This is a genomic window from Rhizobacter sp. P5_A1, from assembly GCF_056400745.1.
The window spans coordinates 226,748-282,037 of sequence record NZ_JBFUKR010000005.1 but is presented as its reverse complement, the minus strand read 5'-3'; the positions used below and the strand labels follow the sequence as shown (position 1 = coordinate 282,037).

At 68.4% G+C, this 55,290-nt stretch carries 52 protein-coding genes, 1 tRNA gene and 1 pseudogene (1 of these 54 running past the window's edge); 36 read left to right on the top strand and 18 right to left on the bottom strand.

Going from position 1 to position 55,290, the window contains the following annotated elements; genetic code table 11:
- Window positions 1-381, bottom strand: partial view of an EamA family transporter gene (locus AC1DTW_RS07925; protein ID WP_477980479.1) — the 5' portion only. The gene continues 633 nt to the left of window position 1, outside the view; the window shows 381 of its 1,014 coding nt (coding positions 1-381); it begins with the start codon at window positions 379-381; its stop codon lies beyond the left edge, outside the window.
- A gap of 87 nt (window positions 382-468) precedes the next feature.
- On the opposite strand from AC1DTW_RS07925, the gene AC1DTW_RS07920 reads away from it, so the two are divergent.
- Entirely contained in the window at window positions 469-966 is a 498-nt protein-coding gene (locus AC1DTW_RS07920) for an Lrp/AsnC family transcriptional regulator (RefSeq protein ID WP_477980478.1), read from the top strand.
- A 109-nt stretch (window positions 967-1,075) separates the two neighbouring features.
- Window positions 1,076-1,570 carry a ribonuclease E activity regulator RraA gene (rraA, locus tag AC1DTW_RS07915; RefSeq protein ID WP_477980477.1) on the top strand — a complete coding sequence of 165 codons (495 nt, stop codon included), beginning with the start codon at window positions 1,076-1,078 and terminating at the stop codon, window positions 1,568-1,570.
- A 13-nt stretch (window positions 1,571-1,583) separates the two neighbouring features.
- Here rraA and AC1DTW_RS07910 read toward each other — a convergent pair whose 3' ends face one another.
- From AC1DTW_RS07910 to mfd, 3 genes are read right to left on the bottom strand one after another with little or no spacing between them, the layout of a single operon-like run.
- On the bottom strand, window positions 1,584-3,356 hold the full coding sequence (locus tag AC1DTW_RS07910) for an adenylate/guanylate cyclase domain-containing protein (RefSeq protein WP_477980476.1): 1,773 nt from the start codon (window positions 3,354-3,356) through the stop codon (window positions 1,584-1,586).
- A 48-nt stretch (window positions 3,357-3,404) separates the two neighbouring features.
- Window positions 3,405-4,115 carry a phosphoserine phosphatase SerB gene (gene serB / locus AC1DTW_RS07905; protein WP_477980475.1) on the bottom strand — a complete coding sequence of 237 codons (711 nt, stop codon included), beginning with the start codon at window positions 4,113-4,115 and terminating at the stop codon, window positions 3,405-3,407.
- A 6-nt stretch (window positions 4,116-4,121) separates the two neighbouring features.
- Entirely contained in the window at window positions 4,122-7,592 is a 3,471-nt protein-coding gene (gene mfd / locus AC1DTW_RS07900; protein ID WP_477980474.1) for a transcription-repair coupling factor, read from the bottom strand.
- 96 nt (window positions 7,593-7,688) lie between these two features.
- Between mfd and ispD the strand changes: the two genes are divergently transcribed.
- Both ispD and ispF read left to right on the top strand, forming a co-directional pair.
- Complete coding sequence (gene ispD / locus AC1DTW_RS07895; protein ID WP_477980473.1) at window positions 7,689-8,399, top strand: 2-C-methyl-D-erythritol 4-phosphate cytidylyltransferase; 711 nt, start codon at window positions 7,689-7,691, stop codon at window positions 8,397-8,399.
- Window positions 8,396-8,899 carry a 2-C-methyl-D-erythritol 2,4-cyclodiphosphate synthase gene (gene ispF / locus AC1DTW_RS07890; RefSeq protein WP_477980472.1) on the top strand — a complete coding sequence of 168 codons (504 nt, stop codon included), beginning with the start codon at window positions 8,396-8,398 and terminating at the stop codon, window positions 8,897-8,899. The genes ispD and ispF overlap by 4 nt, the downstream gene beginning before the upstream one ends.
- A gap of 19 nt (window positions 8,900-8,918) precedes the next feature.
- Here ispF and AC1DTW_RS07885 read toward each other — a convergent pair whose 3' ends face one another.
- Complete coding sequence (locus tag AC1DTW_RS07885) at window positions 8,919-10,244, bottom strand: ATP-binding protein (RefSeq protein ID WP_477980471.1); 1,326 nt, start codon at window positions 10,242-10,244, stop codon at window positions 8,919-8,921.
- A 63-nt stretch (window positions 10,245-10,307) separates the two neighbouring features.
- Window positions 10,308-11,042 (bottom strand): osmolarity response regulator transcription factor OmpR, encoded by a 735-nt coding sequence (gene ompR, locus AC1DTW_RS07880; RefSeq protein ID WP_477980470.1) that lies wholly within the window; start codon window positions 11,040-11,042, stop codon window positions 10,308-10,310.
- A gap of 203 nt (window positions 11,043-11,245) precedes the next feature.
- Here ompR and AC1DTW_RS07875 point away from each other — a divergent pair, with 203 nt between their 5' ends.
- The 5 genes from AC1DTW_RS07875 to AC1DTW_RS07855 all read left to right on the top strand — a co-directional run bounded on the left by AC1DTW_RS07875 (window position 11,246) and on the right by AC1DTW_RS07855 (window position 15,646).
- Window positions 11,246-11,968, top strand: coding sequence for an SIMPL domain-containing protein (locus AC1DTW_RS07875; protein WP_477980469.1), 723 nt, complete (start codon window positions 11,246-11,248; stop codon window positions 11,966-11,968).
- 77 nt (window positions 11,969-12,045) lie between these two features.
- The gene (locus AC1DTW_RS07870; protein WP_477980468.1) at window positions 12,046-12,924 is read left to right on the top strand and encodes an alpha/beta fold hydrolase; all 879 of its coding nucleotides are present in this window, start codon (window positions 12,046-12,048) and stop codon (window positions 12,922-12,924) included.
- Window positions 12,921-15,149 carry a RelA/SpoT family protein gene (locus AC1DTW_RS07865; protein WP_477980467.1) on the top strand — a complete coding sequence of 743 codons (2,229 nt, stop codon included), beginning with the start codon at window positions 12,921-12,923 and terminating at the stop codon, window positions 15,147-15,149. The genes AC1DTW_RS07870 and AC1DTW_RS07865 overlap by 4 nt, the downstream gene beginning before the upstream one ends.
- A gap of 22 nt (window positions 15,150-15,171) precedes the next feature.
- Window positions 15,172-15,246 (top strand) — tRNA-Val (locus AC1DTW_RS07860).
- A 100-nt stretch (window positions 15,247-15,346) separates the two neighbouring features.
- Window positions 15,347-15,646, top strand: a complete 300-nt coding sequence (locus AC1DTW_RS07855) for a hypothetical protein (protein WP_477980466.1) — start codon at window positions 15,347-15,349, stop codon at window positions 15,644-15,646.
- A 74-nt stretch (window positions 15,647-15,720) separates the two neighbouring features.
- On the opposite strand, the gene AC1DTW_RS07850 is transcribed toward AC1DTW_RS07855, so the two are convergent.
- Window positions 15,721-15,996, bottom strand: a complete 276-nt coding sequence (locus AC1DTW_RS07850; RefSeq protein WP_477980465.1) for a hypothetical protein — start codon at window positions 15,994-15,996, stop codon at window positions 15,721-15,723.
- A gap of 440 nt (window positions 15,997-16,436) precedes the next feature.
- Between AC1DTW_RS07850 and ku the strand changes: the two genes are divergently transcribed.
- The 10 genes and pseudogenes from ku to AC1DTW_RS07800 all read left to right on the top strand — a co-directional run bounded on the left by ku (window position 16,437) and on the right by AC1DTW_RS07800 (window position 24,860).
- On the top strand, window positions 16,437-17,312 hold the full coding sequence (gene ku / locus AC1DTW_RS07845) for a non-homologous end joining protein Ku (RefSeq protein ID WP_477980464.1): 876 nt from the start codon (window positions 16,437-16,439) through the stop codon (window positions 17,310-17,312).
- Between the two features lie 15 nt (window positions 17,313-17,327).
- Window positions 17,328-18,854, top strand: a complete 1,527-nt coding sequence (gene ligD / locus AC1DTW_RS07840; RefSeq protein WP_477980463.1) for a non-homologous end-joining DNA ligase — start codon at window positions 17,328-17,330, stop codon at window positions 18,852-18,854.
- Window positions 18,851-19,033, top strand: coding sequence for a hypothetical protein (locus AC1DTW_RS07835; protein ID WP_477980462.1), 183 nt, complete (start codon window positions 18,851-18,853; stop codon window positions 19,031-19,033). Before ligD ends, AC1DTW_RS07835 begins: the two co-directional genes overlap by 4 nt.
- A pseudogene (locus AC1DTW_RS07830) lies at window positions 19,030-19,751 on the top strand (DNA topoisomerase IB). The gene AC1DTW_RS07835 and the pseudogene AC1DTW_RS07830 overlap by 4 nt, the downstream one beginning before the upstream one ends.
- A gap of 122 nt (window positions 19,752-19,873) precedes the next feature.
- Window positions 19,874-20,677: an enoyl-CoA hydratase-related protein gene (locus AC1DTW_RS07825; protein ID WP_477980461.1), complete on the top strand. Its 804-nt coding sequence runs from the start codon at window positions 19,874-19,876 to the stop codon at window positions 20,675-20,677.
- Window positions 20,678-20,686: 9 nt separating this feature from the next.
- Complete coding sequence (locus tag AC1DTW_RS07820) at window positions 20,687-21,340, top strand: TetR/AcrR family transcriptional regulator (RefSeq protein ID WP_477980460.1); 654 nt, start codon at window positions 20,687-20,689, stop codon at window positions 21,338-21,340.
- A complete protein-coding gene (locus tag AC1DTW_RS07815; RefSeq protein WP_477980459.1) occupies window positions 21,337-22,485 on the top strand; it encodes an ABC transporter substrate-binding protein in 1,149 nt (382 codons plus the stop codon). The genes AC1DTW_RS07820 and AC1DTW_RS07815 overlap by 4 nt, the downstream gene beginning before the upstream one ends.
- 110 nt (window positions 22,486-22,595) lie before the next feature.
- Complete coding sequence (gene phaR / locus AC1DTW_RS07810; RefSeq protein ID WP_477980458.1) at window positions 22,596-23,207, top strand: polyhydroxyalkanoate synthesis repressor PhaR; 612 nt, start codon at window positions 22,596-22,598, stop codon at window positions 23,205-23,207.
- A 69-nt stretch (window positions 23,208-23,276) separates the two neighbouring features.
- Window positions 23,277-24,317, top strand: a complete 1,041-nt coding sequence (locus AC1DTW_RS07805) for a M35 family metalloendopeptidase (protein WP_477980457.1) — start codon at window positions 23,277-23,279, stop codon at window positions 24,315-24,317.
- Window positions 24,318-24,860 (top strand): hypothetical protein, encoded by a 543-nt coding sequence (locus AC1DTW_RS07800; protein WP_477980456.1) that lies wholly within the window; start codon window positions 24,318-24,320, stop codon window positions 24,858-24,860.
- 441 nt (window positions 24,861-25,301) lie between these two features.
- On the opposite strand, the gene AC1DTW_RS07795 is transcribed toward AC1DTW_RS07800, so the two are convergent.
- From AC1DTW_RS07795 to AC1DTW_RS07760, 8 genes are all read right to left on the bottom strand, one after another.
- On the bottom strand, window positions 25,302-26,237 hold the full coding sequence (locus AC1DTW_RS07795; protein ID WP_477980455.1) for a sugar kinase: 936 nt from the start codon (window positions 26,235-26,237) through the stop codon (window positions 25,302-25,304).
- Window positions 26,234-27,751, bottom strand: coding sequence for a mannitol dehydrogenase family protein (locus AC1DTW_RS07790; protein WP_477980454.1), 1,518 nt, complete (start codon window positions 27,749-27,751; stop codon window positions 26,234-26,236). The genes AC1DTW_RS07795 and AC1DTW_RS07790 overlap by 4 nt, the downstream gene beginning before the upstream one ends.
- Entirely contained in the window at window positions 27,751-28,962 is a 1,212-nt protein-coding gene (gene manD / locus AC1DTW_RS07785; protein WP_477980453.1) for a D-mannonate dehydratase ManD, read from the bottom strand. The genes AC1DTW_RS07790 and manD overlap by 1 nt, the downstream gene beginning before the upstream one ends.
- A 49-nt stretch (window positions 28,963-29,011) precedes the next feature.
- Window positions 29,012-29,794 carry an amino acid ABC transporter ATP-binding protein gene (locus AC1DTW_RS07780; RefSeq protein WP_477980452.1) on the bottom strand — a complete coding sequence of 261 codons (783 nt, stop codon included), beginning with the start codon at window positions 29,792-29,794 and terminating at the stop codon, window positions 29,012-29,014.
- Window positions 29,791-30,450 (bottom strand): amino acid ABC transporter permease, encoded by a 660-nt coding sequence (locus AC1DTW_RS07775; RefSeq protein WP_477980451.1) that lies wholly within the window; start codon window positions 30,448-30,450, stop codon window positions 29,791-29,793. The genes AC1DTW_RS07780 and AC1DTW_RS07775 overlap by 4 nt, the downstream gene beginning before the upstream one ends.
- Window positions 30,447-31,112, bottom strand: coding sequence for an amino acid ABC transporter permease (locus AC1DTW_RS07770; RefSeq protein ID WP_477980450.1), 666 nt, complete (start codon window positions 31,110-31,112; stop codon window positions 30,447-30,449). Before AC1DTW_RS07770 ends, AC1DTW_RS07775 begins: the two co-directional genes overlap by 4 nt.
- Before the next feature lie 16 nt (window positions 31,113-31,128).
- The gene (locus AC1DTW_RS07765; protein WP_477980508.1) at window positions 31,129-31,980 is read right to left on the bottom strand and encodes a substrate-binding periplasmic protein; all 852 of its coding nucleotides are present in this window, start codon (window positions 31,978-31,980) and stop codon (window positions 31,129-31,131) included.
- 89 nt (window positions 31,981-32,069) lie between these two features.
- The gene (locus AC1DTW_RS07760; protein WP_477980449.1) at window positions 32,070-32,810 is read right to left on the bottom strand and encodes a FadR/GntR family transcriptional regulator; all 741 of its coding nucleotides are present in this window, start codon (window positions 32,808-32,810) and stop codon (window positions 32,070-32,072) included.
- Between the two features lie 360 nt (window positions 32,811-33,170).
- On the opposite strand from AC1DTW_RS07760, the gene AC1DTW_RS07755 reads away from it, so the two are divergent.
- The 4 genes from AC1DTW_RS07755 to AC1DTW_RS07740 all read left to right on the top strand — a co-directional run bounded on the left by AC1DTW_RS07755 (window position 33,171) and on the right by AC1DTW_RS07740 (window position 38,055).
- Window positions 33,171-33,908, top strand: a complete 738-nt coding sequence (locus AC1DTW_RS07755) for a tannase/feruloyl esterase family alpha/beta hydrolase (protein ID WP_477980448.1) — start codon at window positions 33,171-33,173, stop codon at window positions 33,906-33,908.
- Window positions 33,909-33,982: 74 nt separating this feature from the next.
- The gene (gene rimO / locus AC1DTW_RS07750) at window positions 33,983-35,371 is read left to right on the top strand and encodes a 30S ribosomal protein S12 methylthiotransferase RimO (RefSeq protein WP_477980447.1); all 1,389 of its coding nucleotides are present in this window, start codon (window positions 33,983-33,985) and stop codon (window positions 35,369-35,371) included.
- Between the two features lie 42 nt (window positions 35,372-35,413).
- Window positions 35,414-36,796 (top strand): FAD-containing oxidoreductase, encoded by a 1,383-nt coding sequence (locus AC1DTW_RS07745; RefSeq protein WP_477980446.1) that lies wholly within the window; start codon window positions 35,414-35,416, stop codon window positions 36,794-36,796.
- Window positions 36,797-36,840: 44 nt separating this feature from the next.
- The gene (locus tag AC1DTW_RS07740; protein WP_477980445.1) at window positions 36,841-38,055 is read left to right on the top strand and encodes a PLP-dependent transferase; all 1,215 of its coding nucleotides are present in this window, start codon (window positions 36,841-36,843) and stop codon (window positions 38,053-38,055) included.
- A gap of 18 nt (window positions 38,056-38,073) precedes the next feature.
- On the opposite strand, the gene AC1DTW_RS07735 is transcribed toward AC1DTW_RS07740, so the two are convergent.
- Together AC1DTW_RS07735 and smpB are read right to left on the bottom strand one after the other, a co-directional pair.
- Window positions 38,074-39,510, bottom strand: a complete 1,437-nt coding sequence (locus AC1DTW_RS07735; protein ID WP_477980444.1) for a cytochrome P450 — start codon at window positions 39,508-39,510, stop codon at window positions 38,074-38,076.
- Window positions 39,511-39,527: 17 nt separating this feature from the next.
- Window positions 39,528-39,992 carry an SsrA-binding protein SmpB gene (smpB, locus tag AC1DTW_RS07730; protein WP_477980443.1) on the bottom strand — a complete coding sequence of 155 codons (465 nt, stop codon included), beginning with the start codon at window positions 39,990-39,992 and terminating at the stop codon, window positions 39,528-39,530.
- Between the two features lie 46 nt (window positions 39,993-40,038).
- Between smpB and AC1DTW_RS07725 the strand changes: the two genes are divergently transcribed.
- Window positions 40,039-40,494: a type II toxin-antitoxin system RatA family toxin gene (locus AC1DTW_RS07725; RefSeq protein WP_477980442.1), complete on the top strand. Its 456-nt coding sequence runs from the start codon at window positions 40,039-40,041 to the stop codon at window positions 40,492-40,494.
- Window positions 40,481-40,801 carry an RnfH family protein gene (locus AC1DTW_RS07720; RefSeq protein ID WP_477980441.1) on the top strand — a complete coding sequence of 107 codons (321 nt, stop codon included), beginning with the start codon at window positions 40,481-40,483 and terminating at the stop codon, window positions 40,799-40,801. Before AC1DTW_RS07725 ends, AC1DTW_RS07720 begins: the two co-directional genes overlap by 14 nt.
- An 18-nt stretch (window positions 40,802-40,819) precedes the next feature.
- Here the strand turns inward: AC1DTW_RS07720 and AC1DTW_RS07715 are convergent, their stop codons facing one another.
- Window positions 40,820-41,326, bottom strand: a complete 507-nt coding sequence (locus AC1DTW_RS07715; RefSeq protein ID WP_477980440.1) for a DUF4124 domain-containing protein — start codon at window positions 41,324-41,326, stop codon at window positions 40,820-40,822.
- Between the two features lie 133 nt (window positions 41,327-41,459).
- Between AC1DTW_RS07715 and guaB the strand changes: the two genes are divergently transcribed.
- From guaB to AC1DTW_RS07660, 11 genes are all read left to right on the top strand, one after another.
- Window positions 41,460-42,926, top strand: coding sequence for an IMP dehydrogenase (gene guaB, locus AC1DTW_RS07710; RefSeq protein WP_477980439.1), 1,467 nt, complete (start codon window positions 41,460-41,462; stop codon window positions 42,924-42,926).
- Window positions 42,927-42,933: 7 nt separating this feature from the next.
- Window positions 42,934-44,235 (top strand): MFS transporter, encoded by a 1,302-nt coding sequence (locus AC1DTW_RS07705; protein ID WP_477980438.1) that lies wholly within the window; start codon window positions 42,934-42,936, stop codon window positions 44,233-44,235.
- Window positions 44,236-44,255: 20 nt separating this feature from the next.
- The gene (gene guaA / locus AC1DTW_RS07700; protein ID WP_477980437.1) at window positions 44,256-45,866 is read left to right on the top strand and encodes a glutamine-hydrolyzing GMP synthase; all 1,611 of its coding nucleotides are present in this window, start codon (window positions 44,256-44,258) and stop codon (window positions 45,864-45,866) included.
- A 48-nt stretch (window positions 45,867-45,914) separates the two neighbouring features.
- Window positions 45,915-46,478, top strand: a complete 564-nt coding sequence (locus AC1DTW_RS07695) for a 2'-5' RNA ligase family protein (RefSeq protein ID WP_477980436.1) — start codon at window positions 45,915-45,917, stop codon at window positions 46,476-46,478.
- A 55-nt stretch (window positions 46,479-46,533) separates the two neighbouring features.
- Entirely contained in the window at window positions 46,534-46,860 is a 327-nt protein-coding gene (locus tag AC1DTW_RS07690; RefSeq protein WP_477980435.1) for a hypothetical protein, read from the top strand.
- A gap of 4 nt (window positions 46,861-46,864) precedes the next feature.
- Window positions 46,865-47,440, top strand: coding sequence for a tRNA adenosine(34) deaminase TadA (gene tadA, locus AC1DTW_RS07685; RefSeq protein WP_477980434.1), 576 nt, complete (start codon window positions 46,865-46,867; stop codon window positions 47,438-47,440).
- Window positions 47,441-47,447: 7 nt separating this feature from the next.
- Window positions 47,448-48,416: an LD-carboxypeptidase gene (locus AC1DTW_RS07680; RefSeq protein WP_477980433.1), complete on the top strand. Its 969-nt coding sequence runs from the start codon at window positions 47,448-47,450 to the stop codon at window positions 48,414-48,416.
- Window positions 48,417-48,555: 139 nt separating this feature from the next.
- Complete coding sequence (locus AC1DTW_RS07675) at window positions 48,556-50,814, top strand: ABC transporter substrate-binding protein (protein WP_477980507.1); 2,259 nt, start codon at window positions 48,556-48,558, stop codon at window positions 50,812-50,814.
- A gap of 3 nt (window positions 50,815-50,817) precedes the next feature.
- Window positions 50,818-51,801, top strand: coding sequence for an ABC transporter permease (locus AC1DTW_RS07670; protein ID WP_477980432.1), 984 nt, complete (start codon window positions 50,818-50,820; stop codon window positions 51,799-51,801).
- An 11-nt stretch (window positions 51,802-51,812) separates the two neighbouring features.
- Window positions 51,813-53,255: an ABC transporter permease gene (locus AC1DTW_RS07665; protein WP_477980431.1), complete on the top strand. Its 1,443-nt coding sequence runs from the start codon at window positions 51,813-51,815 to the stop codon at window positions 53,253-53,255.
- A gap of 10 nt (window positions 53,256-53,265) precedes the next feature.
- Entirely contained in the window at window positions 53,266-55,149 is a 1,884-nt protein-coding gene (locus AC1DTW_RS07660; RefSeq protein ID WP_477980430.1) for an ABC transporter ATP-binding protein, read from the top strand.
- The last annotated feature ends 141 nt before the right edge of the window (window positions 55,150-55,290 follow it).

Here is a 55,290-nt window from a genome sequence, read left to right as displayed (position 1 = left end):
GAACAGGTTCAGCGCGGCGATCAGCAACGGCACCACCGCGATGAACGCGACGACCAGCCCCGAGCCGACCGAGACCTCGGCGAACGCCGTGCCGCCCATGCCGCCGCCGAGCATCAGCGTGCCGATCACCAGCGCGTTGCGCCACTGCCGGCGGCCCGGCCAGGCCGCGCCGCGCCAGCGCATCCAGCCCATCAGCAGGGCGCCGGCAAACAGGAAGCGCGTGCCCATCTGGAAGAACGGCGGAAAGCTCGGCAACGCGAGCTTGATCGCGAGGTAGGTCGAGCCCCAGATCAGCCAGGTGGCGGCGAGGCACAGCAGCAGCAGGGGCGGCAGGCCGATGCGCGCGGCGGCGCGCGGCGCGGTGGAGACGAGCGTGTTCATGGGCGCCATCGTATGAAGGCGTGCATGCTTCATCCATGGGCGATTCGAGCTTTCCAGCGCACAATGCCGTCGATTCGAAGGAGATTCATGGTCACGACCTTGAACATCGATCTGGACACCTACGACACGCGCATCCTCGCGGAGCTGCAGGCCGATGCGCGGCTGACGATGGCCGAGCTCGGCCGTCGCGTGCACCTGAGCCAGCCGGCGGTGACCGAGCGCGTGCGCAAGCTCGAGGCCGCCGGCGTGATCAGCGGCTACCGCGCGACCGTGAACCTCGCGAAGCTCGGCTACGGCATCCGCGCGATCATCCGCATCGGCCGTGCCGAGTACCCGCGCATCGTGAAGCTGGTGCAGAACACGCCGGAATGCATCAATGCCTACAACGTGACCGGCGAGGACAGCTGGGTGCTCGAGATCGCGGTGATCGACGTGAGCCACCTCGATGCGGTCGTCACGAAGTTCTGCCTGCTGGCCGAGACGGCCACCTCGATCATCCTGAATCCAGCGCGCGAGCACCAGGCGATGCTGCCGCCGCTGGCGGCCGACGTGAAACCCCCCATCAAGAAGGTGACCAACGCATGAATACTGCTGCATTGATCTTGAATCGGCGGGCCGCCGCGCCGGGCCGCCCCAAGCAAGGCCCGACCCTCTCGGAGGGTCGCACGCCGTATGCGGCGTGCGGGGTGTCGTCATGAAGGACCTGGTCACCGGCGACCTGTGCGACGCGAACAAGAGCAATCGCGACGCGAGCTTCCGCGTGCTGCCGCCGCTGTTTCGAGACTACGGCAAGCGCGTGTGCTTCGCCGGTGTCGTCAGCACCGTGCAATGCTTCGAGGACAACTCGTTCGTGAAGGCCGCGCTCGAGGAGCCGGGCCAGGGCCGCGTGCTCGTCGTCGATGGCGGCGGCTCGCTGCGCCGTGCACTGGTCGGCGGCAACATCGCGTCCGCCGCGGCGAGGAACGGCTGGGCCGGCGTCGTCATCGACGGCTGCGTGCGCGACAGCGCCGAGCTCGCGCAATGCGATCTCGGGATCCGCGCGCTCGCGCTGATCCCGATGCCGACCGAGCGCCGCAACCAGGGGCAGCGCGACATCGCCGTCCACCTGCGCGGCGTGTGGGTGCTGCCGGGCGAATGGCTGGTCGCCGACGAGGACGGCATCGTCGTGATGCCTTCGCCGGCGCCCTGAAACGCGCCTTGGATCAAGGCTCGAAGCCGGCCGCGAGCAGGCTCTCGCGGTGGTGGGTGAAATCGCTCGCGTTGCGGTAGTGCAGGCTCGGCGCGAGATCGACATCGACGCGCAACGACGGCCGCTGCTTCAGGGCCTCGACACGGTGCAGCTGCGCCTCGGACGGCGCGCCGGTGCGCACCAGGCAGGCGGCCAGGAACGCGTGCTGGACCGCGTTTGGCGCCGCGATGCGGCGCATCGCGGCGACCGCGTCGGCGTAGCGCAGCGCGACGAAATGCGCTCGGGCCAGGTGGCTCCAGAAGCGATCCGGGTGGAACGGGTTCAGCCGCATCGCCTTCAGGATCCACTCGATGCCCTCGTCGGGCTGGCCGAGCCAGGTCAGGATCTCGCCCTGCTGCACGACGATCAGGTCGTCGTTCGGATTCAGGCCGAGCGCGCGCTGCTGGTGGTAGACGGCCTTGTCGAGGTCGTCGCGGATCACCCACGCGGCCGCGAGGATGCGGTGCACGTCGCTGTCGTTGTCGTCGAGCGCGAGCGCGATCTCGAGCTCGCGGACGATCTCGTCCTGCGCCGCCTGCGCGTCGGCGCACCAGCCGTAGGTCCAGGCCTGGCCGAGGATGCAGCCGCGCCAGGCGTGCGCATGCGCGTACTTCGGGTCCAGCTCGATCGCACGCGTCACGAGGTGCAGCGCCTCCGTGTTGTCGGTCTGGATCGAGCGGTGGTGCAGCACCTTGCTCGCGACCAGGCATTCGTACGCCGCCATGCTGTCGGTCGGCTTGCGCGCGGCGCGATCGCGCGTCGCCGCCTCGACCCGCCCGGGCAGCACCGCGACGATCGCGCGCGTCATCTCGTCCTGGATCGCGAAGATGTCTTCGAGCTGCCGGTCGTAGCGCTCGGCCCAGACATGCCGGTCGGCCTCGGCGTCGATCAGCTGCACCGTGATGCGCAACCGATCCCCGGCGCGGCGCACGCTGCCTTCGAGCACGTACTGCACGCCGAGCTCGCGTGCGACCTGCTTCACGTCGACGGCCTTGCCCTTGTACTTGAACGAGGTGTTGCGCGAGATCACGAACAGCTCGCGGAAGCGCGAGAGCTCGGTCAGGATGTCTTCGGTCAGGCCGTCGACGAAGAACTCCTGGTCGGCGACGCCGCTCATGTTGATCAGCGGCAGCACGATGATGGACGGGCCGGTCGACGGGCCCGGCACGACCACCTTGTGCGTCTCGCCCGGCTGGCCGGCCGAAGCGGGCAACGCCGGCGGGCCCGACACGACGCGGTACACGCGCACCGGCGCGGCGATGTTGTGCAGCTCGCGCGCGCCCATGTCTTCGAACCGGTGCTCCAGCCTGCCGCGGACCTCGTCGTGCACCTTGCCCGAGACGCAGATGCCGCCGGGCTCGGCCAGCGCCTCGATGCGCGCGGCGACGTTGACGCCATCGCCGTAGAGGGAGCCTTCTTCGACGATCACGTCGCCGAGGTTCACGCCGATCCGGAACGCCATGCGGCGGTGCTCCGGCAGGTCGGCGTTGCACCGGGCGAGCTGCACCTGCATCGCGCAGGCGGCTTCGACCGCGTCGACCGCGCTGCCGAACTCGGCAAGGATGTTGTCGCCGGGCGCGTCGACGATGCGGCCGTGGTGCGTGGCGATCAGCTCGCCGACGAGCTTGCGGCAGATGGTCAGCGAGCGCACCGTCGCGAGCTCGTCGTCGCCCATCAGGCGGCTGTAGCCTGCGGCGTCGGCGCTCAGAATCGCGGCCAGCCTGCGCTGCACAATGCGTCTCCCCATCGGTGACGCTTCGATTCTAGGCAAATCGCCGGGCGATATCGACTGGGATCAGCCCTCGAACACCTCGAGCGCGCGGTTCATGCCGCCGGTGGTGATCGACAGCATCGCCTGCTCGAGCACCGCTGGCTTCGGGTGGTAGGCGATGCTCAGGCCGACCGCGCCCATCATCGGCAGGTCGTTTGCGCCGTCGCCGACCGCGATCGCCTGCGCCGGCGCGATGCCCATCAGCTCGCAGACCTCGAGCACGACGCGCTTCTTCTCGGCACCGTCGACGATGTCGCCCCAGGGCCGGTCGACGAGCTGGCCGGTGAGCGCGCCGGCTTCGATCTCGAGCACGTTGGCGCGCGCGAAGTCCAGGCCGAGCCGGGCGCGCACGCGTTCGCTGAAGAACGTGAAGCCGCCCGACACCAGCAGCGTCTTCAGGCCGGCCGCGCGGCAGCTCTGCACGAAGCGCTCGACGCCGGGGTTCAGCCGCAGGTGCTGCGCATACACCTGGTACAGCGCCGCCTCGGGCACGCCGCGCAGCAGCGCCAGGCGCCGGCGCAGGCTTTCCTTGTAATCGCTGATCTCGCCGCGCATCGCGGCCTCGGTGATCGCCGCGACCTCGGCCTTGCGGCCCGCGGCGGCGGCGATCTCGTCGACGCACTCGATGTTGATCAGCGTCGAGTCCATGTCGAACGCGATCAGCTTGTAGTCGGCGAGCCTCAGCGGCGGCGTGAAGCCGCGGATGAACAGGCCGGGAGCGAATTCGTGGGGCATGGTGGTTCAGGCGGCCTGGGCGAGCTTGGGCGCGCCGAGCGCCCGCAGCACGTCGCGGATCAGCTGCGCACGGGCCTTCGGCTCGGGCGTGTCGCGCTCGATGCGCAGCTTGTCGTTGCCGGCGAGCTTGATGTGGCGGTTCTTCTGCACCAGCTCGATGATGCGCAGCGCATCGACCGGCGGGTTCGGGCGGAAGCTGATCACCATCAGCTTCGGCGCCGCGTCGATCTTGGTCACGCCGAAGGGTTTCGCGAGCACGCGCAGGCGGTGCACGTCGAAGAGGGTCTGGCCTTGCGCGGGCAGCTTGCCGAAGCGATCGGTGACCTCCTCGAGCATCGCGTCGATCTGCGCCGCGGTGTTCGCCGACGCGAGCCGCTTGTACAGCGACAGCCGCGTGTGCACGTCGCCGCAGTAGGCGTCGGGCAGCAGCGCCGGTGCGTGCAGGTTGATCTCGGTCGTCGCCGACAGCGGGCCCAGCAGGTCGGGCTCGACGCCGGCCTTGAGCGAGCGCACCGCCTCGGCGAGCATCTCGTTGTAGAGCTGGAAGCCGACCTCCATCATGTTGCCGCTCTGGTTCTCGCCGAGCACCTCGCCGGCGCCGCGGATCTCCAGGTCGTGCATCGCGAGGTAGAAGCCCGAGCCGAGCTCCTCCATACTCTGGATCGCCTCGAGCCGCATCGCCGCGGCCTTCGTCAGCGCTTCGACATCGGGCACCATCAGGTAGGCATAAGCCTGGTGGTGCGAGCGGCCGACGCGGCCGCGCAGCTGGTGCAGCTGCGCGAGGCCGAACTTGTCGGCGCGGGTCATCAGGATCGTGTTCGCGCTCGGCACGTCGATGCCGGTCTCGATGATCGTCGAGCACAGCAGCAGGTTGTGGCGCTGCGCGACGAAATCGCGCATCACGCGCTCGAGCTCGCGCTCGGGCATCTGGCCGTGCGCGATCGCGATGCGCGCCTCGGGCAGCAGCTCGGCGAGCTTGTCGTGGCGCGCCTGGATCGTCTCGACCTCGTTGTGCAGGAAGTAGACCTGGCCGCCGCGCTTCAGCTCGCGCAAGACCGCCTCGCGGATCGTGCCGCTGCTCTCGGTGCGCACGAAGGTCTTGATCGCGAGGCGCCGCTGCGGTGCGGTCGCGATCACGCTGAGATCGCGCAGGCCTTCGAGCGCCATGCCCAAGGTGCGCGGGATCGGCGTCGCGGTCAGCGTCAGCACGTCGACCTCGGCGCGCATCGCCTTGATCGCTTCCTTGTGGCGCACGCCGAAGCGGTGCTCCTCGTCGATCACGAGCAGCCCGAGGCGCTTGAACTTGACCTTTTCGCCGATCAGCGCGTGGGTGCCGACCACGATGTCGACGGTGCCGTCGGCGAGGCCGTCGAGCGTCGCCTTGACCTCCTTGGTCGAGCGAAAGCGCGAGATCTCGGCGACCTTGACCGGCCACTTGCCGAAGCGATCCGCAATGTTCTGGTAGTGCTGTTCGGCCAGCAAGGTCGTCGGCGCCAGGATCGCCACCTGCTTGCCGCCGGTGACCGCGATGAACGCGGCGCGCAGCGCGACCTCGGTCTTGCCGAAGCCGACATCGCCGCAGACGAGGCGGTCCATCGGCTGCGGCGAGACCATGTCCTGGATCACCGCGTGGATCGCGGCCTGCTGGTCCGGGGTCTCCTCGAAGCCGAAGCTGGCCGCGAAGGCCTCGTAGTCGTGCGGTGTGAAGCGGAACGCGAAACCCTCGCGCGCGGCGCGGCGCGCGTACAGGTTCAGCAGCTCGGCAGCGGTGTCGCGGACCTGCTCGGCGGCCTTGCGCTTGGCCTTGTCCCACTGGCCCGAGCCGAGCCGGTGCAGCGGCGCCTCGTCGGCGGCAACACCGGTGTAGCGCGCGATCAGGTGCAGCTGTGCGACCGGAACATAGAGCGTGGCGTTGTCGGCGTACTCGAGGTGCAGGAACTCGCTCGGGCCACCGTCCTGCCCTGCGGCGAGGTCGATGCTCTTCAGGCCGACGTAGCGCCCGATGCCGTGGTTCGCATGCACGACGGGATCGCCGACCTTCAGCTCCGACAGATCCTTGATCAGCGCGTTGACATCGCTGACCTGCTCCTGCTTGCGGCGCCGCCGCGCGGTCGGCGAGGTCGCGAACAGCTCGGTCTCGCTGACGAACTGGATCGTGACGCCGTCCTCCGGTTCGAACCAGAAGAAGCCCTGCGCAAGGGGCGCGACCGCGATCGCGAAGTGCGCCGCGCCGGCCTGGAACTCGGCCAGTGTCGCAACGCTCGGCGGCTCGATCTGGCTGTCGCGCAGCAGCTCGAGCAGGCTCTCGCGCCGGCCTTCGGTCTCGGCCACGATCAGCACGCGGTACTGCGTCGTGCCGACCTGCGTCTTCAGGCGCTGCAGCGGCTCGGGCGCGCCGCGCTCGACGCTCAAGTCGGGCAGCGCGCGCGCCCAGGAGACCTCGTCATTGCCGCGCAGCGCGAGCTGTGCGTACCGGTTGCATTGCGCGAAGAAATCCTCCGGCTTCAGGAACAGCGTCTCCGGCGCCAGGATCGGCCGCTCGCGATCGGCCTGCAGGAAGCGGTGGCGTTCGCGCGTGTCGGTCCAGAAGCGCTTCAGCGCCTCGTCGATCTCGCCGTGCAGGACCAGCGCCGCGCCGTCCTGGCCGAGCGCGCCGAGGTAGTCGAAGATCGTCGCGGTCGCATCGAAGAACAGCGGCAGGTAGTACTCGATGCCGCCGCTCGCGAGACCGGTGCCGATGTCCTTGTACAGGCGCACCTTGGTCGGATCGCCTTCCATCTTCTCGCGCCAGCGGGCGCGGAACGCGGCGCGCGCGTCTTCGTCCATCGGGAACTCGCGCCCGGGCAGCAGCCGCACCTCGGGCACCGGATACAGGCTGCGCTGCGTGTCGGGATCGAAGGTGCGGATCGAGTCGACCTCGTCGCCGAACAGGTCGACGCGGTAGGGTACCGGCGAGCCCATCGGGAACAGATCGATCAGCCCGCCACGCACCGCATACTCGCCGGGCGAGACGACCTGGCTGACGTGCGTGTAGCCGGCAAGTGTCAGCTGCGCCTTCAGCGCCGCCTCGTTGAGCCGTTCCTTCTGCTTGAAGTGGAAGGTGTAGCGCGCCATGAAGCTCGGCGGGGCGAGCCGCACCAGCGCGGTCGAGGCCGGCATCAGCACGACATCGACTTCGCCCTGCTGGATGCGCCAGAGCGTCGCGAGGCGCTCGGAGATCAGGTCCTGGTGCGGCGAGAAGGTGTCGTAGGGCAGCGTCTCCCAGTCGGGGAACACCGCGACGCGCAGCCCCGGCGCGAAGAAGGGCAGCTCGACCTCGAGGCGCTGGGTGTCGGCGGGCTCGGCGGTGATGATCGCGGTGAGCTTGTTCTGCGCCGCCTGTTCCTGCGCGAAACGCGCGATCAGGAGCGCATCGGCCGAACCGGGCGGCCGGGGCAGCGTGAAGCGTTTTCCAGAGGCGATCGCGGGGAGTTGCATGAAACCTTGGCGCACAAAAAGCAATACGCCCCGGCGAGGCCAGACGTGGCGCTGCGCGGGGCGAAAGACTGGCCGGATTATAGAATTCGCGCCTCGATGACGCTTGCCGCCACCCCCGAAGCACCGCCCCGCCTGTACGCACTCGTTCCCTGCGCCGGCGTCGGCGAGCGTGCGGGAGCGTCGGGGCCGAAGCAGTACGCGCTGCTCGGCGAGCGCAGCCTGGTCGGGCACACGGTCGCCGCGTTGGGGCAGGTCGCGCGGATCGATTCGGTGCTGGTCGTGCTGAGCGCGGGCGACGCGGAAGGTCCGGCGCAGCTGGCCGGCAGCGGCGCGACGCTCGCGCACTGCGGCGGCGCGACGCGCGCCGAGACCGTCCTCAACGGGCTCGCCGCGCTGCAGGCGGGCGGCGCACGGGCGCACGACTGGGTGCTCGTGCACGACGCGGCGCGCTGCCTGGTCCGCCCCGAATGGGTCGACACGTTGATCGACGCCTGCCTCGACGACCCGGTCGGTGGCCTGCTCGCGCTGCCGGTCGCCGACACGCTGAAGGCGGAGCGCGACGGCCGCGTCGAGGCCACGATTGATCGCCGCGCGAAGTGGCAGGCGCAGACGCCGCAGATGTTCCGCATCGGCATGCTGCGTGACGCGCTCGCGCGCGCCGGGGCCGGCGCCACCGACGAAGCGAGCGCGATCGAAGCGCTCGGCCACGCGCCCAAGCTGGTGCCCGGCTCGCTCGAAAATTTCAAGATCACGTGGCCGGCCGATTTCGACCTGGCCGATCGACTCCTCAGGACGCGTAAGCCATGAATTCACCGCGCATCAAGCCGCCGCTGTGGCGCATCGGCGAGGGCTGGGACACGCACGCGCTGGTGGCCGGGCGCAAGCTCGTGCTCGGCGGCGTCGAGATGGCGCACACGCACGGGCTGATGGGCCACTCGGACGCCGACGCGCTGTGCCACGCCATCACCGACGCCCTCTTCGGCGCGGCGGCGCTCGGCGACATCGGCCATCACTTTCCCGACACCGACACGCAGTACCGAGGCGCCGACTCGCTGGCGCTGCTGGCCGAGGCGGCGCGCCGCGTGCGCGCGGCCGGCTGGCTGGTCGGCAATGTCGACAGCACGATCATCGCGCAGGCACCGAAGATGGCGCCGCACATCCTCGCGATGCGCCAGCGCATCGCGCAGGCGATCGACGTCTCCGTCGATCAGATCAGCGTGAAGGCAAAGACGGCCGAGAACATGGGGCCGGTCGGGCTCGGCCAGGCGATCGAGGCACGCGCGGTGTGCCTGGTGTGGCGCGGCTGAGCACGGTCCGCGCCGGCGCTCAAGGCGCCTTCTTGAGCCGGATGTGCGCCATCAGGCCGCCATCGGGCGCGTTGACCAGCTCGAAGGTGCCGCCCATGCGTTGCACGGCCTTGTCGACGATCGCCAGGCCCAGGCCCGCGCCGGTCGCGGCGGTGCGCGCGGCATCGCCGCGGAAGAACGGCGTCGTCAGCTGCGCGAGCTTCTTCGGGTCGGCGCCCTGGCCGAAATCGCGCACGGTCAGGATCACCCAGGGGCCGGTGCGGGCGTAGCTGACGATGACGCGCGCGATGCCGGTATCGGTCGAGCGGCCATAGCGGCGCGCGTTCTCGAACAGGTTCTGCAGCACGCGGCCGAGTTCGACATCGTCGGCCATCACCTTGGTGTCGATCGCGACGCGCGAGGTGATGCGGATCTGGCTGGTGTCGCGGAACGCCGCCATCTCGCGGTCGACGACGCCGCTCAGGTGCACCGGCATCATCCGGCTCTCGCCGGGGCGCGCGTAGTCCATGAACTTGTCGATGATCGCGTCGAGCTGGTCGATGTCCAGCGCCATGTTGTGCTTGGCCTCTTCGTCCTGCACGCTCATCTCGGCCTCGAGGCGCAGCCGGGCCAACGGGGTGCGCAGGTCGTGCGAGATGCCGGCGAGCATCACCGCGCGGTCCTGCTCGACCTTCGCGAGCTCGCGCGCCATCCGGTTGAAGCCCATGTTGACCTGGCGGATCTCGCTCGTCAGCGTGTTCTCGTCGAGGCGCGAATCGAATTCGCCCTCGCGGATGCGGCTCGCGGCGAACGAGAGCTCCTTCAGCGGCTGGTTGATCAGCCGCGCGATCGCCGCCGAGCCGAGCACGGTCGCGAGCAGCGCCATGCTGACCCACAGCACCAGCGTGTTCCACAGGATCGGGGTCGGGTGGGTCGGGTCGACCTGCAGCCAGAACGGGTCCTTCTCGATCGAGAAGCCGACCCACAGACCCGGCGCGCCGTTCACCGAGCTGGCGACCAATGTGTCGGGGCCGAGCACGCCGCGCAGCTGCGCGCCGATCGCGCGCGAGACACGATCGGCCTCGTAAGGCTCCCACTTGTCGGCCGGCTCGCGCGGGGCGAGCTTCAGCGACTCCTGGTTCGAGATGCCCTTGATCAGCGCGACGCGGTTGATGCCGTCGCTCGACAGCAGCGCGGCACGCGCCAGCTTCACCAGGCTCGCGATCTGCTGCGCCTGCTGTGTCGCGCGCGGCTCGAACTCGAGCGCACGAAAGGTCTGCGTCCATGCGAACACGCCGCTGATGAGCAGCAACGCGATCAGGAAGAAGGTGCGCCAGAACAGGCTGAGGGCGACTCGTTTGGGCATCGGACGGGCAGGCTACCAGACAGACGAAAGAACGGCTCCCGGAGGAGCCGCTGTGACATCTCGTCAATTCGTACCGTCTGGCACGAACACGTAGCCGACGCCCCAGACCGTCTGGATGTAGCGCGGTTGTGCCGGATCGGGCTCGATCATCTTGCGCAGGCGCGAGATCTGTACGTCCAGGCTGCGGTCGAAGGGCTCGAACTCGCGGCCGCGCGCGAGCTGCGCCAGCTTGTCGCGCGACAGCGGCTGGCGCGGGTGCCGCACCAGCGCCTTCAGCATCGAGAACTCGCCGGTCGTCAGCGCGATCTGCTCGCCTTCCTTGCTCAGGCGCCGCAGCGCGAGGTCGAACTCGAACGGGCCGAAGGTCACGGTCTGCGCTTCGAGCGCCGGGGCGCCGGGCGCTTCGAGCGTCGGGCGGCGGCGCAGCACCGCGTGGATGCGCGCGAGCAGCTCGCGCGGGTTGAACGGCTTGGGCAGGTAGTCGTCGGCGCCGACCTCGAGGCCGACGATGCGGTCGACATCCTCGACCTTCGCGGTCAGCATGATGATCGGTGTCAGGTCGTTCGCGGCGCGCAGGCGCCGGCAGATCGACAGGCCGTCTTCGCCCGGCAGCATCAGGTCGAGCACGATCAGGTGCACGGTCTCGCGGGTCAGCAGGCGGTTCAGTGCCTTCGCGTCTTCGGCGAGCAGCACCTCGAAGCCTTCCTGCGTCAGGTAGCGGCGCAGCAGGTCCCGGATGCGGGCATCGTCATCGACGACGACGACTCGGTCGGGGCGCGGGTTGGCAACAGTGGTCATACAGCAGCTCCAAAATATGTAACAGAGCCGATTTTGGACACGAAACCGCCCCGATTTTGCGAGCCCTGACCAGCTGTTACAACTGAGTGAAAGACGCGATTCAACCCGTTTCGAGGCGCTCAACCGTATAAGCCTGCATCGGTGCGCGGTACGCATCCGGCGCGCCGCACCGAGCATCGACACCACCCGGAGGATCTCGCACCATGTCGTTCCGCACCACCCGCCGCGCCGTCGCGCGCGGCCTCGTCCTCGGCGCCGCGCTGGTGGCGCCGCTGGCCTGGTCGGCCGATCAGCCGCCGCCGCAAGGCGTGGTCAATCTGTCGAGCAGCGCCACGCTCGAGGTCACCAAGGACATGTTGAGCGTCACCTTCAACACGACCCGCGAGGGCAGCGATGCGGCCGCCGTCCAGGCGCAGCTGAAGCAGGCGCTCGACGCCGCGCTCGCCGAGGCGAAGAAGGCGGCGCGACCGGGCCAGGTCGACGTGCAGACCGGCAACTTCACGCTGTCGCCGCGCTACACGAACAAGGGTGTCGTCAGCGGCTGGCAGGGCAGCGCCGAGCTGATCGTCGAAGGCCGCGACATGCAGGCGATCGGCCAGCTCGGCGGTCGCATCACGACCTTGACGATCAATCGCGTCGGCTACGCGCTCTCGCGCGAGCTGCGCGAGAAATCGGAAGGCGAAGTCTCGGCGCAGGCGATCGCGCGCTACCGTGCAAAGGCGGCCGAGTACGCGAAGCAGTTCGGCTACTCGGGCTACACGTTGCGCGAGGTCAACGTCTCGAGCAACGAGCAGCCGCCGATGCCGCGGCCGATGCAGATGCGGGCGCAGGCGATGTCTGCCTCGGCGGACGACGCGTTGCCGGTCGAGCCGGGCAAGGGCACCGTCACGGTCAGCGTCAACGGAAGCGTGCAGATGGTGAAGTGAGGGCAAGCCGGCCGACGCCGGCGTGGTTCGTCGGCCTTCGCTTACGATGAATCCATCGTGAACCGAGGCCGACGACCATGACCGAACCCCGCCTGAACCACGTCCAATGCCTGGGCGCGCGTGGTCTGCGCCGCATGGCCTACTGGGAATGGGGCGACGCTGCGAATCCGCGCGTGCTGGTCTGCGTGCACGGCCTGGCGCGTCAAGCGCGCGACTTCGATACGCTGGCGCGCGCGCTGAGCGACACCTATCGCGTCGTCTGCCCCGACGTCGTCGGTCGTGGCCAGTCCGACTGGCTGAGCGACCCGAGCGGCTACCAGATCCCCGCGTACGTGGCCGACATGGTCACCTTGCTGGCGCGGCTCGATGCGCAGACCGTGCACTGGGTCGGCACCTCGATGGGCGGGCTGATCGGTCTGGGGCTGGCGTCGCTGGCGGATACGCCGATCGGCAAGCTGGTACTGAACGATGTCGGCCCGACGATCCAGTTCGAGGCGATGATCCGCATCGGCAACTATCTCGGCCAGCCGCTGCGCTGGAACACGCTCGACGAAGCGGCCGACTACCTGCAGACGATCTCGGCCAGCTTCGGCCCGCACAGCCGCGAGCAATGGCTCGCGCTCTCACGACCGATGCTCAAGCCCGACGGCGATGGCTTCAAGCTGCACTACGACCCGGCGATCGCGCTGCCGTTCAAGGCGATCACACCCGCGATGGCCGCGGCGGGCGAGGCGATGACCTGGGCTGCGTTCGACGCGGTGCGCTGCCCGACGCTGGTGCTGCGCGGCGCCGAGTCCGACCTGCTGTCGCATGCGACCGCGACGGCGATGACCCAGCGCGGCCCGAAGGCGCGGCTGGTCGAGTTCGCCGGCGTCGGCCACGCACCGACCCTGGTCGCCGACGACCAGATCGCGACCGTGCGCGAGTTCCTGCTGGAGCCCGCGCCCAGCCCATGAAGACCGGCGTGCTGGACGCGCGCATCGACGCCGCGCCCATCGTTCAACTGTTCGACGAGCATCCCGACGCGGCCGCCGAGGCCGCGCAGCTGTTGCGCGCGCGCGCGTTCGCCGAGCCGCTGCTCCACGGTCAGCAGCTCGACACCGGCGAGGACGCGCTCGCGCACGCCGATGCGGTCGCAGCGATCCTGCAAGGCATCGGCGCGGCGCCGGCGATGCGCGCCGCGGCCTACCTCGTCTACGCCGGCGAGTACCTGAACAAGCCCGAGGAGGTCATCGCGAAGGCGTTCGGGCCCTCGCATGCGAGCCTGGTCGTCAACACGCGCAAGCTGGTGCAGCTGCAGCGCGCCGCGCGCGAGGCACAGCTCGGCACCGAGGCGCGCGCGCAGCAGTCCGAGCGCGTGCGCAAGATGCTGCTCGCGTTCTCGCGCGACCTGCGCGTCGTGCTGCTGCGCCTGGCCTCGCGGCTGCAGACCTTGCGCTTCTTCGCGGCGACGAAGACGCTGTGCGCGCCGGAAGTCGCTGCCGAATCGCTGCAGGTGTTCGCGCCGCTCGCCAATCGACTGGGCATCTGGCAGATCAAGTGGGAGCTCGAGGACCTGGCGTTCCGCTTCCTCGAGCCCGCGCAGTACCAGCAGGTCGCGCGGCTGCTCGACGAGAAGCGCGTCGAGCGCGAGCAGCGGGTCGAGGCGTTTCGCCAGCGCCTGGCCGACGATCTGAAGGCGCACGGGCTGCGCGCCGAGGTGCAGGGCCGGCCGAAGCACCTGTACAGCATCTGGAAGAAGATGCAGGGCAAGCAGCTCGACTTCGCGCAGGTGCATGACCTGCGCGCGGTGCGCGTGATCGTGCCCGATGTGCCGGGTTGCTATGCGGTGCTCGGCCGCGTGCACGAGCTGTTCCACCCGGTCGCGGGCGAGTTCGACGACTACATCGAGCGGCCGAAGCCGAACGGCTACCAGTCGCTGCACACCGTCGTGCAGGATGAATCCGGGCGCGCGGTCGAGGTGCAGATCCGCACCCATGCAATGCACGAGCACGCCGAGCACGGCGTCGCTGCCCATTGGGCCTACAAGGATGCCGGAGCGAGGGGCTACGCCGGTGTCAGCGCCGATGCCGAGCAGCAGGCGCGCATCGCAGAGGCGCGCAAGACGGTGCTGCGCCAGCTGCTGGCCTGGGAGCGCGACACGGCGCTCGGCTCGCCCGAGAGCGCCGCAGCGCCGGCCGACGACCGCATCTACGTCTTCACGCCGGCCGCCGCGGTCGTCGAGCTGCCGTCCGGCGCGACGCCAGTCGATTTTGCGTACACGGTGCACACCGACCTCGGCCACCGCTGCCGCGGCGCGCGCGTCGACGGCGCGATGGTGCCGCTGAACACGGCGCTGCAAAGCGGCCAGACGGTCGAGGTGATCACGACGAAGGAGGGCGGCCCTTCGCTCGACTGGCTCAACGCCGACCTCGGCTATCTGAAGAGCTCGCGCGCGAAGGCCAAGGTGCGCGCGTGGTTCAACGTGCTGGCGCAGAAGGAGACCGCGGCGAAAGGACGCGAGGCCGTCGAGAAGCTGCTGCAGCGCGAGGGCAGGACCTCGATGAAGCTCGACGACCTGGCGGCGCAGCTCGGTTTCCGCAGCGCCGACGCGCTGTTCGAGGTCGTCGGCAAGGACGAGTTCTCGCTGCGCAACATCGAGACGCTGCTGCGCCCGACCGAGCCGCTGCCGACGCCCGACGACCTGATCGCCTCGCGGCGCGGCGAGGCCACGCCGCCGAAGGGCGGCGTGCTGGTGGTCGGCGTCGAGTCGCTGATGACGAGCCTCGCGCGCTGCTGCCGCCCGGCGCCCCCGGATCCGATCGGCGGCTACGTGACGCGCGGCAGGGGCGTCGCGGTGCACCGCGCGGTTTGCACCAACTTCCGCCAGATGGCGGCGCGTTCGCCCGAGCGCGTGATCGCGGTCGCGTGGGGCGCGCCGCGCGGCGACCGGCCCGCGCTTTACCCGGTCGACGTGATCGTCGAAGCGGCCGATCGGCAAGGGCTGCTGCGCGACATTTCCGAACTGTTCGCGAAGGAGAAGATGAACGTCACCGGCGTGAAGACCCAGTCGGTGAAGGATTCGGGCGGCGGCACCGCGTGGATGACATTCACGATCGAGGTCGCCGATGCGGCGCGCCTGGCCCACGTGCTGGGCCTCGCAGGGCGCATCGCGGGCGTGCGATCGGTCCGGCGCAAATGAGCTGTGCTATAGTCTTGGGCTCGGGCGATTAGCTCAGTGGTAGAGCGCCTCTTTGACGTGGAGGATGTCGGGAGTTCGACCCTCTCATCGCCCACCAGACACATACCACGCACGTCGATACAAGCGAAGAGCCTGCCCCGCAAGGGGCAGGCTCTTCTGCTTTGTCTGCTTTGAAGTGGGCTTTCGGGAACCCTCGCATGGAAATGACACCCCGCCGCCAGTCGCTGATCGACGCCCATGTCAGCGAGAGCCGCCGCCTGATGACCGACTGTGCGTTCGAGTTGAACGACCTGGTCCGGTTCGCGATCTCGGCATCGCGCGAGAAGGGCCACAAGGTCTACCACCCGATGGACCCGGTCAACGAGTGCATTCGCAACTGGACCACGCTGAGCCGCAAGCTCGCGAAGCTCTCAGACGAGGTGGCGCGCACCAGCGCGCGCCTGGGCGTCCAACCCTTCGAGCCGGAGCAGCCGGCGGCTGACGACCCGAGCCCTTGAAGGTTCGGTCTGCCAAATGAAACGGGGCACCTGCTGGTGCCCCGTGTTCGTTGGGTGCGAAGGCGCGTCGCCGATCAGCCTTCCAGCAGCCGCGGGCCTTCGCCGGCCGCCGCGGCGGCCGCCGCGTCGTAGCCGCCGTCGACCCAGCGCCGGCCGTGCGCGAAAGCCTGGTGTGCCGCCGCGGTCGGATCGCTGTACGGCGGTGTCGGCACGCCGAGCGGGATTTCGAGGGTCAGCGCCTCGGAGGCGTCGTAGATCACCAGGCGCGGCGCGAATGCGTGGTCGCCCAGGCGTTCTGGCGAGCACTGGAACTCGAAACCGCGGTACTGGGCGAAATAGGTAGGTTCCATGCTGATCGGCTCGCTCGCAGACTGTCCCGACCGACTGGCCGAGAACCCAACGGGACTGTGTCGGATTGTGAACTGTCGCGGACGCGGCGTGCAAACCCATGAACAAGGGGGGGCGCGACGGCATACTGGTCAGTCGATGCCGGAATCCGCGATGCAGTTCACGAAAGTCCGAATTATCGTCGCAACCGTGCTGCCGCAGGTCGTCGCCGCGGCGTCGGCGCAAGGCGTCAACCCCTCGATCGATGCGCTGCCTGCAGGACCTTCGAGCCGAAGGTCGTGACGATCCAGAGCGTGCCGAACCGTTGAAGCGGCGCAACGCGGGCCGGTAGCGCCTCTCGCGTCCTGCTGCGCGACGCCCGCGCGCGCCGTAGGCGCTATCCGACAACCGAATCGGGCGGCGGGCACTGGCTGTGGCGCCGGCGCTGCACGAGCATCAGTCCATGGCGACCGGCTCCCGCATCCTCTGGAAAGGCGCGATCAGTTTCGGGCTCGTGCACATCCCGGTGAGCCTGCACACCGCGACGACCGAACACGCGATCGACTTCGACTGGCTCGACAAGCGCAACATGGACCCGGTCGGCTACAAGCGCATCAACAAGAAGACCGGCAAGGAGCTGACGAAGGAGAACGTCGTCAAGGGCGTCGAGGTCGAGGACGGGCACTACGTCGTGCTCGGCGACGACGAGATCGCCGCCGCGTATCCGCAGGCGACGCAGTCGATCGACATCGAGGCCTTCGTCGCGGCCGATGAGATTCCGTTCGTCTACCTCGACCGGCCGTACTACCTCGCACCGATCGCGAAGGGCGCGAAGGTGTATGCGCTGCTGCGCGAGACCCTGCTGCGGACACGGCACATCGGCGTCGCACGCGTCGTGATCCAGACGCGGCAGCACCTCGCCGCGCTGATACCCGTCGGCCCGGCGCTGGTGCTGAACCTGCTGCGCTGGGGCGCCGACATCAAGCCGTGGACCGATCTGGACCTGCCCGCCGAGGGCGCGAAGGCCACGCACCTGAGCGAGGCCGAGCTGAAGATGGCGGCGCAACTCGTCGCCGACATGAGCCGCCCGTTCAAGCCCGGCGACTACCGCGATTCGTTCAAGGACGAGGTGATGGCGCTGGTGCACCGCAAGGCCGAATCGGGCGAGACCGAAACGGTGGTGCAGCCTGAGGCGGGCGAGGCACCGGCGAAGACGGCCGACGTCATCGACCTGACCGAGCTGCTGAAGCGCAGCCTGAAGGGCGGCGGCGACCAACCCAAGCCGGCTCGCAACGCGCACGCGAAGGCAGCGCCGGTGAAGAGACACCGCGCTGCGTGAACGCAGATGGCGACGATGACGAACGCGCTCGCCGAATACCGGCGCAAGCGTGACTTCGCGCAGACGCCGGAGCCGCGCGGCGCGCCGGCGCGCTCGACCGGGCGGCTCTCGTTCGTGATCCAGAAGCACGCGGCGCGCAGCCTGCATTACGACTTTCGCCTCGAGCTCGATGGCACGCTGAAGAGCTGGGCGGTGCCGAAGGGGCCGAGCCTGGACCCATCGATCAAGCGCATGGCGGTGCAGGTCGAGGACCACCCGCTGTCGTATGCCGACTTCGAGGGCGAGATCCCGCCGCAACACTACGGCGCCGGCACCGTGATCGTGTGGGACCGCGGCAGCTGGTCGCCGGTCGGTGATGCGCGTGCCGGCCTGCGTGACGGCCACCTGAAGTTCGATCTCTCCGGCCAGAAGCTGAACGGCCGCTGGGCATTGGTGCGCATGAAGCCGCGCGGCGGCGAGCGCCAGCCGACCTGGCTGCTGATGAAGGAGAACGACGACGAGGCGCGCGCCGCCGACGAGTACGACGTGATCGAAGCCGAGCCGGACAGCGTGCTGACGACATCGAAGACGGAGCCGGAGCATCGCCCGCGCACGGTCGCGAAGACGCCGCTGCCTGCCGCGGCGCGATCGAGCCGCGCGACGCGCGAGCCGGCCCGCATCACGCACCCCGACCGCGTGATCGATGCCGCGAGCGGCGTGACCAAGGGCGAGCTCGTCGACTACTACGAGCGCGCCGCAGCGCTGATGCTGCCGCACCTGAAAGCGCGGCCGGTCGCGCTGGTGCGCGCGCCGGCCGGCGTCAAGGGTGCGCAGTTCTTCCAGAAGCACGCCGAAGCCGATGCGCTGCCCGGCATCGTGCAGCTCGACGACGCGCTCGACCCGGGGCACGCGCCGCTGCTCGCGGTCGCGTCGGCGCAGGGGCTGCGCTCGGCGGCGCAGATGAACGTTGTCGAGTTCCACACCTGGAACATGACGACGCGCACGATGCCGCGCCCCGACCGGATGGTCTTCGACCTCGACCCGGGCCGCGGTGTCGACTGGCCGGCGCTGCGCGACGCGACGCTCGCGCTGCACGCCTTTCTCGATGAGCTGGGGCTGACGACTCGCCTGAAGACCAGCGGCGGCAAAGGCCTGCACGTGATCGTGCCGCTCGCGCCGCGCCACGACTGGCCGCTGGTGCGCGCGTTCGCGCAGGCGGTCGTCGCGCGGCTCGCGCAGACGCTGCCGCAGCGCTTCGTCGCGAAGAGCGGGCCGCGCAACCGTGTCGGGCGCGTCTTCATCGACTACCTGCGCAATGGCTGGGGCGCGACGACCGCGTCGGCCTGGTCGGCGCGCGCGCGGCCAGGGCTCGGCGTCTCGGTGCCGATGGACTGGAGCGAGCTCGCGCAGATCGACGGCGGGGCGCACTGGAACGTGCGCAACATCGACGCGCGGCTCGCGCGCGGCAACGAAGCTTGGGGCGCCTTCGCGGGGTCGTCGCGGCAGACGCTGACGAAGGCGATGAAGGCGCTGGAATTCGAACCGACGGAGGCATCGACATGATCTTCTTCGACCACACCGAGCCGCCCGCGGTCCCCGACAACCCGAACCTTCCACCGCCGGTGCCGCCGCCCGAGCCCGACGTGGTGCCGGTGCGCGACCCGTTGCGCCCCGAGCATCCGGACCCTGTGCGCGAGCCGCCCCGCGACAAGCCGCCGATGAAGCATGCGCCGCCGCCGTGACGCTGCCGGGGCTGGTCTACGTCAGCGACGCCGCACCCGGCATCCGGCGCCTGCGTCGTGGCGCGGGCTTCGCCTACCGGCAGCCCGACGGCCGGCCGCTGCGCGATGCCGGGGAGCTCGCGCGCATCCGCCGGCTCGCGATCCCGCCGGCGTATTCGCAGGTCTGGATCTGCCCGCTCGCGCACGGCCACCTGCAGGCGACCGGCCGCGATGCGCGCGGACGCAAGCAGTATCGCTATCACGCGAGTGGCGGCTCGCCCGCGACGAGAGCAAGTTCGACCGGCTCCCGGCTTTCGTGAAGCGCTGCCAGTCGCTGCCGGGGCAGGCGCTGTTCGAGTACCTCGACGACGCCGGTGCTCTGCACGGCGTCGGTTCCGCCGACGTCAACGACTACCTGCGCGAGGCCGGCGGTGGCGAGTTCAGCGCGAAGGACTTTCGCACCTGGCACGGCAGCGTGCTTGCACTGCAGGGATGGTGCGAGCTCGAGCCGGTCGATGCCGCAAAGCCGGCCCGCGCCGCCGCGGCGCGCCTGCTCGGCGAGGTGGCGCAACGACTCGGCAACACGGTCGCGGTGTGCCGCAAGGCATACGTGCATCCGCGCGTGCTCGCGCTGCTGTGCGGCGACCCGACCGCGCACGTTCCGGTCGCCGCGAAGCGGCGGGCCGGACTGTCGGCGGCCGAGCGCAGCCTGCTCGCGTTCCTGAAGACCTGCGGGTAAGCCCCGGTGCGAGCGCGTCGCCCCGCGCGGTGGATTCGCACTAGACTTTACTTACCGGTCGGTCGAGTTTGTTTCGCCGCAGGCGATGCAGCGCATGAACCGACCTGCTGCGGGAGAAACCGATGTCAGAACCCCTGGTGCTGAGCGCGCAGAACGGCGCCGTGCGCACGCTCACGTTGAACCGTCCGAAGGCGCTGAACAGCTTCACGTCGGAGATGCATGTCGCGCTGGCCGAGGCGCTGCGCGAGGTCGAGGCCGACACGAGCACGCGCTGCCTCGTGCTGACCGGCGCCGGCCGCGGCTTCTGCGCCGGCCAGGATCTGGCCGACCCGGCGGTCGCGCCCGATCTGGCGCCGGGCGCCGCGCCGACCGATGTCGGCGGCGTCATCGAGCGCTTCTACAAGCCGCTCGCGCTGCGCCTGCGCGCGCTGCCGGTGCCGGTGATCGCGGCCGTCAACGGCGTCGCGGCCGGCGCCGGAGCGAGCCTGGCGCTCGGCTGCGACCTCGTGATCGCGGCGCGTTCGGCCAGCTTCATCCAGGCCTTCTCGAAGATCGGGCTGGTGCCCGACGCCGGCGGCACCTGGCTGTTGCCGCGCCTGGTCGGCCGCGCGAACGCGCTCGCGCTGGCGATGACCGGCGACAAGCTCGCCGCCGAAGCCGCGCAGCAGATGGGCCTGATCTGGAAGTGCGTCGACGATGCCGCGTTTGCCGATGAAGTCGCCTCGGCGGCCGCGCGGCTCGCCGCGATGCCGGTCGCCGCGCTGGTCGCGACGCGTGCTGCGATCGACGCGGCGATGGACCTCGGCTTCGCCGACGCGCTGAGCGCCGAGGGCCGCTGGCAAAGCCGGTTGAGCGCGTCGCACGACTACCTCGAAGGCGTCGCCGCGTTCATGGCGAAGCGCCCTGCGGTCTTCACGGATCGCTGACCCGCCCGCATGCCCCGCGGCCGCGCCCCCGGCTACGACACGCAGCGCGAGCAGATTCTCGCGCGCGCGGCGGAGCTGTTCGCGCGTCAGGGCTATACCGGCACGTCGATGAACCAGGTCGCGCTTGCCTGCGGCGTCTCGAAGCCGTCGCTCTACCACTACGTGCGCGACAAGTACCAGCTGCTGGTCGAGATCGCCGAAGACCACATCGACCGGCTCGAGGCGCTGGTCGTCGAAGCGCAGGACAAGCCGCTGGAGCCGCAGGCCCGCGTGCGCGAACTGATCGCGAGCTTCCTCGTCGTCTATGCCGACGCGCAGGCCGCGCACCGCGTACTGACCGAGGACGTGAAGTTCCTCGAGCCGGCCGACCGCGAGCGCGTGCTCGACGGCCAGCGCGCGGTCGTCGCGGCGTTCGCCGAGGCGATCGCCGACACCCGGCCCGACCTGCGCTCGAGCGAACTGCACAAGCCGCTGACGATGCTGCTGTTCGGCATGATGAACTGGATGTTCACGTGGCTGCAGCCCGGCGGCAAGCTGACGCACGCGGCGATGGCGCCGATCGTCGCCGATCTTTTCTTCGGTGGATTGGATGCCGTGCGCTGGCCCGAATCCACCCCCGCCCCGATCGCCCGCCACAAACCCACCCGACGGAGACACCCATGAACCTGAAGAAGACCTTGATCGCGCTCGCCGCGACCCTGAGCGCGGCCACGCTCGCACATGCCGACGTCAATGTCGGCGTGACCGTCTCGGCCACCGGCCCGGCAGCGTCGCTCGGCATCCCCGAAAAGAACACGATCGCGCTGATGCCGCAGACGATCGGCGGGCAGAAGATCAACTACATCGTGCTCGACGACGCCTCGGACACGACGCAGGCGGTCAGCAACACGCGCAAGCTGATCACCGAGAACAAGGTCGACGTCATCCTCGGCTCGACCGTGACGCCGAACTCGCTCGCGATGATCGATGTCGTCGCCGAGAACCAGACGCCGATGATCTCGATGGCCGCGTCGGCACGCATCGTCGAGCCGGTCGACGCGAAGAAGCGCTGGGTCTTCAAGACGCCGCAGAACGACATCATGATGTCGCTTGCGATCGCCACCAGCATGGCCGACAGCGGCGTCAAGACGGTGGGCTTCATCGGCTTCGCCGACGCCTACGGCGAAGGCTGGTTCCAGGAATTTTCGAAGGCCGCGGGGCTGAAGGGCCTGACCATCGTCGCCAGCGAACGCTATGCGCGCACCGATACCTCGGTGACCGGTCAGGTGCTGAAGATCGTCGCGGCCAAGCCGGACGCCGTGCTGGTCGCCGGCTCGGGCACGCCGGCGGTGCTGCCGCAGCGCGCGCTCAAGGAGCGCGGCTACGCGGGCAAGTACTACCAGACGCACGGCGTTGCGAACAACGACTTCCTGCGCGTCGGCGGCAAGGATGTCGAAGGCACCTTGCTGCCGTCGGGTCCGGTGCTGGTCGCCGCGCAACTGCCGGCGACGCACCCGGTGCGCAAGTCGGCGCTCGACTATGTCGCGAAGTACGAGGCGATGTACGGCAAGGGCTCGGTCTCGACCTTCGGTGCGCATGCGTGGGACACCGGGATGCTGATGCAGGTCGCGGTCGCCAATGCGCTCAAGAAGGCGCAGCCTGGCACTGCCGAGTTCCGCGCGGCGCTGCGCGATGCGCTCGAGAACACGAAGGAAGTGCACGGGGCGCACGGCATCTTCAACATGTCGCCGACCGATCACCTCGGGCTGGACCAGCGCGCCCGCGTGATGGTGAAGATCGAGAACGGTGCCTGGAAGTACCAGCCCTGAAAAAGGGGTGAACCGAGCCGTTTCGGCCCTGTCGGGAAAACCCCTTCGGGGCACCGATACGGCGACTTCTAGAATTGTTGTGCAGTCGCACATGAAAGAGGAGTTGCCGAATGGCTCAGTCCCGCCGCGCAGTCAGACCCGAGGCGAGCGCCGAGCCCGCGGCCCCTGCGGCCGCCGAGGCGCCCGCGAGCGGCCCGCGCGTGCTGAAGAAGTACCCGAACCGGCGCCTCTACGACACTCAGCTCAGCAGCTACATCACGCTCGCCGACGTGAAGGCGATGGTGCTGAAGGCCGAGAGCTTCGAGGTACGCGATGCGAAGACCGGTGAAGACCTGACGCGCAGCATCCTGTTGCAGATCATCCTCGAGGAAGAGAGCGGCGGCGTGCCGATGTTCTCGGCGCCGATGCTGGCGCAGATCATCCGCTTCTACGGCCACTCGATGCAGGGGATGATGGGGTCTTACCTCGAGAAGAACCTGCAGACCTTCACCGAGATCCAGGCGCGCCTGGCGGAGCAGTCGAAGGGCCTGTACGACCCGGCCGCGCAGTCGCCCGAGATGTGGTCGCAGTTCCTGAACGGCCAGGCCCCGGTGGTGCAGAACCTGATGGGCAACTACCTCGAACAGTCGCGCAAGATGTTCACGCAGATGCAGGAGCAGATGGCCAAGCAGGCCGGCGCGTTGTTCCCGGGGATGCCCGGATTCAAGCCGACCAAGCGCTGACGTGCAGGGGCTGACGTGGCAGCGGGCTTGCATGCCGCGAGCCGTTTTCTCGAACGGGAGGGAGTGACGATGTTTGCATTTGCCAAGTGGGCGGCCGTGGCCGCGGTCGTGAGTCTGGCGGCCACGGTGCAGGCGGCGCCGCGCAGCGACCTGGATGTTCGCCTGTCGGCGCCGACGCCGGTGCTGCGCGGCGATGTCGACGTGTTCGTCGACGTCACGGTCACGAACACGGCGCGCCACGCGGTGCACGTGCTGGCATGGCAACTGCCCTCTGAAGAACTCGAGGCTGCGCTGTTCCGGATCACCCGCGATGGCCAGCCCGTCCGCTACCTCGGCCCGATCGTGAAGCGCGCCGCGCCGCAGGCGGGCGATCTCGTCAAGCTCGACGCAGGCGCGGCGCTGAACTACAGGGTCGAACTCACCGCCGGCTATGACCTGTCGCAGGACGGCCGCTACGCTGTCGAATACCAGAGCCGCGGCAAGCACGCCGATGCCGGCGCGAACCTCGCGTCGTCGGCGCCGCTGTACCTGTGGCTCGAGGGGCGCAGCGGCAAGACCGCGGCAGCGCCGCAGCCACCGACCGCCGGCGCCGCGAGCATTTCCTACACGGGCAATTGTTCGGCGTCGCAGCAGACGATCCTGTCGAACGCGGTCGCGGCGGCGACGAACTATGCGACCGCGGCCAATGCCTACCTGGCCGCAACGCCATCGGCGACACCACGCTACACGACCTGGTTCGGCACCTTCTCGAACGCCGGCTGGAACACCGCGCACTCGCACTTCACGGCGGAGCAGAGCGCGTTCACGACGCAAGCGCTGACCCTCGACTGCAAATGCAAGAAGCCGAACGTCTACGCCTATGTCTACCCGACGCAGCCGTACAAGATCTACCTGTGCGGGGTCTTCTGGAAGGCGCCGCTGACCGGCACCGATTCGCAGGGCGGCACGCTGATCCACGAGATGTCGCACTTCAATGTCGTTGCCAGCACCGACGACTGGGCCTACGGCCAGAGCGCCGCGAAGGCGTTGGCGATCTCGGATCCGGCCAAGGCGCTCGACAACGCCGACAGCCATGAATACTTTGCCGAGAACACCCCGGCCCAGCCCTAGATGACGCCGCCGCGGCGCGCGCCGGCCTGGCTCGGAGCGATCGCGGTGCTGTCTCTGGCGATCGAGCCGGCCGCCGGCGGCGAGGCGCCGCTGCAATGCATGCTGAGCGCCTCGGCGCGGGCCGCGGTCGGCCAGTCGGTGGCGCTGCACTTCGCGCTGCACAACCGGAGCGATCATGCGCTGCGCGTGCTCGAATGGAACACGCCGTTCGAGGGCTGGTTCGGTGCCTACCTCGAGCTCACGCGCGACGGTGTCGCGCTGCCCTACCGGGGGCCGATGCTCAAGCGCGGCGAGCCGTCGGCCGACGAGTACCTGGGCTTTCGCGCCGGCCAGCGGCGCCGCGCGAGCGTCGACCTCGCGCAGGTGTTCGACCTGTCGATGCCCGGCCACTACCGTGTCGAGCCGCGGATCACGTTGTTCGATGTCGTCGCCGGGGCTACCGCGCGCACCGCCCGGCCGCGCGATGCGCAGCGCGCAATGCCGCTGCACTGCAACGCGGTCGAATTCGATCTCGTCGAGGCGCCGCACGGGCCGGGCCGCTGATCGGCGAAAATCGCCGGATGATCGAAACCACCCCCACACGAACGGCCACCGCCAACCCGGCCCCGAAGATCGGCTTCGTCTCGCTCGGCTGCCCGAAGGAGTCTGGATTTATACCCGTCGATTGAGTTACTGACGCTTGAGAGCGGACGGATCGACACGATCGGCTTGGGACGACAAGGCCTCACCGCTGGAGGGTAGGGACTCCGACCGTCCAACGCGGCACTGATGGCCGCAATGGCCATCGGGCTGGATCCGGCCATGATCGGTGATTCGCGAACGCCAGCTATGTGGAGTTCCACGAAGTGGCAGCACGCGCTCGACTGGCACCATGCCGCGGAGTCGAGCGGAATTCGCACCCTGGCGCGCTCGATTCCGATCGCCAGTTAGCACACGGTGCAAGGGTTCGAATTACTCGGTCGTAGCGCTAAGAACGCCTTTGGCTCACTTCAACACCGGCAAAGGTCGGCGAGGCAAACCATCCACGTCGCCCGGCATTTGGACCACCTGGGCGCCGATCCAGTTGCCACGCGCCAGCGCAGAAGGCCAGTCCAGGCCCTCCAGGCGGGCGCTGATCACACCCGCCGCGAATCCGTCGCCGGCACCGACGGTGTCGACGACCCGCGTCACCGGGAAACCCGGCACTGTGCCTTGTTCGCTTGCAGTGCGGTAGTAGGCGCCGTCGGCACCGAGCTTGATCACCACGACTTCGGCGCCGCGTCCCAGGTAGAAGGCCGCGATGTCGGCCGGCGCATCCAACCCGGTCAGGGTGCGGCCCTCGGCGAGGCCGGGGAGCACCCAATGCGCCGTCGCGGCGAGTCGATTGATGTGCTCGACCATCACTTCCTGGTCAGGCCACAAGCGCGGCCGCAGGTTGGGATCGAACGACACGGTGCGGCCCGCGTCGCGCATGAACTGCATACTGTGCGCCACCAGGTCCGCCGCGCCCGATGACAGAGCCGGGGTGATACCCGTCAAATGCAAGTGGCGCGCGGCGAGGAAGCTCGCAGCATCGAAGTCGGCGAGCGACAGTTCACTCGCGGCCGACCCCTGGCGAAAGTATTCCACCGTCGGATCCCTGCCATCGAGCGCGCGCGACTTGAGCATGAAGCCCGTCGGCCGCTGCGGATCGATAGTCACCCGGGTGCAATCCACGTTCTCGTGCTCCACCGCGCGACGAACGAAGTCGCCGAACGAATCGGCGCCGAGGCGGCTGACCCAGCGCGCGCGCAAACCCAGGCGCGAGAGACCGATCGCGACATTGGTCTCGGCGCCCGCGAGGTGCTTGGAGAAACGCTCGGCGTCAGCCAGTGCGCCCGGATCGTCGGCCACGAACAAGGCCATGCTCTCGCCGAGCGTGATGACGTCCGGCGGCGTCACCGGCACGCCTCCACCGCGGCGCGCACGCCGCGCTCGCGCAGCGCGTACGTCTGCCGTGCCACCTCCTCAATGAAGCGGGGCTGCTCCGACAATTCGCCGAACAGGTTGGAACGGCGTACGAAGACTTCGACGCGGCGTCGCTCGCCGGCCAGGGTGTCCGCCACTTCCGCGCAAGCATCTTCGGCCTGTGCCAGCGCTTGCGCCAGCGCGTCGGCCAGTGGATCCTGGATGTCATAGCGCCGGCCGGCCTCATCGATGCCGCGCAGATAGTGCATCCATGCCGCCACGGCCAGCGCGAGTCGATCGATCGAGGCATCGGCGCGCAGCCGCTCGGCGATCGTGCCGAGCAGGCGTTGCGGCAGCTTCTGCGAGCCATCCATGGCGATCTGCCGCGTCTGGTGTTGCAGCGCAGGATTGGCGAAGCGCTGCAAGAGGCGGGCGGCGTATTGCTCGAGGTCCAGCCCGGCCAGCGGCGGCAGCGTGGGCGCGATCTCGTCGCGCATCAGAGTGGCGATGTATTCGCGCAGCCACGGCTGGGCGATTGCGCCATCGACGGTCTCGAATCCAGCCATCGCGCCGAGGTACGCGAGTGCCGAATGCGTGCCGTTGACCATTCGCAGCTTGAGCTTCTCGTAGGGTTCGGCCTCCGCCACGAACCGCGCGCCGCCGATGGCCCAGTCGGGTCGCCCGGCAGCGAAGCGGTCTTCCACGGCCCAATCGAGGAACGGCTCGCCGAGAACCGGCCAGGCGTCGTGGACACCGAGCCGCGCGCCGATGCGTTCACGATCGGCGTCGACGGTGCGCGGCACGATGCGGTCGACCATCGAATTGGGGAAGGTGCAGCCTGCCCCGATCCATGCCTCTAGTTTGGGGTCGACACGTTGCGCGAACGCGAGAACCAGCCCCTTCAGCGTGTGGCCATTGGCCGGCAGGTTGTCGAGCGACATCAGCGTGATCGGCCCGAGTCCACGCTCGCGTCGGCGCTGCAAGCCTCGCACCAGCATGCCCACCGCGCTGCGCGGCGAAGCTTGATGCACCAGATCGTGCGCGATGTCGGGATGCTCGAAGCGCAACGCATGCGTCGCCGGGTCGTGGCAGTAGCCTTTTTCGGTGATCGTGAGGCTTGCGATGCACGTGTCGCCGTGCGCGATGCGCTCCACCACCGCCGCCGGGTCTTCCGGCGCAACGAGCACTTCGAGCAGATTGCCGATGACCTGCAGCATCTCGCGTGGCGAGCCGTCGCCGGCCGCGTCGCGGATCGCCACCGTGTACACGCCGCCTTGCGGCTTCAGCGCATCGCGCGTGTCGGGCTGGCGCAGCGAAACGCCGACGATGCCCCAGCGCAGATCGTGCGTCGCATGCAGCGCGGCTTCGGTGATGACGGCCAGATGGGCACGCTGGAAGGCGCCGACGCCCAGGTGAACGATGCCCGCCCGCAGCGCCGCGCGGTCGTAGCGTGGACGTTCGACGTCGGCGGGCAGACGGCCGAGCGCCGCCGGATCGAGGCGCATCATCACCAGTCCCACATCGCGCCGTCGCGCTGCAGCCGGTTCACCGGCAGGTAGGCGCGCTTGTACGGGTACTTCATGGCCAGCGCCTCATCGATCTCGACGCCGTGGCCTGGAACGTCGCCCGGGTACAGCATGCCCTGCTCGAAGGTGTACGCATGCGGGAACACGGCATCGGTTTCCGGCGTGTGCCGCATGTATTCCTGAATGCCGAAGTTGGGCACCGAGATGTCGAAGTGCAGTGCCGCCCCCATGCACACCGGCGACAGGTCGGTCGCGCCATGGCAACCGGTGCGCACCTGGTACATCGCGGCGAGGTCGGCGATGCGGCGCAGGTGCGTGATGCCGCCGGCGTGCACGACGGTTGCGCGGATGTAGTCGATCAACTGGTTCTCGATCAGGTCCTTGCAGTCCCAGATCGAGTTGAAGATCTCCCCCACCGCGATCGGGGTGGTGGTGTGCTGGCGGATCAGCTTGAATGCCTCCTGGTTCTCGGCGGGAGTCGGGTCCTCCATCCAGAACAGGCTGTAAGGCTCGAGCGACTTGCCGAGCCGCGCCGCTTCGATCGGCGTCAGGCGGTGGTGCACGTCGTGCAGCAGATGGTGGTCGAAGCCCAGCTTCTCGCGGATGCGCTCGAACAGCTTGGGCGCATGCCGCAGGTACTTGTCGGTCGACCAGTCGTGCTCGGACGGCAGATCGGCGTCCGCTGGTTCGTAGAAGGTGGTGCCGCGCCCGACGCCATAGACCTTCTCGAGACCCGGCACGCCACTTTGGGCGCGGATGGCCTTGTAGCCCTCGGCGGCGTAGCGCAGCACTTCGTCGACGGTGTGTTCGATGTCGCTGCCGTTGGCGTGTCCGTAGACCATCACGCCGCTGCGGCTCTTGCCGCCGAGCAGTTGGTACAGCGGAAGGTTTGCCGCCTTGGCCTTGATGTCCCACAGAGCGGTGTCCACCGCGGCAATCGAGGTCATTGTCACCGGGCCGCGGCGCCAGTAGGCGCCGCGATAGAGGTACTGCCAGATGTCCTCGATCTGGTGCGCGTCGCGGCCGATCAGGCACGGGATGACATGCTCCTGCAGGTACGTTGCCACGGCGAGCTCGCGGCCGTTGAGCGTGGCGTCGCCGATGCCGGTGATGCCCTGATCGGTCTCGATCTTCAGGGTGACGAAGTTGCGCCCGGGGGAGCAGACGATGACGCGTGCGTCGGTGATCTTCATGAGCGGACTTCCTGTGAGGCGCGACGGACGAGCGTGCTTGGCATGGCCATCAAGCGTGCCAGCCCAGGTGCCCGAGGAAGTCGCGCGTGCGCTCGGCGGTTGGGTTGTCGAAGATCTGTTGCGGCGGCCCTTGCTCGACCACCTTGCCGTGGTCGAACACCACCACCCAATTCGCCACCTGCCGCGCGAAGGTCATCTCGTGCGTCACCACCACCATCGTCATGCCTTCGTCGGCCAGGCGCTTCATCACGCTCAGCACCTCGCCGATGGTCTCCGGGTCGAGTGCCGAGGTCGGCTCGTCGAACAGCATCACCTCAGGCTCCATCGCGAGCGCCCGGGCGATCGCCACGCGCTGTTGTTGACCGCCCGACAGGTTGGCCGGAAAGTTGGTCGCCTTGTTGCTCAACCCCACCTTGTCGAGCAGCGCCTTGGCGCGCTCGCGCGCCTGCGTCTCGTTCATGCCAAGCACGGTGATGGGCCCCATGGCCACGTTGTCGAGCGCGTTCTTGTGCGGGAACAGCTCGAAGTTCTGGAACACCATGCCCATGCGCCGGCGGATCTTGCGCATCTCGTTTTCCGATTCGGGCAGCGGCTGGCCGTCGAACAGCACGCGTCCGCCGTTGATGCTTTCGAGCGCGTTGGTGCAGCGGAGCAGTGTCGACTTGCCCGAACCCGAGGGGCCGATCAGGCACATCACCTCGCCCTTGTGCACATCGACGGACACGCCGTCGATGGCGCAGAAGCTGCCGTACATCTTGCGCACCTGATCGTAGACGACGACCGGCGGTTGGTCGGCGCCCTTGCGCATCTGACCGTTCAATGCTGTGTTCATTCCTTCACCTCGAATTTCTTCTGAATCCAGTCGACCAACTTGGCCTGCGGGTAGCCCAGCAGCCAGTAGATGGCGGCCATGGCGGTCAGCATCTCCAGCACGCGGAAACTCTGCGAGCGGATCTGCATGGCCACGTGGGCGAGTTCTCCAACGGCGATCACCGATACCAGTGAGGTGTCCTTGAACAGCGATACCCAGGTGCTGGCCAGTACCGGCAGCACGCGGCGCCAGGCCTGCGGGATGACGATCTGCCGCATCGCCTGCCAGCGGCTCATGCCCATCGCCTTGCCGGCTTCGAACTGGCCCTTGCGAATCGAGTTGATGCCCGCGCGAAAGGTCTCGGCGTTGTAGGCCGAGACGTTCAGGCACAGCGCGACCAGGCCGGTGGAGAACGCCGAGAACTGGATGTTCAGGAACACCGGCATCACGTAGAACGCCCAGTACACCAGCAGGATCAGCGGCAGGTTGCGGAAGAACTCGACAAAAGATGCACTGAAGCCTGATAGCAGCCGCGAGGGCGACAGCCGCATCAGCGCCAGCACGATGCCGCCCGGGACCGCCACCGCCATCGTCAGCACGGTGAGCAGCACGGTCATGCCGACACCCTCGGCAAGGTCGGCGCGATGCTGCCAGACAATGTTCCAGTCGAGTGTCATGACCGCCCCAGGTGCGCAACCCGCCGGTAGAGTGAATCGATCAGCCGCGTGCCTGGAAACAGGATCACGAAGTACACGAGCATCGCGAAGGTGAACACTTCAATCGGGTGGTAGGTCTGCCCGGCGATGGTTTCCGAGCGCTTCATGAATTCCGGCACCGCGATCACGGCGGCGATCGCCGTGTCCTTGACCGTCACCGAATACAAGGACCCGAGCGCGGGCAGCATCCGCACCAGGGCTTGTGGCAACACGACCTTGCGCACAATCTGCGCGCCCGACATGCCGAGCGCTCGGCCCGCGCGGATCTGCCCTGGTCTGATCGACTCGATACCGGCCCGCACGACTTCGGCCACGTAGGCGGAGATGTGCAGCGTGAGCGCGAACAGAGCGGCCCAGAAAGGCGGGAAGTTGAAGCCGCTGATGATGGGTACCGCGAAGTAGACCCACACCAGCACCACGAGCACCGGAATGGCACGCACCGAGTCGATGTAGAAGGTCAGTACCAGCGCCAGCCAGCGCGGCCCGTACAGCCGAAGCAGAGCGAGTGCCGTGCCCGCCGCCGCGCTGGCGACCAGCGTGAGAACGGACAGCAACAGCGTCGTGCCGAGGCCCGCCAGCAGGTACTGCCAGTTGTCCCAGATGGGAGAGAAATCGAGTTCCATGGCGCCAACCGTGGCGTCAGTTGAGCGTGCCGATGATGCGCTGCTCGTCGGCGGCCAGCTTGGGTTCCATCTGCTTGGATACAGCGCGCAGCCATTCGAGGTAGACGGTCTGGTTCTTGTCGATCGCCAGGCCCACCGGACTGGCCTTCTCGGTGCTGTCCTGGCAGTTGTTTTCCTTCGGCAGCGCTGCAAGGGCCTTGACCTTCTTCGTCAGCGTCACCCAGGGCACGCGGTTGATCGGTGCCGCGTCGGCACGCTTGGCGAGGATCTCTTCCACCGGTGCGGCCGAGCCAGAGCTCGAGACGCCGCGCAGCTTGGCCTTCGGGAACCGCTGCTTGACCCAGTTCTCCTCGGCGCCGCCGGTGAAGTAGGCAATCGTCACCTCGGGCGTGTTCAGGTCGTCGACCGATTTGGCGGCGGCAAGCTTCGGATTGTCGGCACGGCCGAACATGCACACGCTGGTGCGTGAATAGAGGACGAAGTCCACCACCTGCAGCCGCTCGGGCGTTTCGGCCAGCGGCGTGATGCTCATGTCGACTTGGTTGGAGGCGAGGACCGGAATCTTGGTCTCGTGGCTCACCAGCACCGCATCGACCTTCACGCCGAGCAAGCGCGCATATTCCTTGGCCAGCACCCAGGCCGGACCAGCCCAGGCTTCGCCACCGCCACCGCCGGTGTTCTCCACCAGCCAGGGCGAGTTGGACAGGACGCCAACCCGCAGGACACCGGCCTTCTTGATCGCGTCGATGCGCGGGCTGGCGCCGGGCGCGGGGACAGCTTGTGCAAACGCCGCGCCGAGCGTGGCGCTGAGCAGCAGGCCGGCAAGCAGCTTGGGGACGTGGCTTCGCGCGGGAGTGGAATGTGTCATGGTCGTGTCTCCTGAAAACAGCACCGCCAGGCGCTGGTGGTGGCCGGTCGATGCCGGTGGAAGCGAAACGATGTCGCGAGCTTGGGCTGTCAGCGCCACGCTTGGGTGAATTCCCCGATCACGCGTTCGAGATGCGCGCGCATCGCCGCGCGCGCGCCAGGCGCATCTCGCGACAGCAGTGCGTTGAACACGCGCTGGTGGTCTTCTTGCGAGGCCAAGCGCAACTCGGTGGTGTGGAAGTGCTCGTCGATCTTGGCCCAGACCGGGCCCTTGGCGTGGTCCCACATCGCGGTGACCATTTGCAGCAGCACGGTGTTGCCGGTCGACTCGGCGATGCGCAGGTGGAACAGCCGGTCCGCCGCTTCGTTGGCTGCCTTGTCGGCCATGTTCTCCCGCATGTCGACCAAGGCCGCGAAGATTCGATCGAGGTCCGCATCCTTTCGGGACTCTGCTGCCACCGAGGCAATTTCGCCTTCGATCAGGGAGCGTGCGCGAAGCAGTTCGAACGGGCCGGGTCCAGCCTCGGGCAGGAACGTCGCGGGGGTCTTCAGCGCGGCAAGCGCCTGGCTGACGTAGATGCCCGAGCCGCCGCGGACCTCGACAGCGCCTTGGACTTCAAGCGCAATGATGGCTTCACGCACGGACGTGCGGCTGACGTCGAACCGTTCGGCAAGCGCCCGCTCCGAGGGGAGGCGCTCGCCCGGCTTGAATTCGCCCTGGCCGATGAGGGCCAGGATCTGGGCTGCCAGTCGCTGGTACTGCCGGTCCGTGCCGACTCCCGAACCGCCATCTGCGTCCGTTGCCTGAGTGATGAGTTGAAGCGTAGTCATTGTGGATAAGGTGGCTGGACCAAATTAGATGTGGTCTACCTGCAGTTCGCCAGCATGGTTACGCTTGCTTGCCTACATGTGGCCAGACCAAAAGTATCGTTGGTCAACCAGTCCAAGCCATAGTGGTTTACCACTAAGATGGCGGTCATACCGGAATGGCTTGAAGGAAAACGCGCCCAGTGCGCCCTGGCCCGTCTTGGTACGACGCCGTCGACCGCAACTTCCGCAATCGGTCCGCACGGCTGCAAATAGCGGCAAACGATCGTTCGCCGGGTGCCAGCTGGCCGAAGTGCAAATGCACCGGCGCCAAGACGGCCAACTGCCTCAGTGCCGACCAGATCGACACTATGAAGATCGCCGGTGTTGCGAGCCGTCAACGAAGCTCGCGTTGCCACCGCCGAAGCGGTGATCTACACGACGCCGCCGCAAGCCATTTCCACGGCCAACTCGCTGTCGTACTCGCTCGGCTACAACTTCGACACAGAGCCGACCAAGCTCTACCAGACCACCGCGGACTTTCCGCAATCGACCGCCGACATGATCTTCACCGATGCCGTCGACCTCTCGCGGTTCAAGGGGCGCGGCGGCAAGATGATGATCTACCAGGGTGGGAGCGATTCATCCGTGTCGGTCAAGGACATCCTGCGTTGGTATGACGCGATGAACGTGCAGATGGGCTCGAAGGCGCAGGACTTCGCGCCCATGTATGTGGTCCCCGGCATGGCGCATGGCAGCGGCGGTCCCGCCACCGACAGCTTCGACATGCTGCCGCAACTGGTCGAGTGGGTGGAGAAGGGCATTGCGCCGGACTCGGTGGTGGCCTCGGCCACCAATCCAGGGTACTTCCGGGTGTCTTCGCGGACGCGGCCGCTGTGCGCGTATCCGAAGCAGACCCGGTACAAGGGCCCCGGCGACATCAACGACGCGGCCAGTTTCACCTGTCAGTGGCTCTGCGGTTCACAAGGAGACTCGTATGATGACGCTCGCTGCACGATGGTGGGTTCACCCGAGCGTATTGAAGCTTTCTCGGTCTTTCTGCTCTGCTACGTCGCTGACCGCTTTCGGGCGGCCGATCTGGATCGGCCAGAGGCAGCTTAGGGTCGACAGGAGCCAGACGCCGTGAACCCGCCGGCCCGCTTAGCGCGCGGGGCCGATGACGGACAATTGCCCGCATGGCTTCAAACACTTCTTCCGCAGGCGTTTCGAACACTCCGACCGTTGCGTTCGTTTCGTTAGGCTGCCCGAAGGCGCTGACCGATTCCGAGCTGATCCTGACGCAGCTGCGCGCCGAAGGCTACGACACCTCGAAGACCTTTGCCGGCGCCGATCTGGTGATCGTCAACACCTGCGGCTTCATCGACGACGCGGTGAAGGAGAGCCTGGACACGATCGGCGAGGCGCTGGCCGAGAACGGCAAGGTCATCGTGACCGGCTGCCTGGGTGCGAAGGCCGGCGAGGCCGGCGGCAACCTGGTCCGCCAGATGCACCCGAGCGTGCTCGCGGTCACCGGCCCGCATGCGACGAACGAGGTGATGGACGCGGTGCACCTGCACAGCCCGAAGCCGCACGACCCGTTCGTCGACCTCGTGCCGGCGCAAGGCGTGAAGCTGACGCCGCGTCACTACGCCTATCTGAAGATCAGCGAGGGCTGCAACCACCGCTGCTCGTTCTGCATCATCCCGAGCATGCGCGGCGACCTGGTCTCGCGTCCGATCGGCGACGTGCTCGGCGAGGCGCAGCGGCTGTTCGAGGCCGGCGTGAAGGAACTGCTGGTGATCAGCCAGGACACCAGCGCGTACGGCGTCGACGTCAAGTTCCGCACCGGCTTCTGGGACGGCCGCCCGGTCAAGACCCACATGACCGACCTGTGCGAGAAGCTCGCCGAACTCGCCGCCACGCACGGCGCGTGGGTGCGGCTGCACTATGTCTACCCGTACCCGCATGTCGACCAGATCCTGCCGCTGATGGCCAGCGGTGCGGTTCTGCCGTATCTCGACGTGCCGTTCCAGCACTCGCACCCCGATGTGCTGAAGCGCATGAAGCGGCCGGCGAACGGCGAGAAGAACCTCGAGCGGCTGCAGCGCTGGCGCGAGGCCTGCCCCGAGATCGTGATCCGCAGCACTTTCATCGCCGGCTTTCCGGGCGAGACCGAGGCCGAGTTCGAGCACCTGCTCGACTTCATGCGCGAGGCGCAGATCGACCGTGCCGGCTGCTTCGCGTACTCGGCGGTGAACGGCGCCACCGCGAACGAGTTGCCCGGCATGCTGCCGGTCGAGCTGCGCGAGGAGCGCCGCGCACGCTTCATGGCGGTCGCGGAAGGCGTGTCGGCGGCGAAGCTCGCGCAACGCGTCGGCGCGACGATGCAGGTGCTGGTCGATTCGGCGCCGGCGCTCGGGCGCAAGGGCGGGGTCGGGCGCTCGTATGCCGATGCGCCCGAGATCGACGGCAGCGTCAAGCTGCTGCCGCCCGAGAAGGCGTCGAAGGTCTTGCGCGTCGGCGAGTTCACGCGCGTGCGGATCGTCGGCACCGAGGGTCACGATCTCGTCGGCGTGCCGATCTGACTTGCCGGGCGTAGAGTGGGCGGCTCGAATCCGGGAGCCGTCATGCAGAAGCACTTCGACGCGATCGTCATCGGTGCCGGTCAATCCGGGCCGTCTCTCGCCGCGCGCTTCGCGCAGGCCGGCAAGCGCGTCGCGCTGATCGAGCGCGAGCACCTGGGCGGCACCTGCGTCAACGACGGCTGCATCCCGACCAAGACCCTGGTCGCGAGCGCGCGCGCCGCGCATGTCGTGCGCCATGCGGCCGATTTCGGCGTGACCGTCGCCGGCGACTTCAAGGTCGACATGCGCGCCGTGAAAGCCCGCAAGGACGAGGTCGTCAACGAGTCGATCGCCAGCCTGACGACGTGGCTCGGCGGGCTGCCGGGCTTGACGCTGATCCGCGGCGCGGCGCGCTTCGCGGGCCCGAACCGCGTGCGCGTCGACGACGACGAACTCAGCGCGCCGCAGATCTTCATCAACGCCGGCGGCAGCCCGACCGTGCCCGACTGGCCGGGCCTGCGCGATGTGCCGTACCTGACCAACACCTCGATGATGGCGCTCGACACCTTGCCCGAGCACCTGGTCGTCGTCGGCGGCAGCTACATCGGCCTCGAGTTCGCGCAGATGTACCGGCGCTTCGGCAGCCGCGTCACGGTGATCGAGGCCGCGTCGCGGCTGATCGCGCGCGAGGACGCCGAAGTCTCGGACGCGGTGCGCGCGATGCTCGAGCAGGAAGGCATCGCGATCCACCTCGGCGCGAAGAATCTCGCGATGGCGCGCGCCGGTGCCGACGTGCGCGTCGGGTTCGACCTCGAGGGCGCCGCCGCGCAGTCGGTCGTCGGCAGCGATCTGCTCGTTGCGATCGGGCGCCGGCCCAACACCGACGGGCTCGGGCTCGATGCGGCCGGCATCAAGGTCGACGCACGCGGCTTCATTGCGGTCGACGACGAGTTGCGCACCAGCGTACCGGGCATCTGGGCGCTCGGCGACGTCAACGGCAGGGGCGCCTTCACGCACACCTCGTACAACGAATTCGAGATCGTCGCGGCGAACCTGCTCGACGGCGGCTCGCGTCGCGTCTCGGATCGTGTCTCGACCTACGCGCTCTTCACCGACCCGCCGCTCGGCCGCATCGGCATGAGCGAGGCCGAGGTGCGCGCCAGCGGCCGCGCGGCGCTGGTCGCGAGCCTGCCGATGGCGCGCGTCGGCCGCGCGCGCGAGCGCGGCGAGACGACCGGCTTCATGAAGGTGCTGGTCGACGCGCAGACGCAGCGCATCCTCGGCGCCGCGCTGCTCGGGATCGAGGCCGATGAGGTCGTGCAGCTGCTGCTGCTCGCGATGGCCGCCGATCTGCCGTACACGCGGATCACGCAGACGATGTGGATCCATCCGACCGTGACCGAGCTGCTGCCCACGCTGTTCGCGGCGCTGGAGCCGCTCACCTAAACTGCGGCGTTGCCTGCCTTGACCATGTTGACCACGAGAACCCGATGACCGAGCGCGCCGTTTTCCCGCCCACCGACGCCATTGCGACGACGCTGATCCATCACCCGTACCAGGCGCCGGCGGGCTTCGCGGCGCCGCAGCCGGGCGTGTTCAAGGCCTCGACGGTGATCTTCGCGAACACCGCCGCGATGCGTGCGCGCAACTGGAGAGAGAAGACCGGCTACACCTACGGGCTGCACGGCACGCCGACGACCTTCACGCTCGAGGAGCGCATTGCGACGCTCGAGGGCGGGCTGCACACGGTGCTCGTGCCGAGCGGGCTGGCGTCGATCGCGCTGACCGACATCGCGCTGCTGCGCGCCGGCGACGAGCTGCTGATCCCCGACAACGCCTACAACCCGAACAAGGAGCTTGCGCGCCACGAGCTCGCCGGCTGGGGTATCGCGCACCGCTTCTACGACCCGCTCGATGCGAACGCGCTCGCCGCGATGCTGACCGAGCGGACCCGGCTGGTCTGGATCGAGCCGCCCGGTTCGGTGACGATGGAATTCCCCGACGTGCCGAACCTCGTGCGTGCGGCGCGCTCGAAAGGCGCGCTGGTCGCGCTCGACAACACCTGGGGCGCGGGGCTCGCGTTCAATCCGTTCCGGCTCGAAGGCGACGACAAAGAGGCGCTCGGGGTCGACGTCTCGGTGCATGCGCTGACCAAGTACCCGTCCGGCGGCGGTGACGTGCTGATGGGCGCGGCGACGACGCGCGACCCGGCACTGCACCTGAAGCTCAACGCCGCGCACATGCGCATGGGCTGGGGCATCGCGGCGGACGACGCCGAGACCGTGCTGCGCGCACTGCCGTCGCTGCCGCTGCGCTACGCCGCGGCCGATGGCGCGGGTCGCACGCTCGCGCAGTGGTGGTCGCAGCGGCCCGAGATTGCGCAGGTGCTGCACCCGGCACTGGCCGGATCGCCCGGCCATGAACACTGGCAGCGCCTGTGCACGCAGTCGGCCGGCCTGTTCTCGATCGTCTTCGATGCGCGCTACGACGCCCGGCAGGTCGATGCCTTCGTCGACGCGCTGCGGCTCTTCAAGATCGGCTTCTCGTGGGCCGGCCCGGTCAGCCTCGCCGTGCCCTACGACCTGACGACGATGCGCAGGCAGCCGGCCTGGCGCGGCATGCTGGTGCGCTTCTCGGTGGGGCTGGAGGCGGTCGACGACCTGATCGCCGATTCGCTGCAGGCGCTCGCCGCGTTGCAGCGCTGAACGTCGCCGCCGAGCGCGTCAGGGGCGCTCGCGCAGGCGCATCCGCAGGCCGACCGGCATCATCGTGAACGCGAGATGCTCGACCGCCTCGCCGCCGCCGGGCGTCGTGACAGCCTCGATCTCGAAGTGGCTCAGCAGCATCGCCATCGCCATCTTGATCTCGAGCAGCGCGAGGTAGCGGCCCGGGCAGACGCGCGGGCCGGCGCCGAAGGGCATCGAGACGCGCTTGGCCGAACTCGCGGCCTGGCCCGGCGCGCCGTCGGCGAGCCAGCGTTCGGGCCGGAACGCCTGCGGATCGGGGAAGTGGCGCTCGCTCAGGCTGTCGCCGCGCATCACGCACCAGACGCTGGTCCCGGCCGGAACGCGGATGCCCGCGACGACCGTGTCGCGCAGTGCCTCGATGACCTGGAACGGCCCGACCGGCTTCAGCCGCATCGTCTCGTGCGCGCAGGCTTCGAGGTAGTCGAGCGCGGCGATGTGCTCGGGCGTGAACTCGCGCGAATCGAGCGCCAGCGCGCGGACCTCGTCCTGCGCGCGCGTCAGCGCGGCGGGATGGCGCTGCAGCAGGTAGATCATCCACGCGAGCGTGTTCGCGGTGGTGTCTTCGCCGGCCAGCAGCATCGTCAGCACGTTGCCGGCGACCTCGCGGTCGCTGACGCTGCCGCCCGCGTCGGCCGCGACGATCATCGCCTCGAGCAGGTTCGGCGGCTGCGCGCGGCGCGGCGGATCGGCCTCGAGCCGGGCACGCGCCTGCGCGATGAAACCGGCGATCGCTTCGTTCACCGCGACGACGCTGCGCTCGAGCGCGCGATCGGCGGCGCGCGGAAACCAGCGCCACCATGGGACCAGCGAGAACACGCGCCGCGACAGCGCGGGGAAGATCTTGTCGAGGTGCTGCTGGATCACCTCTTCGTCGGATTCGAGCGTGTTGACATCGGCACCGAAGGCGAGCCCGGCGATCGCGTCGACCGTGAAGCGCATCAGCTCGGGCTGCAACTCGATGTCCGCGCCGGCACGCACCGTGCGCAGCCAGCGCCCGCGCAGGCGCTGTGCGACCTTCAGCAGCGAGGGAAAGTAGGCCCGCACGTGCGCCGGGTCGAAGCCGGCCATCACCATCCGCCGCTGGCGCCTCCAGGCTTCGCCGTTCGCACCGAACACGCCCGGTGTCAGGCCCATCTCGAGGCCGATCGTCTCCAGGTGCTTGGTGCGGCGAAAGCCGTCGGGGCGGTCGCGCAGCACCGCGCTCAGCGCCTCGTGGTCGGCGATCCCGAGCAGCGTGCGCGGACCGAGCTTGAAGCGGAAGAACGGCCCGAATTCGCGACTCCAGGCTTCGACGCGCTGGTGCAGCCGGCCGCGCTCGACCTGCAGCGCGTTGCCGACGATCGGCAGGCCGCGCGGGCCGGGCAGGTCGGCAATCTCGCGCAGCGCTGTCGTGGTGGGGGTGTCGACGTCCATCGCTGCCTCCGCTTCGATCAGTGGCTCGGTTTCGACGAGACCTTGTGCCGCATCAAACGCCCCTTCTCCCTTTCCCAATCCTTCTTCTTCTCGGTATTGCGCTTGTCGTGCTCGGCCTTGCCCTTGGCCAGCGCGATCTCGGCTTTCACGCGCCCGCCCTTGTAGTGCAGGTTCAGCGGCACCAGCGTGAAGCCCTTTTGCTCGACCTTGCCGATCAGCCGCTTGATCTCTTCCTTGTGCATCAGCAGCTTCTTGGTGCGGTCGGCCTCGGGGCTCACATGGGTCGAGGCGCTGCGCAGCGCGTTGATGCGGCAGCCGATCAGGTACAGCTCGCCGTCGCGGATCACGACGTAGCCGTCGGTCAGCTGCACCTGGCCGGCGCGGATCGCCTTGATCTCCCAGCCCTGCAGCACCATGCCGGCCTCGTGGCGTTCCTCGAGGTGGTAGTCAAAAAAGGCGCGGCGGTTCTCGGCGATGGACATGGGCACTCATCTGGGGCAAGAAGCGCCCAATACAATTTGCCATTGTATGAAGCACGTCAAGAAGTCGGTCTTGCTTTGGTACTCGCCGCACGAGATGTACGCGCTCGTCACGGCCGTGTCGGACTACCCGAAGTTCCTGCCGTGGTGCGAGCGGGCCGAGGTCCTGGAGCAGCACGAGCGCGGCATCACGGCGCGGCTGCACCTGTCGTACCTCGGGGTTCACCAGGCATTCACGACACGCAACGAGCATGTCGTGGACGAGAGCGTGGTGCTGAACCTTGTCGATGGCCCGTTCTCGGTGCTCGACGGCACCTGGTGCTTCATCCCGGTGCCGCTGGCCGACGGCGCCGGCGCCAAGGCTTGCAAGATCGAGTTCGATCTGCGCTACAGCTTCGCAAGAGGCGCGCTCGACGCGCTGATCAGCCCGGTCTTCGACCGCATCGCGAACACCTTCGTCGATTCCTTCGTCCAGCGCGCCGAGCAGGTATATGGACCCCGCTGACGCCGACGCGCGGCTGAACATCAGCGTCGCGTACAGCCCGCGCGCCGGCGAAGTCGACGAGGTGGCGCTGCGGCTCGCACCGGGCGCGACGGTTGCCGACGCGCTGCGCGAAAGCGGACTGCAGGCGCGTCACCCGGGGCTGGCGCTCGACACGTTGCCGGTCGGCATCTGGGGCGCGTTTTGCGGGCGCGACATGTTGCTGCGCGACCGTGACCGGGTCGAACTGTACCGGCCGTTGCGGGTCGATCCGAAGGAGGCGCGGCGCCGGCGCTACCGCACGCAGGGCAAGTTCAAGCGGCCGCGCTGAAGCGGGCCGCCTCGGGCATCACTGGCAGTCGGAGGCGATGATGTCGCGCGTGCGCTTGGCTTCGGCGGCGCGCTGCGCATCGTCGAGGATTTCGCGCTCGCCCTTCTCGGTGGTGCGTGCGATGCGCATGCCACTGTCGATCGTGCGCAGCTGAGCCTTCGCGCGGGTGCAGTTGTCGGCCCTCGCTGCGGCGATCTTGGCTTCTTCGGCCTTCTTCTTGTCCGCCACTTCCTGCTCGGCCTTCTTGCGTTTCGCCTCGAGCTCGGGGTCGGAGGCGCGGGTGCCGGCAAGCGGTGCGGCCGACGCGGCCGAAGCCGGTGCGGGTGCCGCGGCTGCCGCGGCGCGGCGCGCCGCATTGGAGGTCGGGCGCTGCAGGATGTCGCTCTCGGGGATGCCCGGCGGCGGCGGCAGGTCGCTGTACTGGGTCTGACCAGCCTTGTCGCGCCACTTCCATTGGGCCGAGGCCGGCAGCGCCAGCGTCAGGCCCAGAAATGCCGCCAATGCGACGAGGCTCCAGCGTTTCATCGCGTTCGTTCGTGAACTTGTCATGGGTTCGCAGTGTATGCGGCGAGGCGGGAAGGGGCCAGGTGCGGGGTGGCCATCCGTGAGGTTGTGGCGCACATCCGTATAATTCGCTTTTGCGTCAGGAGCTTCTTCCATGCGCCTTCTTGGCAAAGCGCTCACCTTCGACGACGTGTTGTTGGTGCCAGCGTTCTCCCACGTGTTGCCCCGCGACACCGACCTTTCGACCCCTCTCTCCCGCAACATCCGCCTCAACCTGCCGCTGGTGTCCGCCGCGATGGACACGGTCACCGAGGCGCGCCTCGCGATCGCGCTGGCCCAGGAGGGCGGCATTGGCATCGTCCACAAGAACCTGACGCCGAAGCAGCAGGCCGCCGAGGTCGCGCGGGTCAAGCGCTATGAATCGGGCGTGCTGCGTGACCCGATCACGGTGACCCCCGACACGCCGGTGCGCGCGGTGATGGAGCTCTCGCGCCAGCACGGCGTTTCCGGCTTTCCGGTGCTGGCCGGCAAGACCGTCGTCGGTATCGTCACGAACCGCGACCTGCGTTTCGAGTCGCGCTTCGACGTGCCCGTCAGCGAGATCATGACGCCGCGCGAGCGCCTGATCACGGTCGGCGAGGGCGCGACGATCGAAGACGGCAAGGCGCTGATGCACCGCCACAAGCTCGAACGCGTGCTCGTCGTCAACGACGATTTCGAGCTGCGCGGGCTGATGACGGTGAAAGACATCACCAAGCAGACCAGCTTCCCGAACGCCGCGCGCGATGCCCACGGCAAGCTGCGCGTCGGCGCCGCGGTCGGCGTCGGAGAGGGCACCGAAGAGCGCGTCGAGCTGCTGGTGCGTGCCGGCGTCGACGCGATCGTCGTCGACACCGCGCACGGCCACAGCGCCGGCGTGATCGAGCGGGTGCGCTGGGTCAAGAAGAACTTCCCGCAGGTCGACGTGATCGGCGGCAACATCGCGACCGGCGCCGCCGCGCGCGCGCTGGTCGAGGCCGGCGCCGATGCCGTCAAGGTCGGGATCGGGCCCGGCTCGATCTGCACGACGCGCATCGTCACCGGCGTGGGCGTGCCGCAGATCTTCGCGATCGAGCAGGTCGGCAAGGCACTCAAGGGCAGCGGCGTGCCGCTGATCGGCGACGGCGGCGTGCGCTACTCGGGCGATCTGGCGAAGGCGATCGCCGCCGGCGCCGACACCGTGATGATGGGTGGCGCGTTCGCCGGCACCGAGGAGGCGCCGGGCGAGACGATCCTGTACCAGGGCCGCACCTACAAGAGCTACCGCGGCATGGGCTCGATCGGCGCGATGCAGCAGGGCTCGGCGGACCGCTACTTCCAGGAGTCCGGCAACAACCCGAACACGACCAAGCTGGTGCCGGAGGGCATCGAGGGTCAGGTGCCGTACAAGGGCTCGGTCGTCGCGGTGATCTTCCAGATGGCCGGCGGGTTGCGCGCGTCGATGCACTACTGCGGCTGCGCGAGCATCGACGAAATGCACGAGAAGGCCGAGTTCGTCGAGATCTCGTCGGCCGGCATGCGCGAGAGCCATGTCCATGACGTGCAGATCACGAAGGAAGCGCCGAACTACCGGATGGAATGAAGAGCGCATGACGCAACCCACGGGCACTTCGGCCCCGATCGAAGGCGCGACATCGGTAGCCCGAAGCGGCCGCCAGGCGGCCATGCCGTTCATCATGGCGACGGTGCTGATCGACATGGTCTCGATCGGCCTGATCATCCCGGTGCTCGCGCCGCTGATCGGCACGTTCACGCGATCGCAGTCGGAGCAGGCCTTCTGGTACGGCGCGATCACGATCGTGTTCGGGATCGCGAACTTCTTCGGCTCGCCGATCCTCGGCCGACTCTCGGATCGCTACGGCCGCCGGCCGGTGCTGCTGATCGGCTTCAGCGGCCTCGCGCTGAGCTTCTTCGTGACCGGCATGGCCACGGCCTTGTGGATGCTGGTGCTGGTGCGGCTGTTCAGCGGCGCGATGCAGTCGAACATCGCGGTCGCCAACGCCTACGTGGCCGACATCACGCCGCCGGCCGGCCGCGCGAAGGCTTTCGGCCAGCTCGGCGCAATGCTCGGCATGGGCTTCATTCTCGGCCCGGTGATCGGCGGCCTGCTCGGCGGCATCAGCCTGCAGTTGCCGTTCTTCGTCGCCGGGGGCCTCGCCTGCGTGAACTGGCTCTACGGCTACTTCGTGCTGCCCGAATCGCTGCCGCGCGAGCGGCGCCAGCCCTTCGTGCTGCGCGAGGCGAACCCGGTCAATTCGCTGCGCGGGCTGACTGCGTTGAAGGGCGTCGGCTCGCTCGTGGTCGTCGTCGGCCTGAGCGGCCTGGCGCAGTTCATGACCCACACCTCGTGGGTGCTCTACACGACCTTCAAGTTCGGCTGGGGACCGACGCAGAACGGCTGGTCGCTGTTCGCGATCGGGCTGATGTCGGTGCTGGTGCAGGGCGTGTTCCTGAGCCGGCTGCTGAAGCGCTTCTCGCCGCAGCGGCTCGCGATCATGGGGCTGATCTCGTCGAGCCTGTGCTTCGTGCTGTGGGGCATGGCGACCGAGGGCTGGATGCTCTATGCGGTGATCTTCGCGAACGTGCTCGGCTTCGCCGTCTCGGCCTCGATCCAAAGCTTGATCTCGAACGCCGCCGACCCGAAGACGCAGGGCCGCACCGCAGGGGCGGTCGGCTCGCTCAACAGCATGATGGCGGTCGTCGCACCGGCGATCGGTGCGCCGCTGCTGGCGACCGTCTCGCACCTGCCGCACGGCGACTGGCGCATCGGCGCGCCGTTCTACTTCTGCGCGCTGCTGCAGGCTGCGTCGACGCTGATCGCGGTGCGCCACTTCAGGCGCGCGCGGCTGACGCGGCAGACGCTTGCGACCGCGGCCGCCACGACGACCTGACACTTCTTCCGCCCCATCCCATGCACGACAAGATCCTGATTCTCGACTTCGGCTCCCAGGTCACGCAGCTGATCGCCCGGCGCGTGCGCGAGGCACACGTGTTCTGCGAGATCCACCCGAACGACGTCAGCGACGCGTTCATCCGCGAGTTCGCGCCGAAGGGGATCATTCTCTCCGGCAGCCACGCCAGCACCTACGAAGAGCACGAGTTGCGCGCGCCGCAGGCGGTATGGGATCTCGGCGTGCCGGTGCTCGGCATCTGCTACGGCATGTTCACGATGGCGGTGCAGCAGGGCGGCAAGGTCGAGGCCGCGGACCATCGCGAGTTCGGCTACGCCGAGGTGCGCGCGCACGGCCACACGAAGCTGCTTGCCGGCATCGAAGACTTCAGCACCGCGCAGGGCCACGGCATGCTGAAGGTCTGGATGAGCCACGGCGACAAGGTCACCGCGTTGCCGCCGGGTTTCAAGCTGATGGCCAGCACGCCGAGCTGCCCGATCGCCGGCATGGCCGACGAGGCGCGCGGCTATTACGGCGTGCAGTTCCACCCCGAGGTCACGCACACCAAACAGGGCCGCGAGTTGCTGAACCGTTTCGTGCTCGAGATCGCGAACGCGAAGCCCGACTGGGTGATGGGCAACTACGTCGACGAGGCGGTCACGCGCATCCGCGCGCAGGTCGGCGACGAAGAGGTGATCCTCGGGCTGTCGGGCGGCGTCGATTCGAGCGTGGCCGCGGCGCTGATCCATCGCGCGATCGGCGACCAGCTGACCTGCGTGTTCGTCGACCACGGTCTGCTGCGCCTGAACGAAGGCGCGATGGTCATGGAGATGTTCGCCGGGCGCCTGCACGCGAAAGTGATCGCAGTCGACGCCAGTGCGCAGTTCCTCGGCCACCTGAGCGGCGTGACCGACCCCGAGGCCAAGCGCAAGATCATCGGCCGCGAGTTCGTCGAGGTGTTCCAGGCCGAGGCCGCGAAGCTCAAGCAGGCAAGGGCAGGAACGGACGCCGGCGGCGCCCGGTGGCTCGCGCAGGGCACGATCTACCCGGACGTGATCGAGAGCGGCGGCGCGAAGTCGAAGAAGGCGATGTCGATCAAGAGCCACCACAACGTCGGCGGCCTGCCCGAAACGCTTGGCCTGAAGCTGCTCGAGCCGTTGCGCGAGCTGTTCAAGGACGAGGTGCGCGAACTCGGTGTCGCGCTCGGTCTGCCGCACGACATGGTGTACCGCCACCCGTTCCCCGGCCCGGGCCTGGGCGTGCGCATCCTCGGCGAGGTCAAGCCGGAGTTTGCCGACCTGCTGCGGCGCGCCGATGCGATCTTCATCGAGGAGTTGCGCAACACCGTCGATTCGGCCAGCGGCAAGAGCTGGTATGAGCTGACAAGCCAGGCCTTCGCGGTGTTCCTGCCGGTCAAGAGCGTCGGCGTGATGGGCGACGGCCGCACCTACGACTACGTCGTCGCGCTGCGCGCGGTGCAGACCAGCGACTTCATGACCGCCGACTGGGCCGAGCTGCCGTACGCGCTGCTGAAGAAGGTCTCGGGCCGCATCATCAACGAGGTGCGCGGCATCAACCGCGTGACCTACGACGTCTCGAGCAAGCCGCCGGCGACGATCGAGTGGGAGTGAGAAGTTGAGGGGTCGGGCGCAGTTCGCCTTGCTCGACCCGCCTGCCGCGTGAAGGATCGGCTGTTCTTCGCGTTCCTGCCGAGCGCGGGCGCGGCAGCCTCGATCGCGGCGATGGCGCCGCGCCTGCGCGCCGAACACCGGCTGAGCGGCCGGTCGATCGACGCAGCGCGCTGGCATGTCACGCTGATCCACCTCGGCGACTTCGCGGCGATGCCGCTCGATGTCGTCGATTCGGCATCGCGCGTGGCCGCGGCGCTCTCGCTGCCGCCGGTCGAGATCGTGCTCGACCGCGCCGGCAGCTTTCACCGTGCGCGCGGCAGCGCCCCCTTCGTGCTGCTGGCCGACGAAAGTTCCGGAAGTGTGGTCCGCTTCCACCGGACGCTCGGCCAGGCCTTGGCGCAGGCCGGCCTGGCCCTCGAATCCAGGCGTCCGTTCGCGCCGCACCTGACCTTGATGTACGGCGATCACGCGGTCGAGACGCGACCGATCGAACCGATCCAGTGGACCGCGACCGAGCTGGTGCTGATGCACAGCCTGATCGGACAAGGGCGACACGTCGCGCTCCGTCGATGGCCGTTGCAAAGTAGACAGTCGGGCCACGGTGATCGGTGAGCCCGCGAGGCAGAATACCCCCCGAACCATCGCGGGCGCCCACAGGAGTCGGAACATGAGAATGATCTTCGGAGTGTTGTCGCTGCTGGTCGTGCTGGCGATCATGGGCACGGTCGCGAAGAAGCAGTTGCAGGCCTTGAGCACCAGCGGGGTCTCGACGCGCATCAGCCAGATGGCGAGCACGCCGCAAGGCGGCGCCGCGACCGGCGACCGCGATGGCGCGACGCTCGCGATCCCCGGTGGCATGCCGGGCGGCGTGGCCGCCGACACGACCGGGCTGACCGTGCCGCAGCAGGCGCAGAACATCCAGCAGCAGTTCAAGCAAAGCACCGAGCGCGCGCTGCAGCAGGGTGTCGATCGCAACGCTCGATCTTCGCCCTGATCTGATGAGCCCAGCGGACGAGCAGGCGATGCGCATCGCCCTCGACCAGGCGCACAACGCGTGGCTGGTCGGCGAGGTGCCGGTCGGCGCGGTCATCATGCGCGCCGGCCAGGTCATCGCGACCGGCTACAACCGCCCGATCACCGAGCACGACCCGACCGCGCACGCCGAGATCGTCGCGCTGCGCCATGCGGCGACGCTGCTGTCGAACTACCGGCTGCCCGAGTGCGAGCTGTACGTGACGCTCGAGCCCTGCGCGATGTGCGCGATGGCGCTGATGCACGCACGTTTCAAACGCGTCGTGTTCGGCGCACGCGACCCGAAAACCGGCGCGGCCGGCTCGGTCGTCGACCTGTTCGCGAGTGCGCAGCTGAACCACCACACCATGGTCGAAGGCGGCGTGCTCGCCGACGAATGCGGCGCGCTGCTGCGCGACTTCTTCGCCGAGCGGCGCGAGCAGTACCGGCAGCGCCGCGCGAGCGCCGACCCTGCGCCGCCCGCACCCGAAGACGAACCCGAGATCCCTGCCGGCGAGGCCACCGAGATCGTGGTCACGCCGCCACCGCCGCCTTCACGATGAGCCCGCGATGACCTTGCTGACCTTGTTTTCCCCCGCCGGCGTGCTGGTCAAGACCGCAGCGCTGAAGCTCGCCGCGAAACGGCTGAAGGCGCTCGGCTTCGACGTGCATACCGATGCTTCGGCCACGGCGCGGCACCAGCGTTTTGCCGGCGACGACGAGATGCGCCTGGCCGCGCTGCACCGCGTCGCCTTCGAGGCACCGAGCGTCGCGCTCGCGACCCGCGGGGGCTATGGCCTGACCCGGCTGCTCGAGCGCATCGACTGGAAGCTGGTCGCGCACAGCATCGAGCGCGGCACGCGCTGGGTCGGGCAATCCGACATGACGATCCTGCAGCTCGGCCTGCTGGCGCAACCCAAATTCGGCGCGCAGGCGGTCACATGGGCCGGCCCGCTCGCCTGTGACGACTTCGGTCGTGCGGACGACGCCGGCGGCCTCGACGAGATCACGCGCGACTGCTTTCTCGAGGCGATGAGCGGCGCGCTCGAGGCGGTGGGCTTTCGCACCGAGGCCGGCTTCGACGGGCTGGAGGCACGCGGCACGCTGTGGGGCGGCAATCTGTGCATGGTCAACTCGCTGCTCGGCACGAAGTACCTGCCGCGCATCAAGGGCGGCGTGCTGTTCCTCGAAGACGTGAACGAGCATCCGTACCGCATCGAGCGCAATCTGCTGCAGCTGCACCAGGCCGGCGTGCTCGATGCGCAGAAGGCCATCGTGCTCGGGGAGTTCAGCGCCTGGCGCAAGTCGCCGCACGATCGTGGCTACTCGCTGAAGACCGTCGTGCAGCATCTGCGCACGCTGACGAAGACGCCGATCCTGACCGGCCTGCCGTTCGGCCACGTGCCGACCAAGGTGACGCTGCCGGTCGGCGCGCGGGTGACCTTGCTGGTGCAGGGCCGGGATGTGCTGATCGGCTGGGATCACCAGCACGCCGGCGGTCGCCACCACGACCACGTCCACGCCGCGCATCCCGGCTGAAGGCGGTGCGCGCGCACTCGTACAATCCGCCGCTGCCTCGCGTTGACCCGGCCACAAGCCGAGGGCTCGGCGTGGGCAGATTGCTTTTGGGGTCCGGCGCGCAAGCCTGCGCCGAGTCTGCGAAGAAGGGATGACGGTCATGCGCGGTGGGGAGTTGAATGCGCGGGCAGCGACGGCTCGGCGCGCGCGCGGATGGCTGGGCCTCTTCGTGGCACTCGCGGCGCTGCTCGGCGGCTGCGACAACAGCCCGAACCCGAAGGGTAGCGAGTCGACCAACACGCTGTTCATCGCGTTCCAGGAGCGCTCGCCGCGCCACCTCGATCCGACCGCCTCGTACGCGGTCAACGAGGTGCCGTACATGTACTCGATCTACGAGGCGCCGTACGCGTACCACTACCTGAAGCGGCCCTACGTCGTCGTGCCCAAGGCGGCCGAGGCGCTGGCAGAGCCGCAGTATCTCGACAAGGACGGCCAGCCGTTGCCCGCCGATGTGCCCGGCGAACGCGTCGCCGAGAGCGTCTACGACGTGCACATCCGCCCCGGCATGCGCTACGCGCCGCATCCGGCGCTCGCCAAGGACGCGAACGGCGCGTACCTCTACCACGCGATGACCGCGGCGCAGACGCGCGACAAGCACTCGCCGCTCGACTTCGCCCAGACCGGCACGCGCGAGGTCGTCGCCGAGGATTTCGTCTATGCGCTGAAGCGCCACGCGACACCACGCATCGAGACGCCGATCTTCGGCATCTTCTCGGAGTACGTGATCGGCCTGAAGGACTACGGCAAACTGATCCGCGAAGAAGACCTGAAGCTGCGCCACGGCGGCGATCCGGCCGCGCTCGACAAGCCGTTTCTCGACTTCCGGCAGTACCCGCTGGCCGGCGCCGTGGCGCTCGACAAGTACACCTACCGCATTCGCATCAAGGGCAAGTACCCGCAGTGGAAGTACTGGATGACGATGACCTTCACGGCGCCGGTGCCGTGGGAGGCCGACAAGTTCTACGCGCAGCCCGGCATGGCGAAGAACAGCCTGACCTCGGACGTCTGGCCGGTCGGCAGCGGCCCGTTCATGGCGGTCGAATACGACGCCGATCGCCGCCACGTGCTGGTGCGCAATCCGAACTACCATGGGGCGACCTACCCATGTGAGGGCATGCCGGGCGACAAGGAGCTGGGCCTGCTCGACGACTGCGGCAAAACGCTGCCGTTCCTCGACAAGCTGGTCTTCAACACCGAGAAGGACAAGACGCCGCTGCGCTCGAAGTTCACGCAGGGTTTTCTCGACGTGCCCGAAATCGAGCGCAACGACTGGGGCCCGGATTTCCTCGCCGACGCGGATGATTCCGACGAGGTCAAGAAGCGCTTCGAGGAGCGCGGCATGCGATTCCCGAAGAGCGTCGAACCGCAGAACTGGTACCTCGGCTTCAACTGGCTCGACCCGGTCGTCGGCAAGGGCGACACGCCCGAGCAGCAGCTGAAGAACCGCAAGCTGCGCCATGCGCTGTCGATCGCGATCGACTGGGAGGAGGGCTATGGCCGCGTCTTCACGCAGAAGGCCGGCGAGGCCGCGATGGGGCCGCTGCCGGGTGGGATCATCGGCTCGCGCCACGGCATGCCGGGAGACATCAACCCGGCCACGCACAAGCTGGTCAACGGCAAGGTCGTGCGGCGTTCGATCGACGAGGCAAAGCAGCTCCTTGCCGAGGCCGGCTACCCCGACGGCCGCGATGCGAAGACCGGCAAGCCGCTGGTGCTGAACTACGACTACCAGCGCGTGCCGACGCCCGAGTACCGCGCCGAGCTCGACTGGATGGTCAAGCAGTTCGCGAAGCTCAACGTGCAGCTCGAGATCCGCGCGACCGACTACAACCAGTTCCAGGAGAAGATGCTGAAGGGCAAGCAGCAGATCTTCTGGTGGGGCTGGTACGCCGACTATCCGGATGCCGAGAACTTCCTGTTCCTGTTCTACGGCCCGAACTCGAAGGCCAAGGTCGAGGGCGAGAACACCGCGAACTACGAGAACCCCGAATACGACCGCCGCTACAAGCAGCTCGCGCTGCTCGACGACGGGCCGGCGAAGCAGCAGCTGATCGACGAGATGGTCGACATCCTGCGGCGCGACGCGCCCTGGGCCTTCGGCTATTTCCCGTACTCGGCGGGCGCCTACCAGCAATGGGTCGGCGATGCGAAATACGGCCTGTTCACGAACGACCGGGCGCTGTTCTACAAGGTCGATGCGCCGCTGCGTGCGCGCAGGCAGGCCGAGTGGAACCCGCCTCACGCCTGGCCGCTCGCGCTGCTCGCGGCGGCGGCATTGCTGCTCGCCTGGATCGCGCGCCGCGCGTTCAGGGCCCGTGAGCGCATGACCGCGCTCGCCGGGCCGGCGCTCGAGGCCTGACGCATGCTGAACTACGTCGTTCGCCGCTGCTTGTACAGCGTGCTGGTGCTGATCGGGGTCAACCTCGTGACCTTCATGCTGTTCTTCACCGTCAACACGCCGGACGACATGGCGCGGCTGAACGTCGGCGGCAAGCGCGTCACGCAGGAGCAGATCCAGAAGTGGAAGACCGAGCGCGGCTACGACAAGCCGCTGTACTGGAACGCGCAGGCCGCGGGCGTGCGCCAGCTGACCGACACGGTGTTCTGGGATCGCTCGGTCTCGCTGATGGCGCTCGAGTTCGGCCGCTCCGATTCGAAGAGCGCGACCGACATCGGCCACGAGATCAAGACCCGCATGCTGATCAGCCTGCAGCTCGCGGTGCCGCTGTTCCTGCTGCAGATCGTCGCGAGCGTCGCGTTCGCGCTGCTGCTGGTGTTCTTCAAGAATTCGCCGATCGACTTCTGGGGCGTCGTCGCCTGTGTGCTGATGCTGTCGATCAGCGCACTGTTCTACATCATCGTCGGCCAGTTCCTGTTCTCGCGCGTGTTCCACCTGGTGCCGATCTCGGGCTTCGAGTCGGGCTGGGATGCGGTGCGCTTCCTGGTGTTGCCGGTCTTGCTCTCGCTGCTCTCGCGCCTTGGCAGTGAAGGGCGCCTGTACCGCGCGATGTTCCTCGAGGAGCTCGGGCGCGACTACGTGCGCACCGCGCGCGCGAAGGGCTTGTCCGAGCCGAAGCTGCTGTTCGACCATGTGCTGCGCAATGCGCTGATCCCGATCCTGACCAGCGCCGGCAGCTACCTGCCGTACGTGTTCCTGGGCAGCCTCGTGTTCGAGAGCTTCTTCGGCATCCCCGGCCTGGGCTCGTACGTGATCGAGGCGATCACGGGTCAAGATTTTGCGATCGTGCGCTCGATGGTCTTCGTCGGCTCGCTGATCTACATCGCCAGCTACATCGTGATCGACGTGGCCTACACCCTCGTGGACCCGCGGGTCCGCCTGGCCTGACCGGGACACCGATGCCCAAGATCGTGATCCTGTGGTCCGATGTCGTTGTGCTCGCGACGCTGCTCTTGCTCGCGCTGTACGGGCTCCGCATCCGCGCCAGCGCCAACCTGCGTGCGACCTGGCTGAAAGTGATGCGCGACCGCGCGGCGCTCTGCTCGGGCGTGGTGCTGGTGCTGTTCTTCGCGGTTGCGGTGATCGACAGCCTGCACTTCCGCCGCGCGCTCGCCAACGCGCCCAGCGCCGGCGCGCAGCAGCGCCAGGCCTACGGCACGCGCACCGAGTCGATGCTCGATGTGACGCTGGCGCGGCAGATCGACGGCCGCGAGACCTCGTATTCGGCGCCGCTCGCGACCCGCGGCTTCACGAAGGATTCGGTCGATGTGGACGGCACGATCGAGCGCATCCACCCGCGGCTGCTGCATGGTGGCGAGCGGCTGAAGGACGAATCGGAGTGGCTTGCCGACGTGCTGCAGCGCGGATTCCTCGGCGCTGCGTTCGGCGCCCTGGCAGCGCTGGTCGTGGCGCTGGGCGTGGCCGTCGTGGTCGCGCGCGTCAATGACGAAAGCCTCGGCAGCGCGGCGCAGCGGATCGCGCGCAACCAGTCCGATGTGCCCTGGCGCGCCGCGCTCGTGACCGCGCTGCTGCTGTGCCTGTTCTTCGGCCCGATCCTCTCGCTGGCCCAGCACTACCACGTGTTCGGTACCGATCGCACCGGCAACGACGTCTTCTACCAGGCGCTGAAGAGCATCCGTACCGCGTTCGTGATCGGCACGCTGTCGACGATCGCGACGCTGCCGCTCGCGGTCGGCCTCGGGCTCGTCTCGGGCTACCTGCGCGGCTGGGTCGACGAGCTCGTGCAGTACCTGTACACCTTGCTGTCGTCGATCCCGAACGTGCTGCTGATCGCGGCCTGCGTGCTGATGATGCAGGTCTTCATCGACACCCACCCCGACCTGTTCGAGACCGGTGCCGAGCGCGCCGATGTGCGGCTGTTCATGCTCTGCGTGATCCTCGGGTTGACCGGTTGGGCCACGTTGTGCCGCCTGCTGCGCGCCGAGACGATGAAGCTCTCGCAACTCGAGTACGTGCAGGCCGCGACGGCCTTCGGCGTGCGCAAGGGCCGCATCATGGTGAGGCACATCTTCCCGAATGTGGTGCACCTGATCATCATCACGACGGTGCTCGATTTCTCGGCGCTGATTCTCTACGAGGCGGTGCTGTCGTATGTCGGCGTCGGCGTCGATCCGTCGATGAACAGTTTCGGCGGCATGATCAACCTCGCCCGAACCGAGATGAGCCGCGACCCGCTGGTCTGGTGGTCGTTCGCGGCGGCCTTCGGTTTCATGGTGACATTGGTGCTCGCCGCGAACCTGTTTGCCGATGGCGTGCGCGATGCCTTCGATCCGCGCGCGCGCAGCTTCCGGCCGAAGCTGCGCAAGGCGATTCCCGCGTGAGGGCCGGCGCATGCTGAACGCCCGTGACCTGAAAGTCGCGCTCGATGCCGAGGCCGGGCTCGTCAGGGCGATCGACGGGCTCACGCTCGCGATCCAGCGCGGCGAGACCTTCGCACTGGTCGGCGAATCCGGCTGCGGCAAGAGCATGACCGCGCTCGCGCTGATGCGGCTGCTGCCGGACAACGGCCGCGTCACGCAGGGCCAGGTCATGCTCGACCAGACCGATGTGCTGGCGCTGCCCGAATCCGGCATGCGTGCGGTGCGTGGCGGGCGCATCGGGATGATCTTTCAGGAGCCATCGACCAGCCTGAACCCGGTGATGCGTATCGGCGACCAGATCGTCGAGGCCATCGAGACGCACACCGCGTTGCGCGGCGCCGCGGCGCGCGCGAAGGCGATCGAGTGGCTCGGCAAGGTCGGCATCCCGGAACCCGAGCGCCGCATCGACGAATATCCGTTCCGCCTGTCGGGCGGGCAGAAGCAGCGCGTGATGATCGCGATGACGCTGGCCTGCGAGCCCGACTTCCTGATCGCCGACGAGCCGACGACCGCGCTCGACGTGACGATCCAGGCGCAGATCCTCGATCTGCTGAAGCAATTGCAGCAAGAGCAGGGCATGGGGCTGCTGCTGATCACGCACGACCTGGCGGTCGTTGCCGGCGTCGCGCACCGGGTCGCGCTGATGTACGCGGGCCAGATCATCGAGGTTGCCGAAGCCGCCGAGTTCTTCGCCGCGCCGAAGCACCCGTACGCGCGGCTGCTGCTGCGCGCGTTGCCGGACAGCGAGAAGCGCGGCGCCGCGCTCGCCGCGATCCCCGGTATGGTGCCGCCGCTGTGGCAGACCTTCGATGGCTGCCGTTTCGCGCCGCGCTGCGATCGCGCATTCGACGCCTGCTCGACGACGCGCCCCGAATTGATCGACAGCGGGGCGAGCGGCGTGCGCTGCCTGCTCTATCGCGAAGGTGCCTCGCCGGATGCGGTACGCGGCAACGGTGCCGATTCGGCGCTGCGGTTCGAGGCACCGCGGACCGTGCCGCCGGCGGGTGCGCCGCTGCTCGAGGTGCGCGGGCTGAGCGTGCGTTTCCCGATCCGCAAGGGACTGCTGCAGCGCAGTGTCGGCACGTTCGTCGCGGTCGATGACGTGTCGTTCGCGATCAGCCCCGGCCAGACGCTCGCGCTGGTCGGCGAATCCGGTTGCGGCAAGACGACGACCGGCAAGGCCATCGTGCAACTGCTGCGCGGGCAGGCGGTGGTCGGCGGCGAAGCGCTGTTCTGTGCAGAAGACCTCTTCGCGCTCGAGGGCGATGCGCTGCTCGCGGCGCGGCGCCAGGTGCAGATCATCTTCCAGGATCCGTTCGCATCGCTGAACCCGCGCATGCGCGTGCTCGACATTCTCGAAGAGGGACTGCAAGCGCTTCGTCCCGAGATCGCGGGTGCCGCGCGGCGCGCGACCATCGAACGCCTGGTCGACCAGGTAGGCCTGCGGCGCGATGCGCTGCAGCGCTACCCGCACGAGTTCTCGGGCGGCCAGCGCCAGCGCATCGCGATCGCGCGCGCGCTGGCGGTCGCGCCGAAGCTGATCGTCTGCGACGAGCCGACCTCGGCGCTCGATGTCTCGGTGCAGGCGCAGATCCTGAATCTGTTGCGCCAGCTGCAGCGCGAACTCGGCGTGTCGTACCTGTTCATCACGCACAACATCGGTGTCGTCGAGTACATCGCCGACCACGTCGCGGTGATGCATCGCGGGCGCATCGAAGAGATCGGGCCGGCGCGCGCGCTGCTCGCGCATCCGCGCAGCGACTACACGCGCAGCTTGCTGGCAGCGGTGCCGCGGATCGGGGCACGTATCCCTCGCGACAACGCAGTTGTTGCGGACATCCAACGTCGAACGTAAAGCGCCTCGGGCAGGCGCCTGCCGCTGTGCTGAACCACGTGAGCGCAGCACCCCGACGAGCCGCGTCGATCGGCTGAGAGCCGCACCCACAAAGGCTTTGCGCGCGATCGGCACGACGACGCGGTGCAGGGGAAACGAACG

Excerpts from the sequence above, each read along its gene's own strand:
- AC1DTW_RS07920 (WP_477980478.1), top strand. The coding sequence starts at position 469 with ATGGTCACGACCTTGAACATCGATCTGGACACCTACGACACGCGCATC.
- rraA (WP_477980477.1), top strand. The coding sequence starts at position 1,076 with ATGAAGGACCTGGTCACCGGCGACCTGTGCGACGCGAACAAGAGCAAT.
- AC1DTW_RS07910 (WP_477980476.1), bottom strand. The coding sequence starts at position 3,356 with ATGGGGAGACGCATTGTGCAGCGCAGGCTGGCCGCGATTCTGAGCGCC.
- serB (WP_477980475.1), bottom strand. The coding sequence starts at position 4,115 with ATGCCCCACGAATTCGCTCCCGGCCTGTTCATCCGCGGCTTCACGCCG.
- mfd (WP_477980474.1), bottom strand. The coding sequence starts at position 7,592 with ATGCAACTCCCCGCGATCGCCTCTGGAAAACGCTTCACGCTGCCCCGG.
- ispD (WP_477980473.1), top strand. The coding sequence starts at position 7,689 with ATGACGCTTGCCGCCACCCCCGAAGCACCGCCCCGCCTGTACGCACTC.
- ispF (WP_477980472.1), top strand. The coding sequence starts at position 8,396 with ATGAATTCACCGCGCATCAAGCCGCCGCTGTGGCGCATCGGCGAGGGC.
- AC1DTW_RS07885 (WP_477980471.1), bottom strand. The coding sequence starts at position 10,244 with ATGCCCAAACGAGTCGCCCTCAGCCTGTTCTGGCGCACCTTCTTCCTG.
- ompR (WP_477980470.1), bottom strand. The coding sequence starts at position 11,042 with ATGACCACTGTTGCCAACCCGCGCCCCGACCGAGTCGTCGTCGTCGAT.
- AC1DTW_RS07875 (WP_477980469.1), top strand. The coding sequence starts at position 11,246 with ATGTCGTTCCGCACCACCCGCCGCGCCGTCGCGCGCGGCCTCGTCCTC.
- AC1DTW_RS07870 (WP_477980468.1), top strand. The coding sequence starts at position 12,046 with ATGACCGAACCCCGCCTGAACCACGTCCAATGCCTGGGCGCGCGTGGT.
- AC1DTW_RS07865 (WP_477980467.1), top strand. The coding sequence starts at position 12,921 with ATGAAGACCGGCGTGCTGGACGCGCGCATCGACGCCGCGCCCATCGTT.
- AC1DTW_RS07855 (WP_477980466.1), top strand. The coding sequence starts at position 15,347 with ATGGAAATGACACCCCGCCGCCAGTCGCTGATCGACGCCCATGTCAGC.
- AC1DTW_RS07850 (WP_477980465.1), bottom strand. The coding sequence starts at position 15,996 with ATGGAACCTACCTATTTCGCCCAGTACCGCGGTTTCGAGTTCCAGTGC.
- ku (WP_477980464.1), top strand. The coding sequence starts at position 16,437 with ATGGCGACCGGCTCCCGCATCCTCTGGAAAGGCGCGATCAGTTTCGGG.
- ligD (WP_477980463.1), top strand. The coding sequence starts at position 17,328 with ATGACGAACGCGCTCGCCGAATACCGGCGCAAGCGTGACTTCGCGCAG.
- AC1DTW_RS07835 (WP_477980462.1), top strand. The coding sequence starts at position 18,851 with ATGATCTTCTTCGACCACACCGAGCCGCCCGCGGTCCCCGACAACCCG.
- AC1DTW_RS07825 (WP_477980461.1), top strand. The coding sequence starts at position 19,874 with ATGTCAGAACCCCTGGTGCTGAGCGCGCAGAACGGCGCCGTGCGCACG.
- AC1DTW_RS07820 (WP_477980460.1), top strand. The coding sequence starts at position 20,687 with ATGCCCCGCGGCCGCGCCCCCGGCTACGACACGCAGCGCGAGCAGATT.
- AC1DTW_RS07815 (WP_477980459.1), top strand. The coding sequence starts at position 21,337 with ATGAACCTGAAGAAGACCTTGATCGCGCTCGCCGCGACCCTGAGCGCG.
- phaR (WP_477980458.1), top strand. The coding sequence starts at position 22,596 with ATGGCTCAGTCCCGCCGCGCAGTCAGACCCGAGGCGAGCGCCGAGCCC.
- AC1DTW_RS07805 (WP_477980457.1), top strand. The coding sequence starts at position 23,277 with ATGTTTGCATTTGCCAAGTGGGCGGCCGTGGCCGCGGTCGTGAGTCTG.
- AC1DTW_RS07800 (WP_477980456.1), top strand. The coding sequence starts at position 24,318 with ATGACGCCGCCGCGGCGCGCGCCGGCCTGGCTCGGAGCGATCGCGGTG.
- AC1DTW_RS07790 (WP_477980454.1), bottom strand. The coding sequence starts at position 27,751 with ATGATGCGCCTCGATCCGGCGGCGCTCGGCCGTCTGCCCGCCGACGTC.
- manD (WP_477980453.1), bottom strand. The coding sequence starts at position 28,962 with ATGAAGATCACCGACGCACGCGTCATCGTCTGCTCCCCCGGGCGCAAC.
- AC1DTW_RS07780 (WP_477980452.1), bottom strand. The coding sequence starts at position 29,794 with ATGAACACAGCATTGAACGGTCAGATGCGCAAGGGCGCCGACCAACCG.
- AC1DTW_RS07775 (WP_477980451.1), bottom strand. The coding sequence starts at position 30,450 with ATGACACTCGACTGGAACATTGTCTGGCAGCATCGCGCCGACCTTGCC.
- AC1DTW_RS07770 (WP_477980450.1), bottom strand. The coding sequence starts at position 31,112 with ATGGAACTCGATTTCTCTCCCATCTGGGACAACTGGCAGTACCTGCTG.
- AC1DTW_RS07765 (WP_477980508.1), bottom strand. The coding sequence starts at position 31,980 with ATGACACATTCCACTCCCGCGCGAAGCCACGTCCCCAAGCTGCTTGCC.
- AC1DTW_RS07760 (WP_477980449.1), bottom strand. The coding sequence starts at position 32,810 with ATGACTACGCTTCAACTCATCACTCAGGCAACGGACGCAGATGGCGGT.
- rimO (WP_477980447.1), top strand. The coding sequence starts at position 33,983 with ATGGCTTCAAACACTTCTTCCGCAGGCGTTTCGAACACTCCGACCGTT.
- AC1DTW_RS07745 (WP_477980446.1), top strand. The coding sequence starts at position 35,414 with ATGCAGAAGCACTTCGACGCGATCGTCATCGGTGCCGGTCAATCCGGG.
- AC1DTW_RS07740 (WP_477980445.1), top strand. The coding sequence starts at position 36,841 with ATGACCGAGCGCGCCGTTTTCCCGCCCACCGACGCCATTGCGACGACG.
- AC1DTW_RS07735 (WP_477980444.1), bottom strand. The coding sequence starts at position 39,510 with ATGGACGTCGACACCCCCACCACGACAGCGCTGCGCGAGATTGCCGAC.
- smpB (WP_477980443.1), bottom strand. The coding sequence starts at position 39,992 with ATGTCCATCGCCGAGAACCGCCGCGCCTTTTTTGACTACCACCTCGAG.
- AC1DTW_RS07725 (WP_477980442.1), top strand. The coding sequence starts at position 40,039 with ATGAAGCACGTCAAGAAGTCGGTCTTGCTTTGGTACTCGCCGCACGAG.
- AC1DTW_RS07720 (WP_477980441.1), top strand. The coding sequence starts at position 40,481 with ATGGACCCCGCTGACGCCGACGCGCGGCTGAACATCAGCGTCGCGTAC.
- AC1DTW_RS07715 (WP_477980440.1), bottom strand. The coding sequence starts at position 41,326 with ATGAAACGCTGGAGCCTCGTCGCATTGGCGGCATTTCTGGGCCTGACG.
- guaB (WP_477980439.1), top strand. The coding sequence starts at position 41,460 with ATGCGCCTTCTTGGCAAAGCGCTCACCTTCGACGACGTGTTGTTGGTG.
- AC1DTW_RS07705 (WP_477980438.1), top strand. The coding sequence starts at position 42,934 with ATGACGCAACCCACGGGCACTTCGGCCCCGATCGAAGGCGCGACATCG.
- guaA (WP_477980437.1), top strand. The coding sequence starts at position 44,256 with ATGCACGACAAGATCCTGATTCTCGACTTCGGCTCCCAGGTCACGCAG.
- AC1DTW_RS07690 (WP_477980435.1), top strand. The coding sequence starts at position 46,534 with ATGAGAATGATCTTCGGAGTGTTGTCGCTGCTGGTCGTGCTGGCGATC.
- tadA (WP_477980434.1), top strand. The coding sequence starts at position 46,865 with ATGAGCCCAGCGGACGAGCAGGCGATGCGCATCGCCCTCGACCAGGCG.
- AC1DTW_RS07680 (WP_477980433.1), top strand. The coding sequence starts at position 47,448 with ATGACCTTGCTGACCTTGTTTTCCCCCGCCGGCGTGCTGGTCAAGACC.
- AC1DTW_RS07675 (WP_477980507.1), top strand. The coding sequence starts at position 48,556 with ATGCGCGGTGGGGAGTTGAATGCGCGGGCAGCGACGGCTCGGCGCGCG.
- AC1DTW_RS07670 (WP_477980432.1), top strand. The coding sequence starts at position 50,818 with ATGCTGAACTACGTCGTTCGCCGCTGCTTGTACAGCGTGCTGGTGCTG.
- AC1DTW_RS07665 (WP_477980431.1), top strand. The coding sequence starts at position 51,813 with ATGCCCAAGATCGTGATCCTGTGGTCCGATGTCGTTGTGCTCGCGACG.
- AC1DTW_RS07660 (WP_477980430.1), top strand. The coding sequence starts at position 53,266 with ATGCTGAACGCCCGTGACCTGAAAGTCGCGCTCGATGCCGAGGCCGGG.